The 57671-nt window shown below is 58.1% G+C and carries 46 protein-coding genes and 4 pseudogenes (1 of these 50 running past the window's edge); 32 read left to right on the top strand and 18 right to left on the bottom strand.

Annotation, left to right across the window (positions count from 1 at the left end):
* Positions 1-1647 carry the 3' portion of an asparagine synthase (glutamine-hydrolyzing) gene (gene asnB / locus GS620_RS20480; RefSeq protein ID WP_171120412.1) on the top strand. The gene continues 300 nt to the left of window position 1, outside the view, so 1647 of the gene's 1947 nt are visible here — the last part of the coding sequence; the start codon falls outside the window, past its left edge; the stop codon is at positions 1645-1647.
* A gap of 15 nt (positions 1648-1662) precedes the next feature.
* On the opposite strand, the gene GS620_RS20475 is transcribed toward asnB, so the two are convergent.
* The gene (locus GS620_RS20475) at positions 1663-3147 is read right to left on the bottom strand and encodes an NAD(P)/FAD-dependent oxidoreductase (RefSeq protein ID WP_253282636.1); all 1485 of its coding nucleotides are present in this window, start codon (positions 3145-3147) and stop codon (positions 1663-1665) included.
* Positions 3148-3819: 672 nt separating this feature from the next.
* Here GS620_RS20475 and rfbF point away from each other — a divergent pair.
* From rfbF to GS620_RS20445, 6 genes are all read left to right on the top strand, one after another.
* Positions 3820-4593, top strand: a complete 774-nt coding sequence (gene rfbF, locus GS620_RS20470; RefSeq protein ID WP_170347026.1) for a glucose-1-phosphate cytidylyltransferase — start codon at positions 3820-3822, stop codon at positions 4591-4593.
* Positions 4575-5660 carry an NAD(P)-dependent oxidoreductase gene (locus tag GS620_RS20465; protein ID WP_216597976.1) on the top strand — a complete coding sequence of 362 codons (1086 nt, stop codon included), beginning with the start codon at positions 4575-4577 and terminating at the stop codon, positions 5658-5660. The genes rfbF and GS620_RS20465 overlap by 19 nt, the downstream gene beginning before the upstream one ends.
* Complete coding sequence (locus tag GS620_RS20460) at positions 5657-6889, top strand: class I SAM-dependent methyltransferase (protein ID WP_171233821.1); 1233 nt, start codon at positions 5657-5659, stop codon at positions 6887-6889. Before GS620_RS20465 ends, GS620_RS20460 begins: the two co-directional genes overlap by 4 nt.
* Entirely contained in the window at positions 6889-7767 is an 879-nt protein-coding gene (locus GS620_RS20455; protein WP_171617575.1) for an NAD(P)-dependent oxidoreductase, read from the top strand. The genes GS620_RS20460 and GS620_RS20455 overlap by 1 nt, the downstream gene beginning before the upstream one ends.
* Positions 7764-8165, top strand: a complete 402-nt coding sequence (locus tag GS620_RS20450) for a GtrA family protein (protein WP_170347032.1) — start codon at positions 7764-7766, stop codon at positions 8163-8165. Before GS620_RS20455 ends, GS620_RS20450 begins: the two co-directional genes overlap by 4 nt.
* 118 nt (positions 8166-8283) lie before the next feature.
* A complete protein-coding gene (locus GS620_RS20445; RefSeq protein WP_171617574.1) occupies positions 8284-10320 on the top strand; it encodes a B12-binding domain-containing radical SAM protein in 2037 nt (678 codons plus the stop codon).
* A gap of 19 nt (positions 10321-10339) precedes the next feature.
* Here GS620_RS20445 and GS620_RS20440 read toward each other — a convergent pair whose 3' ends face one another.
* Positions 10340-12382 (bottom strand): hypothetical protein, encoded by a 2043-nt coding sequence (locus GS620_RS20440; protein ID WP_171617573.1) that lies wholly within the window; start codon positions 12380-12382, stop codon positions 10340-10342.
* Positions 12379-13386 carry a glycosyltransferase gene (locus tag GS620_RS20435; RefSeq protein WP_171617572.1) on the bottom strand — a complete coding sequence of 336 codons (1008 nt, stop codon included), beginning with the start codon at positions 13384-13386 and terminating at the stop codon, positions 12379-12381. The genes GS620_RS20440 and GS620_RS20435 overlap by 4 nt, the downstream gene beginning before the upstream one ends.
* Before the next feature lie 222 nt (positions 13387-13608).
* Between GS620_RS20435 and GS620_RS20430 the strand changes: the two genes are divergently transcribed.
* The gene (locus GS620_RS20430; protein ID WP_171617571.1) at positions 13609-15114 is read left to right on the top strand and encodes a PepSY domain-containing protein; all 1506 of its coding nucleotides are present in this window, start codon (positions 13609-13611) and stop codon (positions 15112-15114) included.
* A complete protein-coding gene (locus tag GS620_RS20425) occupies positions 15108-16292 on the top strand; it encodes a glycosyltransferase family 4 protein (protein WP_171617570.1) in 1185 nt (394 codons plus the stop codon). Before GS620_RS20430 ends, GS620_RS20425 begins: the two co-directional genes overlap by 7 nt.
* Positions 16293-16299: 7 nt before the next feature.
* Here the strand turns inward: GS620_RS20425 and GS620_RS20420 are convergent, their stop codons facing one another.
* Together GS620_RS20420 and GS620_RS20415 are read right to left on the bottom strand one after the other, a co-directional pair.
* A complete protein-coding gene (locus GS620_RS20420; protein WP_171617569.1) occupies positions 16300-17568 on the bottom strand; it encodes a glycosyltransferase in 1269 nt (422 codons plus the stop codon).
* Complete coding sequence (locus tag GS620_RS20415) at positions 17569-19005, bottom strand: lipopolysaccharide biosynthesis protein (protein ID WP_171617568.1); 1437 nt, start codon at positions 19003-19005, stop codon at positions 17569-17571.
* Between the two features lie 307 nt (positions 19006-19312).
* Between GS620_RS20415 and GS620_RS20410 the strand changes: the two genes are divergently transcribed.
* The 4 genes from GS620_RS20410 to GS620_RS20395 are packed head-to-tail and all read left to right on the top strand — an operon-like array spanning position 19313 to position 23404.
* Entirely contained in the window at positions 19313-20239 is a 927-nt protein-coding gene (locus GS620_RS20410) for a glycosyltransferase family 2 protein (protein ID WP_171617567.1), read from the top strand.
* A gap of 13 nt (positions 20240-20252) precedes the next feature.
* Positions 20253-21215: a lysylphosphatidylglycerol synthase transmembrane domain-containing protein gene (locus GS620_RS20405; RefSeq protein WP_171617566.1), complete on the top strand. Its 963-nt coding sequence runs from the start codon at positions 20253-20255 to the stop codon at positions 21213-21215.
* Complete coding sequence (locus GS620_RS20400) at positions 21212-22651, top strand: FAD-dependent oxidoreductase (RefSeq protein ID WP_171617565.1); 1440 nt, start codon at positions 21212-21214, stop codon at positions 22649-22651. Before GS620_RS20405 ends, GS620_RS20400 begins: the two co-directional genes overlap by 4 nt.
* 3 nt (positions 22652-22654) lie before the next feature.
* Positions 22655-23404 (top strand): polysaccharide deacetylase family protein, encoded by a 750-nt coding sequence (locus tag GS620_RS20395; protein ID WP_171364593.1) that lies wholly within the window; start codon positions 22655-22657, stop codon positions 23402-23404.
* 3 nt (positions 23405-23407) lie between these two features.
* Here the strand turns inward: GS620_RS20395 and GS620_RS22335 are convergent, their stop codons facing one another.
* Genes GS620_RS22335 through GS620_RS20380 form a run of 3 tightly spaced genes read right to left on the bottom strand, consistent with a single transcriptional unit; the run spans position 23408 to position 26710 of the window.
* Entirely contained in the window at positions 23408-24949 is a 1542-nt protein-coding gene (locus GS620_RS22335; protein ID WP_171617564.1) for a GMC oxidoreductase, read from the bottom strand.
* Positions 24946-25725 carry a methyltransferase domain-containing protein gene (locus tag GS620_RS20385; protein ID WP_171120556.1) on the bottom strand — a complete coding sequence of 260 codons (780 nt, stop codon included), beginning with the start codon at positions 25723-25725 and terminating at the stop codon, positions 24946-24948. The genes GS620_RS22335 and GS620_RS20385 overlap by 4 nt, the downstream gene beginning before the upstream one ends.
* 13 nt (positions 25726-25738) lie before the next feature.
* Positions 25739-26710: an NAD(P)-dependent oxidoreductase gene (locus GS620_RS20380; RefSeq protein ID WP_171617563.1), complete on the bottom strand. Its 972-nt coding sequence runs from the start codon at positions 26708-26710 to the stop codon at positions 25739-25741.
* A gap of 171 nt (positions 26711-26881) precedes the next feature.
* Between GS620_RS20380 and GS620_RS20375 the strand changes: the two genes are divergently transcribed.
* The 9 genes from GS620_RS20375 (at position 26882) to GS620_RS20335 (ending at position 36852) form a co-directional block, all read left to right on the top strand.
* Positions 26882-27973: an NAD(P)-dependent oxidoreductase gene (locus tag GS620_RS20375; protein WP_171617562.1), complete on the top strand. Its 1092-nt coding sequence runs from the start codon at positions 26882-26884 to the stop codon at positions 27971-27973.
* Between the two features lie 163 nt (positions 27974-28136).
* Positions 28137-29507: a nucleotide sugar dehydrogenase gene (locus GS620_RS20370; RefSeq protein WP_171617561.1), complete on the top strand. Its 1371-nt coding sequence runs from the start codon at positions 28137-28139 to the stop codon at positions 29505-29507.
* A gap of 120 nt (positions 29508-29627) precedes the next feature.
* Positions 29628-30647 (top strand): hypothetical protein, encoded by a 1020-nt coding sequence (locus GS620_RS20365; protein WP_171233805.1) that lies wholly within the window; start codon positions 29628-29630, stop codon positions 30645-30647.
* An 18-nt stretch (positions 30648-30665) separates the two neighbouring features.
* Positions 30666-31835, top strand: coding sequence for an FAD-dependent oxidoreductase (locus GS620_RS20360; protein ID WP_171617560.1), 1170 nt, complete (start codon positions 30666-30668; stop codon positions 31833-31835).
* The gene (locus tag GS620_RS20355) at positions 31835-32257 is read left to right on the top strand and encodes a GtrA family protein (RefSeq protein WP_171617559.1); all 423 of its coding nucleotides are present in this window, start codon (positions 31835-31837) and stop codon (positions 32255-32257) included. Before GS620_RS20360 ends, GS620_RS20355 begins: the two co-directional genes overlap by 1 nt.
* 39 nt (positions 32258-32296) lie before the next feature.
* On the top strand, positions 32297-33241 hold the full coding sequence (locus tag GS620_RS20350; protein ID WP_171617558.1) for an NAD(P)-dependent oxidoreductase: 945 nt from the start codon (positions 32297-32299) through the stop codon (positions 33239-33241).
* On the top strand, positions 33238-34050 hold the full coding sequence (locus tag GS620_RS20345) for a sugar phosphate isomerase/epimerase (RefSeq protein WP_171617557.1): 813 nt from the start codon (positions 33238-33240) through the stop codon (positions 34048-34050). The genes GS620_RS20350 and GS620_RS20345 overlap by 4 nt, the downstream gene beginning before the upstream one ends.
* Positions 34051-34061: 11 nt before the next feature.
* Positions 34062-34856, top strand: coding sequence for a glycosyltransferase family 2 protein (locus GS620_RS20340; protein ID WP_171617556.1), 795 nt, complete (start codon positions 34062-34064; stop codon positions 34854-34856).
* 70 nt (positions 34857-34926) lie between these two features.
* Positions 34927-36852 (top strand): hypothetical protein, encoded by a 1926-nt coding sequence (locus GS620_RS20335; RefSeq protein ID WP_171617555.1) that lies wholly within the window; start codon positions 34927-34929, stop codon positions 36850-36852.
* 40 nt (positions 36853-36892) lie between these two features.
* Here the strand turns inward: GS620_RS20335 and GS620_RS20330 are convergent, their stop codons facing one another.
* Together GS620_RS20330 and GS620_RS20325 are read right to left on the bottom strand one after the other, a co-directional pair.
* Complete coding sequence (locus GS620_RS20330; protein ID WP_171364599.1) at positions 36893-37909, bottom strand: ParB N-terminal domain-containing protein; 1017 nt, start codon at positions 37907-37909, stop codon at positions 36893-36895.
* Positions 37910-37986: 77 nt separating this feature from the next.
* Positions 37987-39399: an AAA family ATPase gene (locus GS620_RS20325; protein ID WP_253284005.1), complete on the bottom strand. Its 1413-nt coding sequence runs from the start codon at positions 39397-39399 to the stop codon at positions 37987-37989.
* Between the two features lie 401 nt (positions 39400-39800).
* On the opposite strand from GS620_RS20325, the gene GS620_RS20320 reads away from it, so the two are divergent.
* Positions 39801-40808 carry a replication initiator protein A gene (locus GS620_RS20320; RefSeq protein WP_171617553.1) on the top strand — a complete coding sequence of 336 codons (1008 nt, stop codon included), beginning with the start codon at positions 39801-39803 and terminating at the stop codon, positions 40806-40808.
* 4 nt (positions 40809-40812) lie between these two features.
* Here GS620_RS20320 and GS620_RS20315 read toward each other — a convergent pair whose 3' ends face one another.
* From GS620_RS20315 to GS620_RS20305, 3 genes are all read right to left on the bottom strand, one after another.
* A complete protein-coding gene (locus tag GS620_RS20315) occupies positions 40813-41025 on the bottom strand; it encodes a hypothetical protein (RefSeq protein WP_171172364.1) in 213 nt (70 codons plus the stop codon).
* A gap of 471 nt (positions 41026-41496) precedes the next feature.
* On the bottom strand, positions 41497-42552 hold the full coding sequence (locus tag GS620_RS20310; protein WP_171617552.1) for a tyrosine-type recombinase/integrase: 1056 nt from the start codon (positions 42550-42552) through the stop codon (positions 41497-41499).
* Between the two features lie 289 nt (positions 42553-42841).
* Positions 42842-44632 carry a radical SAM protein gene (locus GS620_RS20305; protein WP_171617551.1) on the bottom strand — a complete coding sequence of 597 codons (1791 nt, stop codon included), beginning with the start codon at positions 44630-44632 and terminating at the stop codon, positions 42842-42844.
* A gap of 334 nt (positions 44633-44966) precedes the next feature.
* Between GS620_RS20305 and GS620_RS20300 the strand changes: the two genes are divergently transcribed.
* A protein-coding gene (locus tag GS620_RS20300; protein ID WP_253284009.1) for an IS6 family transposase occupies positions 44967-45649 on the top strand; the annotation gives its coding sequence in 2 pieces (ribosomal slippage) (positions 44967-45371 and positions 45374-45649; 681 coding nt in all).
* Between the two features lie 110 nt (positions 45650-45759).
* A pseudogene (locus GS620_RS22130) lies at positions 45760-45921 on the top strand (IS6 family transposase); the annotation flags it as partial.
* 74 nt (positions 45922-45995) lie between these two features.
* On the opposite strand, the pseudogene GS620_RS20295 reads toward GS620_RS22130, so the two are convergent.
* Positions 45996-46174 (bottom strand): annotated as a pseudogene (locus tag GS620_RS20295) (transposase); the annotation flags it as partial.
* Between the two features lie 307 nt (positions 46175-46481).
* Here GS620_RS20295 and GS620_RS20290 point away from each other — a divergent pair.
* From GS620_RS20290 to GS620_RS20275, 4 genes are read left to right on the top strand one after another with little or no spacing between them, the layout of a single operon-like run.
* Positions 46482-46862 (top strand): hypothetical protein, encoded by a 381-nt coding sequence (locus GS620_RS20290; protein ID WP_171230528.1) that lies wholly within the window; start codon positions 46482-46484, stop codon positions 46860-46862.
* A complete protein-coding gene (locus GS620_RS20285; protein ID WP_171233793.1) occupies positions 46859-48910 on the top strand; it encodes a glycosyltransferase in 2052 nt (683 codons plus the stop codon). The genes GS620_RS20290 and GS620_RS20285 overlap by 4 nt, the downstream gene beginning before the upstream one ends.
* Before the next feature lie 17 nt (positions 48911-48927).
* Positions 48928-49734 (top strand): methyltransferase domain-containing protein, encoded by an 807-nt coding sequence (locus GS620_RS20280; protein ID WP_171617550.1) that lies wholly within the window; start codon positions 48928-48930, stop codon positions 49732-49734.
* Between the two features lie 34 nt (positions 49735-49768).
* A complete protein-coding gene (locus GS620_RS20275; protein WP_171230531.1) occupies positions 49769-50845 on the top strand; it encodes an FkbM family methyltransferase in 1077 nt (358 codons plus the stop codon).
* 3 nt (positions 50846-50848) lie between these two features.
* On the opposite strand, the gene GS620_RS22225 is transcribed toward GS620_RS20275, so the two are convergent.
* On the bottom strand, positions 50849-51796 hold the full coding sequence (locus GS620_RS22225) for a class I SAM-dependent methyltransferase (protein ID WP_171230532.1): 948 nt from the start codon (positions 51794-51796) through the stop codon (positions 50849-50851).
* Between the two features lie 398 nt (positions 51797-52194).
* On the opposite strand from GS620_RS22225, the gene GS620_RS20265 reads away from it, so the two are divergent.
* The 3 genes from GS620_RS20265 to GS620_RS20255 all read left to right on the top strand — a co-directional run bounded on the left by GS620_RS20265 (position 52195) and on the right by GS620_RS20255 (position 55332).
* Positions 52195-52920: a hypothetical protein gene (locus GS620_RS20265; RefSeq protein WP_171233792.1), complete on the top strand. Its 726-nt coding sequence runs from the start codon at positions 52195-52197 to the stop codon at positions 52918-52920.
* Between the two features lie 185 nt (positions 52921-53105).
* Entirely contained in the window at positions 53106-53426 is a 321-nt protein-coding gene (locus tag GS620_RS22330) for a dTDP-4-dehydrorhamnose 3,5-epimerase family protein (RefSeq protein ID WP_171233791.1), read from the top strand.
* A 166-nt stretch (positions 53427-53592) separates the two neighbouring features.
* Positions 53593-55332 carry an FkbM family methyltransferase gene (locus GS620_RS20255; RefSeq protein ID WP_171233790.1) on the top strand — a complete coding sequence of 580 codons (1740 nt, stop codon included), beginning with the start codon at positions 53593-53595 and terminating at the stop codon, positions 55330-55332.
* Positions 55333-55392: 60 nt separating this feature from the next.
* Here GS620_RS20255 and GS620_RS20250 read toward each other — a convergent pair.
* The 3 genes and pseudogenes from GS620_RS20250 to GS620_RS20240 form a co-directional block, all read right to left on the bottom strand.
* Positions 55393-55843 (bottom strand): annotated as a pseudogene (locus GS620_RS20250) (IS5 family transposase); the annotation flags it as partial.
* 164 nt (positions 55844-56007) lie between these two features.
* On the bottom strand, positions 56008-57474 hold the full coding sequence (locus GS620_RS20245; protein WP_171230535.1) for a glycosyltransferase family 1 protein: 1467 nt from the start codon (positions 57472-57474) through the stop codon (positions 56008-56010).
* 64 nt (positions 57475-57538) lie between these two features.
* Positions 57539-57622: pseudogene (locus GS620_RS20240) on the bottom strand (sugar phosphate nucleotidyltransferase); the annotation flags it as partial.
* Positions 57623-57671: the final 49 nt, after the last annotated feature.

Below are 57671 nucleotides of genomic sequence, written 5' to 3'. Positions count from 1 at the left end.
GATACCGAAGTGGTACTGCACAGCCTGATCCAATGGGGCGAAGATGCGCTTGCCCGGTTCGATGGCATGTTCGGACTTGCCTTTATCGACCGGCAGACACACCGGGTTCTGCTGGCCCGGGACCGGTTTGGCATGAAACCTCTTTACTGGATGCAAGGCATGACCGAACAAGGCCCCGCCTTTCTGTTCGGTTCAGAGATCAAGGCCTTCGAACCCTGGATAACCCTGAAACCCGATGTCAACTCGATCGCGGCTTACCTGATGAAATTCGGAGGCCCGACCAGCGGCCCGACCTTCTATCAGGGGATCCGCAGCCTGACGCCCGGCACTTACCTGTGGCATGACGGATCGGGCAATATCGACATCGCCTCTTTCTTCCACCTGACCGACTTTCTCGACCTTGATGAGATGACCCGCCTCGATGGCCTGTCGGCTGCCGATATCGTCGATGAATATGCGGATCTCATGCATAAATCCGTGGCCTCGCATTTATTCGCGGATGCACCGGTTGGCGCGTTTTGCTCAGGCGGGGTGGATTCATCCCTGATCGTTGCCATCGCAGCGGCCCAGCACCAGAATATCGCCCTGTTCCACGCCAATGTGAAAGGCGCCTGGAGCGAGGTGGACGCCGCCTCGGAACTGGCCAAAAGCCTGAAACTTGATCTGCATGTCATCGAGGCTGAAGAGCAGGATTTCGTCGACATGATCCCGCGCGTAATGTGTCACTACGAATACCCGTTTTCCTATCATCCCAATTGCGCACCACTGATGATGATCGCCCAGCTCGCGGCGGATTCAGGGATAAAGGGGCTGTTGTCAGGCGAAGGATCGGATGAGCTGTTTCTGGGCTACCCCTGGCTTGGCCGCAAACGCCTGACAGACGGGTATGAAAGGATGATCAGCGGGTTGGGCTCGGCCATACGCGCAATACCGGGGGTTGGCCCGATCCTGGCACCTGACCGGATGGGAAACATGGAAAACGTCCGCGACATCCTGAATGGTCGCGAGATGGCGCAGGACAAGCGGGCCGTAGCCGACAGCCTGGCACAGCTGCCTCGCAAGTTTCAGGAAAGAGGCCGGCAATGGAGCTTGGATTACATGCACCACCATCTGCGAACGCTTTTGCATCGCAACGATACAATGGGCATGGCTGCCGGGATCGAGGCGCGGTTCCCGTTTCTGGACACACAGGTTGCCCGGTTCGGGATCAATCTGCCGGCACGCTACAAACTCAGGGGCTCTCCGTTCGTTTTCGAAAAGGCACACCCCTTCATCCGCGACAAATGGGTGGTCCGCGAGGTTGCCAACCGCTACATCCCCAACACCCTGAGCCAGCGCATCAAGATCGGGTTCTGGACGACGGTGTTTCAGCGGCTTGAGATCCGGCCGGAATACTTCAGGAACGCCCATTTGGGGGATCTTTTCAGCCTGACCCGGACACAGATGGCGAACACCATCGAAGAGGCCGGTCCGGATCTGCGGCTGCGGTTGCTGCTGACCGAGGTTTGGCTGCGATGTCGGCTGGATCATCAGGACGAAGATCGCGAAATCAACAGATTACGCGATCACGTCAGCATCCGGCCGGACAGATTCCGGCCCCGACCGTCCTCTGCCAACAAACCTGTGGGCGCTGCGGTCCACAGTTGAAGGGCTGCCCCTTCCTCAGAGAGCCGTGCTTTTGCGGACGGCGGATTGCGGGGCCGCCTTTTTCTTGGGTTTGGCTTCAAACTCTTCGTGATAAGAGCGCTCAACATTGACATCCCAGACGTCATGATCCTCGCCCAGAATATTGCGCGCGGCGTACATCGCCGACAGCATGGAATGATCCTGGTTGTTGTAGCGGTGCAGACCATTGCGACCCACGGTCTGGAAGTTTTCCAGCGTCTTCAGCCAGCCGCTGACTGTGTCTAGGGCGTCCTTGTATTCACTGTCATAGACCGGATAGGCCTTGGGCTGCCGGATAACCGCGTGGTCAATGACATCGCTGGCCTTGGCCAGACCCAGCTTTTCAAGCTCTTCACTGGCGAGATGCCTGAGATCCTCGTCACTTGACGACCACAACCCGTCACCTTTCTGGCAGAAATACTCCATCCCGATCGATGCGGTGTTCTGATCTGGCAGCATTTCCGCGGACCAGGCGCGGAAATTCTGGATGCGCCCCACCTTCACCTGCGGGCTGTGGATGTAGATCCAGTTGTCCGGGAACGGGTCCGCGTGGTCCAGGATCAGGGTCACGATCAGGAAATCACGATACCGCAGACGGTCTGCCGCCTCGACAACCTCGGGTGGCGGCGGCGGATCAAAAGCATGGATCAGATCACGAACGGCCATCGAATTGACGAACTCTTCGCCCTCCACCCGCTCGGTGTGTTTTTCGCCATCTTCAGTCCAGTGGCGCACATCGATCGAAGTGACGCGATTGCCATCACGGTTCACCTGGATCACTTCGGAATGGGTTTCGACCGATCCGCCTTTTTCCCGGATCAAGTCACGGGTCTTTTCCCACATCATGCCGGGGCCCAGGCGGGGATACTGGAATTCCTCGATCAGGCTGGCGGTGTCATTGGCCCCGGAAATCGCGTTCCAGACCGCCTTGGGCAAAGACAGGTTCTTGATCCGCTGCGCGGCCCAGTCGGCCCGGATTTCCGACGGCGGAATACCCCAGACCTTCTTGGTGTAGCTGTGGAAGAAATGCATATAAAGCCGCCCGCCAAAGCGGTTGACGACCCAGTCTTCGAACGTGTCTTCCTGCTGGCGGGGGCGGATCTTCCATTTGATGAAGCTGCCGATGATCTTGTAGGTCTCGTAGGGGCCGATATTGCCAAGGGCGTTGAAGATACGCAGCGGGTAGTCGTAGAATTTGTTGCGGTAGAAGATGCGGCTCAGGCGTTGCACGGTGATGAAATCATCCCCCATCACCTCGTGCCACATATCCTCGACTTCACGCACCTTGGTGAAAAACCGGTGCCCGCCAATGTCGAAGCGATACCCTTTGTGCGTTTCGGTTCGCGAGATGCCACCAACCATGTCCGAGGCTTCGAACACCCGGGGAACATGTGTGTCGCTCAGTTTCTGAAGTTCATAGGCTGCTGTCAGCCCTGCTGGACCACCACCAATGACGACAACGGGAACAATATCTTTTTTCAAATGACTAACACCCATACCAAAACACTGACCTAAAGCTACAAGAGGTTATCCGAGATTCACAACAAAATCCTGTCAGCCCCCGAAACGGGGCTCCTGCGCTTTGAGTTCCACCCCTTCCGTGCAGAAAAATCAACCATTCCGTTTGACGAACCGCACTTGCGCCACTCTGTGCAAATCGATGACAGGCCCGAACCGGGTCGCCTGTGCCGAAAGCCGGCTTGGGTTTTGCGAAACCGACGGTCTTTCACACCGCCCGAAACAGCACGCGTTTTCCACAATGCCCTGAAACATAACGATGATTGCTGACTGGCACAGCCAGCCGAAACTCCCCGCCCGGAAGCGAAACATAGATTGGATCCATACACCTCTTGCACGGCGCCTGACCTGAACCATGACCGCTTTTTTCAGGCTGCGTCTGTGATGTCCTTCACTGTGTCGACGGACCGAAAGCGCGCATCAACAATGCTGTGACTTTTCCCGCATTGTGTATGGTTGAGCGCCAGAGCAACAGGGAATTCAGCGCCTCACGACTCGTGGCCTTGTGAATCTTGACAGGATGGCGGCGCTGCCATCCTACTGCGTGTGAATGTTTGGAAAGGCTCGGATACATCAGGTCCGGGTTCGAACGAGTGAATTGGTAGCCAGTCTCGTTGTTAACGAGGGAGCAATTTTATGAAGTGTGTTATTCTGGCCGGTGGTTTGGGAACCCGGCTCAGCGAAGAAACCGTCAAGATTCCAAAGCCCATGGTCGAGATCGGCGGCAAACCGATCATCTGGCATATCATGAAAATCTACGCGGCACACGGCATCACGGATTTCATCGTCTGCCTCGGCTACAAGGGTTACGTGATCAAGGAATACTTCGCGAATTTCTTTCTGCACAGTTCAGACGTCACGATCGATCTGGCCAATGGCGGGCTTGAGATTGCAAACAGTAAATCGGAACCGTGGCGCGTGACGCTGGTCGATACCGGAGAGGACAGCCAGACCGGGGGGCGGCTGCGCCGTGTCATGCATCTGCTCAAGGATGAAGAGGCCTTTTGCATGACCTATGGCGACGGGGTCGGGAATGTCGATATCAGTTCGCTGGTCGCGTTCCACAAAAGCCACGGCAAACGCGCCACGCTCACCGCAGTCGTGCCACCGGGGCGTTTCGGCGCGTTGGAGCTGGCCAGCGATCAGATCGAACGTTTTGCCGAAAAACCGGGCGGTGACGGTGGTTTCATCAATGGCGGGTTCTTCGTGCTGCATCCTTCGGTAGGTGATCTGCTGGACGGGGACAGCGCAATCTGGGAACGCGCTCCGCTTGAAACGCTGGCCGCAGACGGCGATCTGATGGCGTTTCGCCACAAGGGATTCTGGCAACCGATGGATACGCTGCGCGACCGCCGTCAGCTCGAAGCCCGCTGGCAGGAAGGCAATGCTCCATGGAAGGTCTGGGAATGATGCTGGGTTCCGCTCCGAAAATCATCCTGCTTGGCAATCTGGGCTATATTGGTCCGGTCGTGGCAGCGGCCTTGCGGAAATCCTACCCCAACGCCAATCTGATCGGCCTTGATCCCGGGTTTTTCTCGGACCGGCTGACCACGCATGATGCGTGGCCCGAGCGGGTTCTGAACCAGCAGATCATCGCGGATATTCGCGATATCGATGTGTCACTGTTCCAGGGGGCGGATGCGGTTGTTGCACTGGCGGCCATCTCGAACGACCCGATGGGTGCCCGGTTCGAAACAGTCACCACGGAAATCAATCAGGATGCCATCGTGCAGGCCGCTCATCTGGCCGCCGAAGCCGGGGTGTCGCGCTTCGTGTTTGCCTCCAGCTGTTCGGTCTATGGTTTCGCCGAAGGCGATGCCAGATCCGAGGACGCGCCCCTGAACCCGCTGACCGCCTATGCCCGCAGCAAGATCGGGACAGAGCGCGCGCTGGCGGCCATGGACACGCCGGGGATGCTGCGTACAGCGCTGCGTTTCGCCACCGCCTGCGGGCCGTCACCCCGGCTGCGGCTGGATCTGGTGCTGAACGATTTTGCCGCCTGTGCGGTCACCGCTGGCAAGATCACGGTGCTGAGCGACGGCAGCCCGTGGCGGCCGCTGATCGATGTGCGCGACATGGCGCGGGCCATCGACTGGGCCATCACCCGGACCCAAGATGCCGGGGGGCAGTGGCTTGCGGTCAACGCTGGATCGGATGTGTGGAACTATCAGATCCGCGATCTGGCGCAGGCCGTAGCCGAAGCGGTCCCCGGGGCCAGCTACTCGATCAATCCCGACGCCTCACCCGACAACCGGTCTTACAAGGTCGACTTTTCGCTCTACAAACAGCTGGCACCCGAACATCAGCCGGTTCAGACGCTTGAAGGCACCATCCGGGATTTGTTGCAATTGCTGAACGATATCAACTTTGGCGATGCCGATTTCAGGTCATCTCCGTTGATGCGGCTGAAAGCGCTTGAAGAGCATATCCGCACAGGCACGCTGAGCGAGGATCTGCGCTGGAGGATGCCGCAATGACACACCCCGCTTGCCGGAGCTGTGGCGCAGCCCTGACCCAGACGCTGGTCGATCTGGGGCTTTCGCCGCTGGCCAATTCCTATGTCCCGCCCGAGCGCGCGGGCACGGCCTGTCCGCGCTATCCGCTGCATGCCTGGGTCTGCAACGACTGCTATCTGGTACAGGTCGAAGACGCCGTACCGGCGGATGAGATCTTCAATGCCGATTACGCCTATTTCTCGAGCTATTCGGACAGCTGGCTGGCCCATGCCAGGGCCTATGTCGAACAGATGGTCGACCGGCTTGATCTGGGACCGGATGATCTGGTGATCGAGATCGCCTCGAATGACGGGTATCTGTTGCAGTATTTCGTCGAGAAAGGCATCCCGGTTCTGGGGATCGAACCTTCGGGCAGCGTGGCGGCGGCAGCCGAAGAAAAAGGTGTGCGCACGCTGGTCGATTACTTCGGCGAGGCGCTGGCCCGCAAGGTGGCCGCGACCGAGAAACCTCCGGCGCTGATCGCATCGGCCAATGTGCTGGCGCATGTGCCTGACATCAACGATTTCGTTGCGGGCATCGCCACGCTTCTGACGGGTGATGCGGTTTATACGGTCGAGTTTCCGCACCTTCTGAACCTGATCAACGAAGTGCAGTTCGACACGATCTATCACGAACATTACTCCTATCTGTCGCTGCTGGCGGTCGAGAAGATCTTTGCCAAGGCGGGCCTGCGTGTCTTCGACGTCGAGGAACTACCCACCCATGGCGGTTCGCTGCGGGTGTTCGCCTGCCTTGAGGGTGCCAGCCATCCCGAAGGGCCCGGTCTGGCCAAGGTCCGCGCGGATGAGGCTGCGGCGCAGTTCGACCGGCCTGAGGGCTATATGAATTTCACCATTCAGGTCGAAGCGCTGCGCGACGGATTGCTCGCCTTTCTGCGCGAAGCAAATGCCAGGGGGGACACCATTGCCGCCTATGGTGCCGCCGCCAAGGGCAACACGCTGCTGAACTATGCCGGGATCGGCCCCGACCTGATCTCTTACTGCGTTGATCGCAACCCGGCCAAGCAGAACACGCTGCTGCCCGGCAGTCATATCCCCGTACATGGGGTCGAAGCCCTGCGCGAGACGCCGCCGGATTACGTGCTGATCCTGCCCTGGAACATCCGGGACGAGGTCACGGATCAACTGTCCGACCTGAAGGCGCACGGCACCCGCTTCGTGACAGCCGTGCCAGAGATCAGGATCAGCTGATGGCACGGGTTCTGCTGACGGGCGCAACCGGATTGGTCGGGCGCGCGACAGCCACGGCTCTGACAGAGGCGGGCCATGAGGTGGTGACGCTGGGCCGCAACCCGGCAAGCGACATCCCCTGCGATCTGCTGGACCCCGGCGCCACCACGACAGCCCTCGACGCCGCCCGCGCCAGCCATCTGGTGCATCTGGCCTGGCATGGCGGCGCGCGCGACCGCTGGACTTCTGGGGCCAATCTGGACTGGATGGCCGCCACCCTGCATCTGGTGCGGGAGTTTGCACGCACAGGAGGCCAGCGCGCGATCTGCGCCGGAAGCTGTGCCGAATATGACTGGTCGGTACCGGAGCTGATCGAAACCAGCCCCCTGCGCCCCCGCACCCTTTATGGGGCGGCCAAGGCCGGGGCCGGCCTGGCGCTGTGCGCGGGCCAGCAGACGCTTGGCCTGTCCCTGGCATGGGCCCGCATCTTTTTTGTCTACGGGCCGGATGAACCGCTGGGGCGACTGTTCGGCGATCTGATGTCAAACCTCGGGGCGGGACGGCCGGTTGATTGCACCGATGGGCGGCAGGAGCGGGATTTCCTGCATGTCGATGATCTTGCCCGCGCCTTGTTGCGCGTGCTGGAAAGCGATCTGACCGGCCCGGTCAATGTCGCCAGCGGTACGGCGACCCCGGTTCGAGACCTGATTGCAGAGGTGGCGAACCAGATGCACCGGCCCGATCTGATCCGCTTGGGCACCATCGCCCGCGCAGCGGACGATCCGCCCCGGCTGGCGGCGGACGTGACCCGGTTGCGGGACGAGACCGGTTTTATGCCACAATATGACATTGCTTCCGGAGTCGCCCGGTGTCTTCGGTCAAGGGAGGAGGCCGTATGAAATCTTCATCTTTTCTACGCAAGCAATCCTTCATGCTTTTTGCCCTGGTCGGCATCGTGAATACGGCCTTCGGGTATGCGGTTTTCTCGGTTCTGAGCCTGTCGGGGCTGCCCGCACAGGCGGCTCTTGCGATCTCGTTCGTCATCGGCGTGTTGTGGAATTTCATGACCCACGCCCGGATCGTATTCGACACCAAAGGGTTCAGGAAATTGCCCTTCTACCTGCTGGCATATGTCATGGTTTACGTTTTCAACGCCTTTTCGCTCGAAGCTCTTCTGAGCACGGGACTGCATCCGATCCTTGCGCAGGGCCTGCTGGTTCTGCCCGCGGCCGTTCTGGCATTCATCCTTGTTTCCCGGGCGCTGACCGATCGCTTCCCGTGGCAGCAGGAGGTCTGATATAATGCCTAAAAACTACAGACATAAACACTTTCGATCCGTAACCGGTCCATCTGATATATAATAGGATATGGACTGTTAAATGTATTTGGTACCAGTGCTGGAAGGATAATCGTCAATGCGTCTTTATCTTGCTGATCTTGGACATAACCTCGTTACTGCCACGTCGGACACCTACCCATTGGGCGTTGGAAATCTTGCGACCTATGCCCAGGCTCATGCAAAAAGCCCGACACCGATCGAGGTCGCGATCTTTCGTGATCCGCAGGAATTCAAAGCGGCCGTCGACACAGCTCCGCCAGATATGGTCGGTTTTTCCAGCTATTCCTGGAACCACCATCTGGCCCTGTCCTTTGCCGACTACGTCAAGGCGGTCAATCCCAACAGCCTGACCCTGATGGGCGGCCCCAACTTCCCGCTGACCGAAGAAGAGCAGGACAGCTGGATCCGGACCATGCCGCAGATCGACATGCATGTGCGCGGCCCCACGTATGAGGGCGAGCGCGCGTTCCTGAGCACGCTGCAACGGTTCATCGATGTCGGTGCCCGCCGCGAAGGCATGTGGGAGGAAGCCGTCGATGGCGCGCTTTATGTGCACCCCGAAACCGGAGAGATCCTGCGCGGGGCCGAGCCGCCCCGCATCCGCGATCTGGATGAAATCCCCTCGCCCTATCTGGCCGGGCTGATGGACAAGTTCTTCGACACCGGCCTGTTTGCACTGATGCAACTGGCACGGGGCTGCCCGTTCACCTGCGCGTTCTGCAATTCAGCGGTCAAATCGAACTCGAAGGTGTTCCGCCATTCCTTTGAACGCACCAAGGCCGATCTGGATTACATCGTCGCCCGCATCAACCATGCTAGCCCGCTCTGTTTCGCGGATGACAATTTCGGCATGTACGTGCAGGACGAAGAGGTGGCCGATTACCTGGGCCATCTGATGGAACGGTACGACTGGCCGAAATACATCCGGACAACCACGGGCAAGAACCGCGGCGACCGGATCATCAAGGTGATGCGCAAGGCCAAGGGCCGGTTGCCGATGACCTCGTCGGTTCAGTCTCTGAATCCGGAAGTTCTGAAGAACATCAAACGCGACAATATCAGCCTGGACACCTATGCCGAGGTACAGCAGGAGCTGCATTCAAAAGGCATGCAATCCTATGGCGAGCTGATCCTGTGCATGCCCGGTGAAACCCGGGAATCCTTCATGGATGCCGTCGATCAGCTGATCGAAACCGGCGTCAGCCGGGTCGCGGCGCACCAGTTGATGCTGCTGCACGGCGCACCGCTGGCCAACCCCGACAGCCGCGAGAAATTCGGCTTCAAAACGCTCCATCGCGTGGTTGCCCGATGCCTGGGCAAATATACCGGCCCAACCGTGGTCGAGACCGAGGAAATGGTGGTCCAGTCCGAGAATTTCTCGTTCCAGGATTATCTGGACACCCGTGTTTTCCATCTGCTGCTGACGATCTTCTATTACGAAGACAATTTCGAAGAAGCCTTCCGGCTGGCGCGGTCCCGTGGCATCCGGCCCTTCCTGATCGTCAAGCATATGCAGGACATTCTTGATCAGGCCCCCAAACCCTTCCGGGATGCGGTGGCCGGTTATCTGGAGGAAAACCAGCAGGAGCTGTTTGAAACCCGCGCCGATTGTGTCGCCTGGGCGCAGGAAAATTATGATGATCTGATCAGCGGCGAATTGGGGGGCAATCTGCTCAGCAAATATTCGATGATTGGCCGGTTCATCGTGCTGGACGAAGCACTTGATTTCCTGAAACGGGCCATCAGCGACCTGCTGGACAAGGACGACCACGAAGCGCACGAGATGCTCGACACGATCATCAATTACTACAGCGCCGTGATGCTGCATGTGCCCTTCTCGGAAACCCTGGAACACGAACCCGTCTGGAGCTCGTCTTTCGATGTCGAGGCCTGGAGGAATTCGGGATATCAGGGCGTGCTGCAGGATTACCAGTTCGATGCCCCCCGCGAGTTCCAGACCCAGGTCGATCAAAGGGTGAAAACCACCTTGCTGTCACGGATCGAAACCTTTGGCGAACATGCCTCGGGGCTCGGCCGGTTTACCCGAACGATGTTCGCCAATGATTTCCGGCGCAACTTCGTGTCAGGCGAAAGCCAACACGCAGCCGAATAGGTCTGGCTTTGGGCTGGGCCTATTCGCCATCCCCCAGATAGACAACGTCGCGGCCCGGGAAGGCCGCGATGATGTCTGCGTTCTGCTCGGGGCCCATATCACGTAGGAAAATCGGTTTGCCCTCGGGCAGGAACGGATCGTTGAGATAGAGTGCAGACCCGATATCGCCCTGTGTCGAAACAAAGACCAGAGCGTTTCCAAGCCCGGCAGCCTGCCGACGTATGTCACCGGTATAGCCACCATACCCATTGTATTTCGACACCCCCCGCCATGGGGTGAAGCTGACAACAGACACCGCACACAGCAATAGGATGACGCAGTGCAGGCGGCCACGATGCCGTTCGGGCAGCCGGTCCCGGACGGTCTCGATCCCGGCCGCCGCCAAAGCCAGCGCCGGCAACAAAGCCGTATGCCAGTAGCGCGGCCCAAGATAGAACGTGCCCGTAAACCAGTAAAAAAACAGGGCCCCCACAAGGATCGCGAACACCACCAGCATGGCCCGGTCGAACCCGGTCAGCTTTCTGCCCCATATGAACGCAATCCAAACCGGAACCAGGGACCCGAATGTCCAGCCCAGAAGTTCGTAATTGAGCGCTGCAAAACCATTGATCAGATTCAGCAGACCCTCGGCCGGACTGTGCCCGACCCAGATGTCGAGCGCGCCCCAGCTCTCGGCCGGTGGCCCTACATTGGGACCAAACCCATAGGCATTCTGCGTGTCCGGCCATAACCGGCTCAGGTAATCCGCTTGCGGGGTCAGCAGCGCGTCTCCGGTGATCATCAGGTTGAGCAGCAAAAAGACCCCACCCGACAGAACACCGCCCAAGGCGCAGGCGATCACCTGTCCGATCCCCCCCGGCAGGCGTCGCAGCAACCACAGGCCGGTCAAAACGCTTATGATCAACCCATCAAGCTGTCGGGTAACAAAGGCCCAGCCCAAAGCCAGACCTGCAACAAGCGCAAGCAAGACATCCCTGCGCGTTGACCCCTCTCCGGCTCTGAGCAGACACCACCATCCCAGCAGCACCATCACCAATGTCGTGGAATGTGCCATCAGCGTGCCCCCGACGGCGAGCACCCAGGGCGACGTGGCCATCAGCAACGCCACCAGATCGGCCCGTTCGCGACTGACGGCACGGCACACGATGCCATGCGCCAGCCAGACAGAGATCCCGGTCAGCACGGGGTTGACCAGCCACGGCACCCCGGCCAGCACGCCCAGGCTCAGAACGATGGCCCAACCCTGCGCCGGCACGCCGATCCACTGATCGCCGCGAATGTCGAACAGATAGTATTCCAATGCGGGCTGCGCCGCTGCGGGGGGGGCCGGGCTTCCGAGGACGCCCGCAGCAAAGGTACGCGCCTGAAACAGATACGCCACCTCATCCTCGACATGAGGCACGCGGTCGAACGCCGCCCAGGCCAGAGCCGCGCTGGCCAGCGTTGCAAAGACCGCCAGGGTAGCCACCGGAATGCGGGGTGCCCGGTCAGGCCCGGCAACTGTGAAAACGGCGACCAGTGTCGCCATCTGCACAAGGTTCAGCGCACCGCCGATCCCGATCTGCAAACCGAAGGCCAGATAGTACCCGTAAGCCACATACGGCGTCGCAGAAACGCAAAAGGCCGCAGCCAGCCCCAGCAAAAGAATCAGCCGCCACCGTCCTGCTTCTGCCATCAGGCCCGTTATGGCCGCCCTTCCCTGCGGCCGCACAAGCACAAAGCCCGTCAACACCGCCTGCCCCGCAAGTATCGCCAGCATGATCAGGTTTTCAGGAGGGTTCGCGGAAATCTCGAGCCGCGGAAACCAAAGGGGCTGGGTCAACCACAACCGGGCCGCACTGCCCAAAAGCAGCGCCGCGCCAAGCAAGCCAAAAAGAAACTGGCCACGCTGCCGGAAAACACCCCCCACAAGCAACGCAGCAATCACCACGGCCGCATACCAAAGGCGCAGTTCCGCCAATGTGGCATTGCTGCCCGCGAGGTCCGCAGCCCAGGCCGCGCTGCCACATAAGGCCATTGCCCCGGCAAAGAGCCACATCACCCGACCTGAGCGCATTTTCATGCCAAGTGCTCGTCTTTGACAATCGCCGGGTCCCGTGCGGGACCTTCGATATTGATGCGTTCCTGTTCAGTGACGATCGGACCGCCCCGCACCTGATTGTGGATCGAGGTTATGTATTCCCCCAACATGCCGATAAACAGCATCTGGATGCCTGACAGGAAGAACAGCGCGACGATGATTGTCGTGGTTCCCCGTGGAGCCAAATCCGGATTGAAGAAATAGAACACCACTGAAATGAGGGAAAACAGAATACAGCTGATGGCAATCACCAGACCACTCAGCGTGCAAAACCGCATGGGGGCACGTGTGAAAGAGAAGATCGCATTCAGCGCCTGATCGGTCAGCGCCATCAGATTGTGCTTGGAAACACCTCTTTTGCGGGCCCGCCACACATATGGAACGATGATGCGGCGAAACCCGCAACTGGCGATGATGCCGCGGATATAGGGGTAGTGGTCGTTATGCGACAGCACCGCATTGAGCACTTTGCGGTCAATAAGCTGGAACTCACCCACTGATGGCTCCAGCCAGACATCGGACAGCCGGTTGACGATCGTATAGAAGATGCCGCGCGCCGCGCGCATCACGATCCCCTCTTCGCGGGTGGTGCGGGCACCGGCCACCACATCGTAACCGCTTTCCCATAGCTGCACGAATTCCGGGATCATGTCCGGCGGGTCCTGAAGATCCACCGGCAGGATGACGACCACGGCATCCCCTTCGGCATAACGCAACCCGTTGAAGGCGGATCGGAACACTCCAAAGTTGCGGGCGTTTACGACAACTTTCACATTCTGATCTTTTTCAGCGATCTCTCGCAGGATCTCGACAGTCCGGTCGGAGGATGCATTGTCGACAAAGATATGCTCGCACCTGTAGCCTGGCAGCTTTTCCTCAAAAATCGCTTTTACGGTTTCATAGCAATTCGCCACATTGTCTTCTTCGTTGTAGCAAGGCGAAACAATGGAAATTGTTTTGTGATTTTGTTCTAAATCTAAAGACACCAATTACCCAACCTCCAAGTTGGAAACGATTGTATCACCCGGTGCTGCATCGGATTCGCACATCGCCCAAAGTACAGGAATATTTTGCAATAACGTGCGCGCACCGCCACATCTTTTGCCGGATTCACGCATTCACAACAGTCAGTTTTCTCCGACCCCTTGTTTCTTGAACATCAGTTTCATTTAGTGTGCCGGTAAATTTATCAGTTGTCAGCGTTCCAGATGAACCGAACCTTTCGAAACCGGCTATTTTCCCTGCACACCTGGCTGGGATTACACCTGTCCATCTTCTTTACCTTCATGTTCCTGACGGGGACGGTGCTTGTCATCGGCATCGAAGTTGAATCCATTGCCCGGCCGGAAATCTGGACCACCATTACCAAAGAAGATCGGGCGGCCAGTTTTGCGGAAATCCATGACGGCATTAAAACCGCCCATCCCGAAAGCGCTGTGTTCGTCATCGAGAAATACCCTGCCCCGTGGTTCGCAGATCGCACTTTCGGACGAACCGGCTGGGGCGAAAACATCAGCTTCTGGACTGACCCGGCGACCGGAGCAGTCGTTTACGAAACGAGAGATGGCGGGTTTCGCGACATCCTGCGCGATCTGCATGATACGTTTCTGACCACCAAACGCCCCATCTTCATCCTGATCTCGGCAACATCCGTTCTGCTTCTGTATCAGATCGTCAGCGGGCTGATTACCTATCGGCGTTTCTGGAAAGGGTTTTTTCGCTGGCCGAAACGTTCGGGAGGATTCAGATCCTGGGCCGGGGCCACGCACCGCCTGACGGCCCTCTGGGCAGCGCCGCTTCTGATCCTGATTGCAATCACCAGCTTCTATTTCATGCTTGGCGGCCTGGGGATCGAAGGGACGACACCGAAACCTCAACCCGCTGCCGCCCGTGACACCGCCCTGCCTGCGGGTTTCAGCTCGGGCACCATAGAACAAGCCGAGGCAAGCGCCCTTGCCGCCATGCCCGGCCTGGAGCCGCTTGTCATGGTGCTGCCGGGCGACCCATCCGGCGCCATTGAATTTGCCGGCCCTCTGACCGGTTTTGCCGAAATGATCGGTTGGGGCAGCGTTTCGGTTGATCCGGTGACATTCGAGATTCTGGGCGCCTTCACACCGAATGACGCTGGTGGCTTCGCCCGTTGGAAAACACTGATGAACACGCTGCATTACGGCACCTGGGGTGGCGCGCTCTCACTGGGTCTCTGGGTTCTGTCAGGCTTCGTGGCCACCGGCGTTGCCCTGACGGGCGCCTTGGTCTTTGCGGGCCGGCTGGCTCCTGAGGCTACACAATACGGCCCGCTCCGGCGCATCTGGCGAGGATTGGGGTTGTCCCGCTGGATCTATCTGTTGATCGTTCTGGGCATCCTGCTGACCGCATATCAGCGCTTTGGGCCGGGCAGCTACCCGAGAGCTGGGGTCTTCCCGACCGACGCACCTGCTGCGGTGGCCTATCTGATCCTGCCCGCACCTCTGCGCCGCGATACCCCGCTTGATGTCGAAATGCTGATTGGGGAACCCGGCATCACCGCGGCGTCCATAGCAACAGATGGGGGGGCAGAACAGCCCGTCGAACTGGTGCGGAACGGTGAAAAGGCGCAGGCATCTTTTCGCATCACCCCCAATGACACGGCCAACCGGATCACAGCCCGCCTGACAAAACCCGACGGCACTGAAAAAACCGTCACATTCCGACTGGGGCAACCGATATGGTAAACGAAACAACACTTCCTCTGACGAATGAGAAGGCTTTTCAGGAACGGCTCAGCATCCTGCAAATGTGCTCGTTTTTCACATTCGGAGGCGGCATTCAGCGCCACATTACCGATCTGGGCGGGTCCCTGATGGCGCATGGGCACAAGGTGATCAAGGCTGGCGCCCCCGGCGAACTTGGCGATACCGCGGATGGCAGTGTCTTTGTACCTTTGCAACTTGACCGGGTCAGCGACCACAGTGCGAATGGCAAACTCAACCCGGCCCTCAGAATGTACTGGCTGGCACGTTCGGCCCTGACCCTGCGGCGGGCGCTCAAAGACCATAAGGTCGATATCATCCATGCGCATGAGACCGCCCCGCTTCTGACGGCTCGTCTGGCCAGTCTGGGAATGGGAATTCCCATTGTGATGACCTATCACGGCTCGTCGCCCGACCGTCTCAACGCGGTGGCCCGCGCCTGTCGGCAGCAAGCCGATCTGGCGATCTGCCCCAGCGAAACCGTCATGCAATCCCTGCTGGAACGCCAGGTCGACCCCGACAAGGCGCGGGTGATGCTTTTGGGGGTACGTCCCAACCCGCCCGCCGATCCGGCCGCCGCGGATGCCCTGCGGCGTGAACTGTTGGGCGAAGATGGCACACATCTGGTTCTGTCCTTGTCCCGTCTGGATCACCAGAAGGGCCTCGACGCGATGATCGAAGTGGCCCGGCGTGTGCGGCAGGACCTGCCCGGTCTGCGGATCGTCGTCGGGGGCGAAGGCGTGCTGCGCGGCCAGGTCGAAGCCTGGGCCGAACAGGCCGGGGTTTCAGACATCATCCGTTTCCCCGGGGTGATCTCGGATGTCGCCACCTATCTTGCGGCCTCTGATCTTTATATGCTGACCTCCCGGTGGGAGGCCCTGCCGATTTCAATTGTCGAGGCGTTCCGCGCCGGGCTGCCGGTGATCGCCACCGATTGCGGCGGTGTGCGTGAATTGGTGGATGGCGATGTCGGGCGCCTGTGTGCGGTCGATGATCTTGATGCCCTGTCTCAGGCGCTGCGCGATCTTTGCACCGACCGCGCCGAATATGACCGGCTAAGCGCCAATGCCACGGCGCGCGGTGCAGAAGACAGGTTCTCGCCAGCCCATGTGCATAGCGGGTTTGAAAAGCTGTATCGGCAACTGGCCGGGCGGGGATAACCCCCGGTCAGTCCGCCGCGCCGTTCTCGAAAGCACCAGCTTCCAAGGCATGGGCTAGATCGGCCCGCCCTGCACGATGCGCGGCCTGCGCAAAAGCCGCGCCGAACCGGCCCAATACCTGATCTTCACGCCAGAGCGTCTCAAACCCGTGCCGCGCCGCTGCGGCCATCTGATCCCGCGCGGCACCTCCGTTCTGAAAACGGCGCATGGCTGCGATCAGATCATCTTCGGTTTCGAACAGTTCCCCGCCCCCTGCCCGCTCGACGATCTCGGGGAACGGACCCAGCCGCCGGGCGATCACCGGCGTGCCCAGCCGGAAGCTTTCGATCAGGATGATGCCGAAGGTTTCATAACAGACCGAGGGCACGATCAGCCCCAGTGCGCCACGATAGTAAGCGTTCAACTCGTCCGGCGTCTTGCGGCCCAGGAATTTGATCCGGTCATTGCCTGCGGCCTGTGCCTTCAGCTCATCCGCATAATCGCCATCACCCAGGATCAGCAGATCCGCGTCGGGATAGCGGTCAAAGGCCGGGAACACATCCTGCAACCCCTTGATCTTTTCCAACCGCCCGACAAACAGGAAATAGGGGCGGTCATGCGCCGCCGGTTCCGGCAAGGCGCTCTGATCCAGGTCGGGCAGGAAATAGGGCAGCACCTGCATGTCCTGCCGCAGGCCGAATTCACGATGTTTGGCGCAGCTGAATTCGCTTTTGGCAATGATCAGATCCATGTGATCCAGCGCCCGGTCCAGCGCACCGGTATAGCGCCAGAGCTGCGGCGGACGCTTGTGCTGCAACACGCAGCGCAGGCACTGGCGGTCATCGCACAGCTCGCGCCCATGTCGCCACAGCACATGGGTCGGGCAGACCAGCCAGTGCTCATGCGCTTCATAGACTTTCAACCCCTCGCCCATCGGCAACAGGCCCGGCCCGCCGATCAGGGATGTGTTGTTGTGCCAGATGATATCCGGCTTCCGCTCGGCCAGTATCTCGCGAATGCGGGCGGTGTGCACAACCGGGCGGCCCAGTTGCTGGGTCAGCAGGTTCGACATCATGCCGTTGCGGCTGCGCAGGCCGATCCGCCGCACCCCGTCGGGGTCGCCCTCGGGCTGGGGCTTGCCGCCCAGGATCAGATAGCTGTCTTCGTCATGCACCACCGTCACGTCATGCCCGCGCGCCACAAGCGCCCGCGCCATGCGCTGAATGCCGATGGCGTCACCGCCAAAGGAATAGGGGGGATAAAATGTGGTGAACATCAAAATGCGTAACGATTTCATCTATCTCTCAATTCCTTGAGTGTCAGCCGCAGGCAGGTGTCCGCCTTGCGGCCCAAGCATCGAAACCAGCAGGCGCAGCCTGTCCCGCTGGAGCAGAAAAGCCAGCAAACCATAGGCCAGAACACCCGTCACCGTACCGGCAAGTAAAAGCAAAGCCGGGGACAGGCCGCCCAGTTGCCACACGACCCCCTGCACTGCCGCCGCCATCCCCCCTGACAGCAGAAGCGGCGCAAGATGCTGCCGCATCAAAGCCGGGCCGGACAGCCCGGCAATATGCCCCAGATTGGCAAATTTGAGCGGCCAGACCAGCAGAAAGACAGCCACAAAACCGGCTGTGACGACCGGCAATCCATACGGGGCCAGCACCACAATCACCCCCGCCGCCAACGCCACCTCGACCCAGGACAGGATCGCCAGACGACCGGGCTGACCGGCCGCCAGACAAAAGGTCTGCTGCACCTTTTCGGCGCACAGATACATGCCAAACACCGACATCAGGCTCAGGACCGGAGCCGCCGGAGCCCATTTCTGACCGAACAGCAGCACCAGCGCCGGTTCCGACAGAACCGCCAGCCCGGCAAAGGCCGGAAAGGCCAGAAACCCGGTCAGGCGCATGACGTCGATCAGCAAATCCGTCGCCGGACCACCATCGCGCGCCGCCGCACCAAAGGCAGGCTGCGCCACGGTGCGCAGCGGTGTGATAACCAGGAACGAGGCGGTCTCGATCACGCGCCAGGCGATTGCGTAATACCCGGCCGGAACCGGCCCCAGCATCGCGCCGATGATCACCGCAGGCGATTGCACCGCAGCCAGTTCCGCCGCGCGCAGGCCCAGAATCCGGTGACTGAAATGCAAGACCCTGCGCATGTGATCCCGCGACGCATGGAATGCCGGGCGCCAGGAGACCGCCCCCCAGGCCATCACGATATTGGTGGCCGTCATCGCCAGCCGCTGACCGACCAGGCTCCAGACGCCGTATCCCGCCAGCGCCATGCCAATGCCCACGACCCCTCCGACCGCCGCGCCGAGCGCTGCACGGATGGCCAGAACACGGAACCGCATTTCCCGGCGCAGGATCGCAACCGGCACCGCCGTCAGTGAAATCATCAGCACCGTTGGGGACAATCCGATCAACAATTCGCGCGCAACCGGCTCATTGTAGAAATATGAGACCGGCCCCGCCCCCAGATACAGCACAACCGTCAACACGCCCCCCAGCAGCGCCAACAGCCAGAAAACCGAGTTCAACCGCTCTGGTGACAGCGCCTCATGGGTCAGCAGAATGTCGGAAATCGTTTCACGGACCAGGAATTCGGAAAACAGCACAAAGGCTGCAACCATCGCCAGAAGACCAAAGGCCTCGACCCCTAAAATACGGGCAAGAATGGCAAAAATGATGAAATTGAACACCTGCTCGACCCAGATACCGGCCGACATCCAGGCAACTCCGCTGCTGAAACTCTGCCGCCCTGACACCCGTTTCCTTCCTGTTGCCCGAACCCCGCCAAGTGCCGATGGACACATGGCTCAAACACTCACACCTGTTGCGCACAGTATGCGCAATTGCAAACTTGACGCCTTAACGGTCGAATTTGGTCAAATTTATTGTCTATGTTCAGTCTGTACGTGTTCGAATACTATACGCAATACAGGGAATTATGCCCGTCATGTTCCAGGCGCCACGCAATTCTTGCAGCGGGGGCTGGGGCAGGGAATATTGAGTGAATAAAAGGTTTTCATTTTCATGAACAAAGTCGCAGAGCCGATGGAGACGAACAGCACCACACCCGAAGAGCTGATCACATCGGAAACCGCCGGCATGAGCCTGAGCGTGGTCATCCCCGCCTATAACGAGGAAAACGCCGTCCGCCACACGGTCGAGGATGTACGCACCCATCTCGAACCGCTGGGCATTCCCTACGAAATCATCGTGGTGGACGATGCCAGCCAGGACAACACCCGCGCCGAGGCCGAGGCCAGCGGTGCCACCGTCACCTTCAACGATGTCAATTCCGGCTATGGCGCCAGCCTCAAGCGCGGGGTGCGGATGGCGCAACATGAATATGTGGCCATTCTGGACGCCGACAGCACCTATCCCGCGCGCTACCTGCCCGGAATGCTGGCCATGTGCCGCGATCAGGACATGGTCGTGGGCGACCGGGGCGCGGCGATGAAGAACGTGCCGCTGCTGCGCCGTCCGGCCAAGAAATTCCTGTTCGCCTTTGCCTCGTTCCTGGCCGAGCGCAAGATCAACGATCTGAATTCCGGCCTGCGGGTGTTTCGCAAATCCGAGCTGATCCCGTTCCTGCCGCTCTTGCCGCAGAATTTCTCGTTCACCACCACGATCACGCTGTGCATGACCTCGAACGGCAAGCGGATGATCTATACGCCGATTGAATACGGCAAGCGGGTGGGCAAATCGAAAATCCGGCCGATCGACTTTCTGAACTTCATCATCCTGATCCTGCGTATCAGCACGCTGTTCAACCCGCTGCGGGTGTTCATCCCACTGGGGCTGGCGTTTTTCACGCTGGGCACGGTGAAGTTCATTATCGATATGTTCTACTGGAACCTCAGCGAAACGGCGGTGTTCTCGTTCCTGGCCGCGATCATGATCTGGTCGCTGGGGCTGATCGCCGACATGATCTCGCGGCTGCATCTCAGACCGTGACATGAGCGGCGGTATGCTTTCCGACCCAAATCAACGGCGCTGGCTGATCCGGGTGGCCGGGTCGGCTCTGGTGCTGGCAATCCTGTTCTGGATTCTGCCGGCCGATGCAATCGTAACAGCGCTGAGGGCGATCCCGGTCTGGGTTTTCCTGTCCGTGTTCGTTCTGTTCCTGTTGGCCCATGTTGGCGCGGCCCTGAAATGGTGGCTGCTGCTGAACCGGGGGCTTTCGCCCCTGCTGGCCATCCGGGCGCATTTTGCCGGGCTGGCTGCCAACCTGTGCCTGCCCGGAGCTATTGGCGGCGATACGGTGCGGGCCGGTCTGGCGCAGGCGGCGATGAAAGACGGCGCGCAGGTTGTTGCGGGCGCAACCGTTGATCGGCTGATCGACATGGTGGCGCTGCTGACCCTGTCCTGTCTGGGCCTGGTCCTGACATGGGAAAGCGCGGCGGGCGGGCATATGATCTGGCCAGTGGCGCTGATCCTGCTGGCCGCGCTGGCGGGTATGGTGGCCTTGCCGCGCCTGCTGCCCCTGCCCTGGCGCTATGTCCCGTCCCTGCCCGGCAAGGGGTTTGCCCATCGTCTGGCCGATGCACTGGCCGGGATGGGCCGCAAACCCGGCACGCTGGCAGTCGCTTTCATCGCATCTGTGCTGATCCAGTTGCTGCTGGTCCTGCTGGCCTGGTGGCTGGCCCTGGCGGCGGGTGTTGATGTGGCCGCCGGGCCATGGATCTTCGCCTGGCCGCTGGCCAAGATCATCGCCGTGCTGCCCGTGTCTTTGAACGGGCTGGGCCTGCGCGAGGCCACATTGGCCGGTTTCCTGGCCCCCTTCGGCGCCAGCGCCCCGGCTGTCGTGGCCGCCGGGCTGGTCTGGCAGGTTGTGTTGTTTACAGCGGGCGGGTTTGGCGCGCTGGTTCTGACCATGTCCGGAATGCGGTTCAACGCCCCGGCAAATTCCCAAAAGGAAGAGTGCAAGTGACGGATGTTTCCCGACCCAATGGCGGCGACACGCCTGAAATCATCATTCTGGGCGCCGGGCCGGCCGGTCTGGCCGCAGCCCATGCCCTGACCGGGCAGGCGAAAGTGACCGTGATCGAACGCGCGCCCAGTGCCGGGGGCAATTCGGCCTCATTCCCGATTGAGGGCGTGATCTGTGATTACGGCTCGCACAGGTTTCATCCGGCGGCAGAGCCCGAGGTTCTGGCCGATGTGAAAGCGCTGCTGGGCGACGATCTGCTGCTGCGCCCGCGCCACGGGCGCATCCGGCTGGGCGGCAAATGGATTCACTTTCCGCTGAAACTGACCGACGCGCTGATGCGCCTGCCCAAACCCTTTGCCGCGTCGCTGATCGGCGACATGGTGCTGAAACCCTTCCGCAAGAAAAGCGAAGGCCCCGAGACGTTCTCGACCGTGCTGTATGACGGGCTGGGGCCGACGATTTCGGACAATTTCTATTTCCCATACGTGCGCAAGCTGTGGGGTCTGGATCCGGACAAGCTGGCGGTGAAACTGGCCGAACGTCGGGTGGGCAGCGGCTCGGTCGGCAAGATCCTGATGAAGATGCTGCGCCTGCTGCCGGGGCTGCGCAGCGAAACCGCGGGGCGGTTCTTTTATCCGCGCAAGGGGTTCGGGCAGATCTCGGACGCGATGCGCAACAGTGCCGAGGCCAATGGCGCCACCTTCCTGTTCAACACCGAAATCACCGCCATCGAACGTGACGGCAATCGCATCACCGGGTTGACGATCCGCGACGAAGCGGGCGAGCAGCACCTGACCGGCGATCTGATCCTGTCGACCATCCCGCTGACCGGGCTGACGCGCCTGATCGGCGACCCTCCGGCAGAGGTGGTCGAGGCCGCCCGCGCCATCCGCTTCCGCGGCATGATCCTGCTGTATCTGGTGCTGGAGACCGACCAGTTCACCGAGTTCGATGCCCATTATTTCCCGGAACTGTCGATCCCGATCAGCCGCATGTCGGAGCCCAAGAACTATAACGCCAGTGGCGCGCCAAAGGGCGTCACCGTTCTGTGCGCCGAGTTGCCCTGCGACCCGGATGAAAAATGGTGGTCCATGTCCGACGAGGAACTGGGGCAGGAATTCACCAAATGGCTGGGTCAGTTGGGCCTGCCCGTCACCGTGCCGGTGCGCCGCTGCGAAACCCGGCGGCTGAGCCATGCCTATCCGGTCTACGATGTGGGCTATGAAGAGCGGTTCGATACGGTTGATCAGTGGCTCTCAGATCTGGACGGATTGCTCGTATTTGGACGGCAGGGCCTGTTCGCCCACGACAACACGCACCACGCCTTTGCCATGGCCTATGGCGCGGCGGATTGCATCGACGACAAAGGCAATGTCGACCGCGCGAAATGGAACAGCTATCGCGAGGTCTTTGCCACCCATGTGGTGGAAGACTGACCCATGCCCGCCTGGCAGGCCGATATCCTGATGTATCATTCGATCTCGGACGCGCCGGGACCAACCTCGATCGCGCCCAACATCTTTGCGGCACAGATGCGGGCGCTGGCGGCGTCCGGCCTGCCGGTGGTGACGCCGGACGCGCTGGCCAACCCGCCTGCCCCCCGTGTGGTCATCATCAGCTTCGATGACGGGTTTGAAGATTTCGCCGATACCGCCTGGCCGATCCTGCGCGAACATGGCTTCTGCCCGATCGTCTATCTGCCCTCGGGCCTGATGGGTGGCACCGACAGCTGGGCCGGGGGCAATATCCCGCCCCGCCCGCTGATGGATTGGGACAGGGTCAAGGCGCTGGCAGCGGAAGGGGTCAGCTTTGGCGCACATAGTGTCAGCCATCCCGATCTGTCGACGCTGGATGCAGAGACCTTGGAGGAAGAAGTCACCGGATCCGGTCCAGATATTGCCGCCCGGCTTGGTCAACCCGTCCGGCATTTCGCCCCGCCCTATGGCGCGTCGAACCCGAATGTACGCGCACAGATCGCCCGGCACTACGACACCTCGGTCGGCACCCGTCTGGGCGTGGCCGGGCCAGGGGATGACATCCACGACCTGCCCCGGCTCGAGATGTTCTATTTCACCGACATCGCCCGCTGGCAGGCGCATCTTGCCGGGCGGGGCGGGTCCTATTTGGCGGCCCGCAAACTGATGCGCGGCGTGCGAAGCGGGCTGAGCAGGGTGCTGCCCATCAACTGAATGTCAGGCTTCGGGTGCAAGCGTTCCGATCCGGTGGGCATTCGCCATCACACTGAATGTAATTGTCGTCGCCGGGATGGTCGGCAGGACAGAGGCATCAACGACGTGAATGCGCGTCGCACCATACGGGCGCCCCAGCACATCGCTTTCACCCGGGCCCGGGTCATCCGACATCGGCAGATCACCTCCGACATGAAAACTGGCCCCCGGCGCCCCGAACCGCGCTGCAAAAGACAAGCTGGTCAGACCAAGCCCCCGCAAGGCCCGGCCATAGCGCGCAAGCGCTGCCCGCATTGTCTCGGCGGTTGCGGGATTTTCGTTCAGTTCCGGGCGTAGCCGCCCATCCTCTGCCAGACGCAAGGCTATTTCATGCGAATGATCGGAATGCAGGAAAACCTGCGCCACGATCAGACGTCGGGCCAGCGCCTCAAGCAGCGGCCCGCTGCCGGGTATCCGGTTTCCATAGTTCTGTTTCAGATCGCGGGCATAGTATTCATTCCAGGTATAGATCTGCGCGTGAACCAGTTGCCGCGACACGGTCGGGTCATCCAGTTCGGCAAAAAGCTGCGGCAGCGTCTGATAGGGCAAAACATCGGGCCGCCTGGGTGCCCGCCAGCGGTGCAGCATCGGCAGAAAGGCCTGCTGGCTGTCTTTCAACACCAGCTCCTTGCCCCGCAAGCCGGGTGACGCCAACAGGATACGCGCGCTTTCCAGCACCCCGGCGGCCAGAAACACCCGGTTTCCGCGGACATCGCTGCCATCTGCCAAAGTGACGGCAACCTCGTCGCCTTCCTCGCGGACCTGCCGCACCACGTGATCCGCGCGGTAGGCAAAGCCTGGCTCTGCCTGCAATGTCGTACGCGCCTGCCGCGCCGACCAGATCAGCGACCACGGGCACCCGTGCAGACACAGCCCGCAGGTCTGACAGCCCGGCCCAACCGCCTGCCGCGCCAGACCAACATGCATCCCAGCCCCCTGCAATGCCTTCGCCTTCTGCCTGGAACGGGCCAGCAGCATCTCGGCCTGCGCGGTTGGTGGAACGGGTGTTCGGCCTGTCATGTCGCAGGCGGGAAAGAGGTTTTGCAGCCCGTCCTTTTGCCCGGACACAGGCATTATTTCCGCCACCGCCCTGTAATGTGGGGCAAGATCGTCGGTTGTTATGGGCCAGTCGTCGATATCCGCCTGCCGATACGGCAAGACCGCAGCGCCCCAGACATTGGACAGCCCGCCCGCCGCCCGCGACGCGCGCAAAGCAAACCAATCCGCCCCTTCCGCCAGTGTACGCGCAGATGAGGCCAGCGCATAACCTGTCCCATAGCGCCACACCTCGCCCTCCGGAGCCTGAAACTGAGGCTCCATCCAGGCTGTACGCGCCTCGGCGCTCCAGTCTTCGGCGCGGGTTCGGGACATCTGCTGCACCCGATCCGTAACCTCGGGTCCTGGTTCCACCCCGGCATCCAGCATCGTGACGTTTCGCCCCCGCGCCAGTAAGGCCCGGGCGACGGAAACCCCGGCAGGCCCGGACCCTATGACAAGATCGCTCACTGCGCCTTTACTGCCCGGACCAGAACCAGCATTTCATAGTTGGGATCATGGGTGGACAGTTCTTCGGGCGCAATTTCACTGGCCCCAAGGCCGTGCAGGTTGCAGATGCAGGTAAAGACATTGCCAACGGTCGACACCTCGACATTCTCTGCCGGGAAGACCGCCCGGAACAGGCGGCGCTTGGACTGGCTGGTGAAATGCCAGTATTCGCCCCAGTCATCCACGCCTTCGCGCCGCGCCACACGGGTCATCCCATGCGAGGTGCACAGCACCACACCACCGGGTTTCAGAATGCGTTCCAGCGTAGCAATCGCCTTGTCGACCTCAAAGATCATCTGAAGGGTTTGGGTGATGATGATGCAGTCGAAACTGTTGTCGGGAATATGCGGCGCATCGGTGATATCCGCCACGATGGTCGCTTGTGGATTGCCCTCGACATAGCTCAGTACATCCGCCTGCGTGACCCGGTCACCGCCGAATTTCTTCGTATAGGCCGGATCGCCGAATTCCAGAACCCGGCCACGGATGTCGTCGCTGTGGTTTTGCAGGAACTCTTCCATGTAATAGCGCTCGATGGTCAGCAGATCGCGGTCCTGGCCGAACACGGCACTGATCGGCGACAGCCGCCGCAGCCCGCCGAAATCCACCGACCCCACGGGGGTCGATTGCAGATTGTGCAGCCGCTGCTGTTTGCGGATCCATTTCCGCAGCCTTTCGGGCAGCAGCACAGTCGCGGTGTCGCGCACCAGCTTTTCAACTCTTTGTCCCGGTGTCATCGTGATCAGCCCTTCATGCGTAGGCTTTGGCGCGTTTCTCGGCCATGATATCGGCGATGATATCATCCAGCGTGCGCGCCGGGCTGAACCCGGTGAACCGCCGCAGCTTGGACACATCCGGCAGACGGCGGGCCATGTCTTCGAACCCTTCGGGATAGACTTCTTCGTAAGGCACCAGCCGGATTTCCGAGGTTGAGCCCGTCATCGCGATGACCTTTTCGGCCAGCCCCCGGATCGTCACCTCTTGCTCACCGCCGATGTTGAAGACCTGGCCCCTGGCTTCGGGAATATCCAGCAGCCGGACCAGCGCCTCGATCACATCGGCCACATGGCTGAAGCAGCGCGATTGTTCGCCGGTGCCATGAACCTGAATTGGCTGATCCGTCAGCGCCGCTTCGATGAAGTTCGGCACCACCATGCCATAGCGCCCGGTCTGGCGCGGGCCAGTCGTGTTGAAAAAGCGCAGCACGACCACCGGCAGATCCACCTCGCGCGCATAGGCCAGTGCCATGAACTCATCCAGCGTTTTGGCGCAGGCATAAGACCAGCGCAGCACGCTGGTTGCGCCGATCGTCAGGTCGTCATCCTCGTTGAACGGGAATTTCGATGCCTTGCCGTAGACCTCGGAACTGGAGGCGATGAAGACCAGGGGCTTGTTGCGCAGGGCCGCGCGCAACACGTTTTGCGTGCCGTCCACATTGGTTGCAATCGACTGGCTGGGCTGATCCATGATCAGCTTGACCCCGACCGCGGCGGCCATGTGAAACACCGCGTCAGCAGCCCCGACCAGTTCCTCGACCAATGTGGCATCCAGAACGCTGCCTTCGACAAAACGCAAGGCGGAATGATCCTGAACGGAAGACAGGTTTTGCAGCGATCCGGTGGACAGGTCATCCAGCACCGTCACCTCATGCCCATTGCCAATCAGACGCTCGGCCAGATGTGATCCGATAAAACCGGCCCCGCCCGTGATCAATATTTGCATGAAAAGCCCTCGTACCAACAGAATCCACTCTAATGCCACAGGCTTAGCATAGGGATCGGTGGCCACCAAATGGTAGATACCGCTATGGTGCGCTGACAGGCCGGGCCTGCACAGTTTTGGAAAAAGGGCTGAATTGTTGCACAACGCATTAAGAATGTTGAACCTGCGGACATGACCGAAAAACACGTGGACCCCCGCCCCGGCGACGGCCTTGCTGGCCAGCGCGTGGTCGTGACCGGCGCCACCGGCTTTATCGGCCGGCGCCTGATCGATGCGCTGCTGAAACTGGGATGTGACGTGACCGCCTTGCTGCGCACGCGCCACGGGGCTGCCGCGTTGGAACAGGCCGGAGCAAAGGCACTGGTTTGCCCGCTGCACCCCGGCCCGGCTCTGACGCAGGCGCTGGACGGTGCGGCGGCTCTGTTTCATCTGGCTTACGATTTCCGGGCCTCCGGCGCGGACAACCTTGCAGCCTTCGACGCGCTTGCCAAAGCCGCCGAAGACGGGTCTTGCAACCGTATCGTGCATCTGAGTTCCGCCGTGGTCTATGACAGCTGGCCCAACGGGCCGATCACCGAACGCAACCCAATCACGCCGGAAGATGTGCAAAGCTATCGCGGCGCCAAAATTGCGATGGAACAGAGACTGTTGCAGGGGAAATGCGACGCCGCCATCTTGCAGCCGACCATCGTCTACGGGCCCGGCAGTGCGCTTTGGACCAACGGGCCATTGGCGATGATGCGCAGGGGCGGCATCATCCTGCCCGACCCGCCCGGACAATGCCCGGCCGTGCATGTCGATGACGTGGTACAGGCCGCTCTGCGCGCGGCCTCATCGCCCCGGACCGGGGTCGAGCGATACCTGATCAGCGGGCCGGACATGTTGGGATGGAAGACGTTTTTCGAAGGCTATGCCCGCCTTGCCGGATGCGGGGAGGTTCGGATTGATCCGGCTGCGAACCCGACCCCGCCGCCGTCGCCCAATGGCAATGCGCCCTCAGGCCCCTCTCTGGCGGGGCAGCTCAGCGCGCATCTGCGCCGCCTTGTCGGGCGCCGCCGGGTCGAGGCCGCCGCAGACTGGGCACGGTCCGTTCAAGCCCGGCTGGCAAAACCCCGGCCCGTGATGCCTGACATGGCGGGACGCAGGCTTTTTGCCGGTCAGCCAGAGGTTTCAACCCGATATGCACAGGATCAGATCGGGTATGTGCCTCGTGTTTCCTTCGACGAATGGATCGAGCATATGCGAAAACAATCGGCACGCTGATTCAAGACTGCCTTGTTTTTGGAAACACCCATTCCGGGTCTTTGCCGGGAACGACAAATTAGTTGGCTTCGTTCCCGATCTGTCCTATCCGATGAAGAGAGAAGGTTTCCAATCTGCTAAGCTAATTTTAATTCAGTGTGACTTTGTACGATCAGGATAGATTATGAACTACGAAACCTCGCACCATCAGTCCCTCAAACAGCTTATCGCGGCGCGCGATGCGCGGGTTGCCGTGGTTGGGCTTGGCTATGTCGGGCTGCCGCTGGCGCTGACCGCCTATGATGAAGGGTTTGATACCACCGGCGTTGATCTGAACCCCGACCGGGTGGCGCGGATCAATCAGGGCGATCAGGTCATATCCTATCTGGCATCCGACCGGATCGCACAGGCGGTGGAGAGTGGGCGCTTTCGCGCAACGCAGGACGCCGCAGCACTGGCCGAGGCCGATATCATCCTGATCTGCGTGCCGACCCCGCTGACCGACGCACAAGATCCGGACATGCGCTTTGTCGCTGCCGCCGCGCAGACCATCGCGCAGCATCTGCGCCCCGGTCAGATGGTGGTGCTGGAAAGCAGCGTCTGGCCCGGCGCCACGACCACGCTGGTTCAGCCGATCCTCGAAGCGGGCGGTCTGCGGGCAGGTTCCGATTTCTTCCTGGCCTTCTCGCCCGAGCGCGAAGACCCTGGCAATGACAAATTCGACACGCACAGTATCCCCAAGGTGGTTGGCGCCGACGATCCGCTGTCGCGGCAACTGGTCGAGGATTTCTACCGCGCCATCGTCACCAGCGCCGTACCGGTCAGCTCGGCCGCCACGGCCGAAGCGGTGAAGCTGGTCGAAAACAGCTTTCGCACCGTCAATATCGCGCTGGTCAACGAATTGAAGACCGCGCTTGAAGCAATGGACGTGGATGTCTGGGAAGTGATCGAGGCTGCGGCGACCAAGCCGTTCGGCTTCATGCCCTTCTATCCCGGTCCTGGAATTGGTGGGGCCTGCATCCCGGTGTCTCCGGCCTATCTGGCCTGGCGCGCCGCGGATGCAGGATCTGATACGCCGCTGATCAATCTGGCCCGCTCCAGCAATGACGCGGTCCCTTCGATGCTGGCGGCACGGATGGCGGCGGAACTGGCCGCGCGCAACGGGTCTGCACTGGCGGAAACCGGGCAACCCCTGACCGGGCAGCGCATTCTGTTGATGGGCATCGCCTATAAACGCGATGTCGAGGACACCCGCCGCAGCCCGGCGCTGGTGCTGCTGGACGAGCTGGAAAAGCTGGGGGCCGAGGTTGACTATCACGACCCGTATTTCCCCTGCCTGCCCGAAGGTGGCGAATACCCGCAGCTTGCGGGCCGGACATCCCAGCCGCTGACGGCGGACAACCTGAAACGCTATGCGGCGGTGGCCGTCATCACCGATCACAGCGCCCCGGATTATGGTCTGGTCGCGCGCGAGGCCGCGCTGGTCTTCGACACGCGCAACGTTTTTGAAAAGCAGGGGATCAGGGTGGCAGACGGACGGCTGGTCAAGATGTAACCGTCTTGCCGGCGATGGCGCACCCCGTCGGCTCCTGCCCGAATATCGATATGTGTTGACAGATATTCTCTGCATCAGGACACTTTCCAGGATAACACCATGCGGGTTCAGGAGCGATAATTGCAGGTTTCATCAGCTGCCTCATCTCATGTGAAGTCGGCCTCTGCACAATTGCGCGGTGAATACCTGATCAGTATTGCCATTCTGGCAAAGGGCGATATCGCGGATATCGAGAAGACAACGCTTGAAGCGTTGCAGTTTCTGGAAAACACAACCGAGTTCTTTGAAATCCTGCTGCTTGTCGGAACAACGGATTACGATCGTAACCGGGACGTTTTTGACCGTCTGTTCCATCTGCGCAATTTGCGCAGCCTGATCCTGCGTGAAGGAACCGGCGAGTACCGCGCCGCTGTTATTGCCGCAATGGAAACAATCGGCGACTTTGCAATCATTGTTTCCCCGGATGAACACCCCCTTATCGATCTTCGGAAAATCTACGACACCATGACCAGCACCGGTGCCTCGGTCAGGTTGCGGAACCCAAACCGGGCTGGTCTTCCGGCCCGCGCTGCGGCCGGTTTGCTGAGCCTGATTTCCGGCTATGACGTTGATCCTCAGATTCTGCGGTCAGCGGCGTTTCATCGCTCTCATATCGGGTGGATCGCCTCAAGATCCGATCGGGAAATTGCCTTGCGTTTCATGCCACGCAGCGGCGGGCATTCCGAAGATGTCACGACGCTGGACGTCGATCCGGGTCAGGATTTCCGCAACAGACGCTCAATCTACCTCAAGTTCGGGATGGCGATGGAAATCCTGTCCAACTCGCCCCCCAGTATTCTGCGTTTTCTGGCGATGCTGAGCTTTTTTGTTTCATTCTGTTCAGTTCTGTTTTTCTTCTACGCGATCTGCCTGTTCGTCTTTGGCGCCACGCTGCAACCCGGCTGGTTCACGACCAGCATCGCGATCAGCGGCTCCACCGCGCTGGCGGGCCTTTTGTTCGGTGCCATTGCGACAGCGCTCTATCAGATTCTCAACAGATTGCAGGACAATACGGGCGACGAGGTCATCCGGGAATTGAACAACACCGATTTCTTCAAGAATTTCCGGAGGGTCAATGTCGAGACCATGGCTCCGGATTGACGCCCCCGATCAACCGTGATGACCCATTCAGCCCCCCCTGAACCGGCAGGTGCTGCGGATTTCGACGTCGTCATCATAGGCGGCGGGTTCTTTGGCTGTGCGCTCAGCCTGCTGTTTCGCAGTATGACCGACCGGATATTGGTGATCGAACGCGACGCCGAACTGATGACACGTGCCTCGGCGGTCAATCAGGCGCGGGTTCACTCTGGCCTGCATTATCCCAGAAACTTTGTCACAGCGCAGCGGTCCCTGAAGAACTTTCCGATATTCACAGACGCCTTCCGAAGTTGCATTCAGGACGATTTCGAAATGCTCTACGCCATCGCCCGGCGCAAATCACATGTGCAGGCCAACCGGTTCGAGGCGATGTACAAGCTGATGGGGGCCCCCATTCGGCGCGCCAGCCCGTCGCAAAGCGCCTTGTTCGACACAACTGAAATCGAGGCGGTATTCACCTGTCAGGAATATGCGTTTGATTGGACCAGGCTGCGGCAACACCTGCGGGCAAGAATGACCAAGCATGACGTACCTGTCTGGTTCGAAACCGAAGCACATCGGGTTCGGAAGACCAAAAGCGGGCATCTCGAAGTCGACCTTTCGAACGGCGCCACGGTTGGCGCGAAAACTGTTTTCAATGTCGGCTATGCCCAGCTCAATACATTGCTCAGAAACAGCGGTCTTGATCTGTACCCTCTCAAGCATGAAATGGTCGAGATTGCGCTGGTCACCCCCCCTGCCGAGTTGAACCACCTTGCCGTCACCGTAATGGACGGGCCTTTCTTTTCGGTCATGCCCTTCCCGGCAGAAGGGGCCTATTCTCTGTCGCATGTCCGCTATACGCCTCAGGCGTCGTGGGTCGATACACCTGCGGGCCCTTCCGCATATGAACAGTTCGAACAGTTGCAGCATCACAGCCGCTGGCGTCATATGGTCAATGATGCGGCGCGCTATATGCCCTGCCTGGCTGGCATCGAATGGCAGCAGTCTCTGTTTGACGTAAAGACGGTGCTGTTGCGCAACGAGTTTGACGATGGACGACCCATCCTGATGGATGAGCACGAGCAGATGCCGGGCTTGTTTTCAATACTCGGAGGGAAAATCGACAATATTTTCGACCTGTTCGAGTTTCTCCAGGCCAGACGCCCGGACTGGGCCGCGCTGTCGCCACATCTGGTGACCGAGACCTGATGCGCTTTCTGAGGTTCACAGCAATCAGCGGGATCGGTCTGGTCGTCGACATTGTGATGGCCCTTTTCCTGCATCGGGTTGCCGGGGTCCCGCTGTGGCTATCGGCGACGCTGAGCTTTCTGGCTGTTGGTGCATGCAACTACCTGCTCTTCGAATTTTGGCTGTTCCGCTCTGACAACAGTGCCGTTTCGATGCGGCGTCTGGCCGGGGTTCTGCTGAGCGCGGCCTGTGCCGGCGGTGCCAGAATCGCAACAATCGTGGCAATTGAGCCCTTTGTTGACGCTATTCTTACAGCCAGCTGGCTACGCGACACTCTGATCCTGTTGGCGGGGGCCAGCGTGTCACTTACGGTGAATTTTGTTATAAACTCCCGCATTGTTTTCAAACGGAATACGCAAGGGTTACCACCGGAAGAGTTGTAAGCCTGATCTGTGTGTCAAAGAGTTTCAAAGGATTAAAAAATGGATTGTCTCGTCGGATATACAGGGTTTGTCGGCGGGAACCTGGTTCGTCAGCACAAATTCTCGGGCCTTTTCAATTCATCCAACATTGACCAGGTGGCTGAACATGACTGTGACATGCTTGTGGTTTCGGCCGTCCCCGCCACGATGTGGTTGGCCAATCAGAATCCCGATGCGGACCGGGCCAATATTCTGGGATTGTTCGAAAGGCTGCGTCATGTACGGGCAGATCATGTCGCCCTGATCTCGACAATCGCAGTCTACCGCGACCCATCCGGCGGCGTGACCGAAGACAGCGACGATTTTGAAACCGAACTTGCTTATGGGCGCCACCGCCGAGAGTTCGAGGCCCTGATTGCGGATTGCTTTCCACGCCATTCCATACTGCGTTTGCCGGCTTTATTCGGGCACGATCTGAAAAAGAACTTCCTTTTCGATTGCATGAACCCTGTACCCTCTTTTTTGAAGCCTGAAAAATACGACGCCTTGTACGCGGCAACAGAGGCTGCCGAACGGCACATTGTCGAACAGGGTTTCAGCTGGGATGAGACCGCCAGGATGTGGCGCTGCAACCGGGCTGAAATAGCAGCTTCGGGCACCGGCAAACATCTGCGTGAAATCTGCGAAACCGCCGGGATCACGGCGCTTGCCTTCACGCACGCCGACAGCATGTTCCAGTTCTACGACCTGTCCAGATTGTGGCGCGACATCATGACAGCCCGTGAAAACGGTTTGTCCTTCCTCAACCTTGCAACCCGTCCTCTGCGCGCCGGCGATATTTATGAAAGTCTGACGGGAGCCCCCTTCAACCACCGTGCAGCACCGCAGATCACTCAGGATATGCGCAGCCGGTTCTCACATCTCTGGGGGCGTCAGGATGGCTATCTGCTTGGACGGGATGACATTCTGTCCGGTATCCGGGAATTTACCGGGATCAACCAATGAAGCTGTCTGTTTCAAATATCGCCTGGTCCCCCGATCAGAGGCTGGAAGCTTATGCGCTGCTGCGTGACCATGCGGTCAGCGGACTTGAGTTCGCACCGGGGTTGCTGTTTCCCGATCTGGCCGCGCCGCTGGAGGCAACGGCGCTGGAGTGCGAACAGGTCCTCTTGCAGCTTGCGGAATTCGGGCTGCGCCCCTCTTCGATGCAATCACTTTTGTTTGGCGCCGATAACGCCCGGCTTTTTGGCTCGCCTCTGGAACAGGAAGCCTTGCAGGACGCCATGAAGGGCGCCATCAGGCTTGCAGCCCGTCTGGGGTGCGAAAACCTTGTATTCGGCTCCCCGAAAAACAGGGTGATCCCGGATGACATGACCAAAGCGCAGGCCGAAGCAATCTGGCGCGACAGTTTCTTCAGGATGGGGGATGCAGCGGCAGCGGCAGGTGTTGTCATCGCGCTGGAACCCAACCCGGTGCAATACGGCACGAATTTCATGACCCGCATTTCGGATACGCTGGATGTTGTCAAATCACTTGATCACCCGGCAATTCGCATGAACCTGGATCTGGGGGCCGCCATCATGACGCATGAGATCGAAACATTCGAGACCTGGCTTCCTGCCGCTCTGAGTGTTTCAAACCACGTTCATCTCAGCACCCCAGAACTGGCTCCTCTGTCAACGCAGGTGCCGGTTGTCAGACATGCCGCGGGCGCGTTGGACACGGCGGGCTGGCGCAAGTGGATTTCGGTTGAAATGCGTGGCGGGATTCCCGCGCTTTCGGATTCTCTGACCTCGTGTTTCGGGCCGCGATGAGAGGGGGCCACATGTCCATGGATGAACCAGACCACCAGGTCCCCGCATATCAATGCGCCGTTTTCAAACCCCGCGTAGCTTCCACGGCTCTGGTGATCCCGGTCATCAACGAAGGCACACGACTGCTGGGTCAATTGGACGCCATCGCCGACCTGCAACCGCCGGTGGACATCATCATTGCCGATGGCGGATCCGACGACGGGTCTACGGATGCGCAGCAACTGGAATACAGAAGGGTCCGGGCCTGCCTGACCAAGACCGGCCCCGGCAGGCTGAGCGCGCAATTGCGAATGGCCTATGCCTGGGCGCTTGAACAAGGGTATGACGCGATCATTACCATGGACGGCAATGGCAAGGATGGCGTCGATGGAATCCAATCCATCCTCGAAAAGCTTCAGGCCGGATATGGCTATGTGCAGGGGTCGCGCTATGCGCCCGGAGGCAGCGCGATCAACACCCCCCTGTCACGGTGGATCGCAGGTCGCCTGATCCACGCGCCTTTGATCAGCCTTGCGGCGCGGCACTGGTTCACTGACACCACCAACGGGTTCCGCGGTTATTCCCGCGCCTTTCTGACAGACCCGGGCGTGCGCCCGTTTCGGGACGTCTTCATGAACTACAATCTGCTGTTTTACCTGTCCGTACGGGCCTCGCAGCTCGGGTATGACGTCACCGAAGTCGGTGTGACCCGGGCCTATCCAGACAGTGGGAAAATACCAACTAAAATCAATGGGTTTCGTGGAAAATTCGACCTGTTCGGCGAATTGATCGGGGCCGTGACAGGACGCTATCACCCCAAGGTTTAGACATTCAAACCGGCATTGCGAAATTCAACGACACCACCGATTTCCGGTACAAGGCGAAGGCAAGGAAAAGATGAACACCCACCAGTACTGGCCCGGCATAATTCTTGCGATCCTCTCATTTCTTCTGCTGCTGCCACTGATGCTATGGCTGCCCGAACAGTTCGGGCACGCACCCGGCGTGATCAGTGCGGCACAGGCTGAAGGGTACAACAATCGGATTGCACATCTCACGAGCCTGCTGTGGATTCTGGTTACCCTGACGGGTGTCTGGGTGGTGTCCCGCAACACAGAGCCGTCCCCCATCGCCCCACCTCGATCTGTAGATAAGCCGGGTTTGGCCGTGTCCTGCCTGCTTCCATTGATCACAATTCTTGCCGTTGTGTTCCTGTACTTCCCCCCTGCGCTGGCGCCCAAAGGATCGTATTTCGAAGAGTCCATCCATTTGACAGCCATACACAGAATGCTGGGCGGTGATGTTCCATATCTGGATTTCGAGTTCCTCTACGGGCCTTTGATGCTTTATCCGGCCTACTGGTGGACCCAGCTGACATCCTTCTCACTGACGTCCTTCTACACCTATGTGATGCTGCTCGAACTGCTGGTGATGCTGGCTCTGCTCATTCCCATTCAAACGTATATTTCATCATTCTGGGCTCGGGTTGGCGCGTTCCTGCTGCTGTCCAGCCTGTATTTCAATACGATGCTCGGACCAAACCAGAATGGTCTGCGCAAACTTATGGGCGTTCTGATCCTGATCAGCGTCGCCCAACGCCCATTGCATTTCGGGCTAAACGTGCTCCACGGTGTGGCGGTCGGGCTTCTGCTCAGCTATTCGCAGGAATTCGGAGCCGCGACTGCAATTGGCATTCTGGCGATCTATGCGTCGCTGTTCATCAAATTGCGGGACAAGCGCGCCATCCTCGCGTTGCTGGTTACAGGGGCTGTGTCCTGTATCGTCTGGCTGGGATGCCTGTGGCTGCTGCTGGGACCGGCCATGATGGATTACTTTTCCGTCATCCGTTACCTGACGGCCCAGTTTGATTCCGGCGAGGCCGCATTTCGCTTCTACTGGACAGCTTCAAGCCTTGCCGTATTTGCCCTGATACTTATCGCAATCTGGCTTGTCGGAACCGCCCTGAGCCGCAAGTGGACCGAAATGCCAGGCCCCGGCGATCTATTGGCCATCGGCGCGTTGGCCTATGCCGCGCTTTTGCTCAAAAGCGGCCTCAGCCGGGCAGATCAATGGCACCTTGTTCCCTGCGCCCTGCCCATAGCCTTCAGCCTCATTCTGCCACTGCGCACGTCTGTCATGCCGATTACTCGGCGTGTTCGCGTGCTGGGCATCATGCTGACACTGATACTGGCCCTGACCTATTCTTTCGGACAGTTCACAATCGTCCGATACGTCTTCCGCGAAGGCTTGCTTGCGAATTACAAGGCCATGCTTTCGGATCGGCCCCCCCAGACCGCACAGCATATCGACAGCGAAAGACCAAATATTCTGAACGAACGTCGAAACCCGTCCGAGGATATCGTCGAACTTGCCACCTTCCTTGCAGAGCCGCCACAAAGGGGCGCCAGGGTTTTCGCCTATGATCGCCTGTGGTCTTTGCCTATGAAAGTGGGTGTTTCCAAGTTCGGCTATCTGACAGACAACTTCATCTACGGGGATGATCGGGGCAATTTGCTTCGTCAGGCACTTTCAGAAAATCCGGATGTGCTCGTCGTGATCGAACGCGAAGCCTATGACTGGCTGAGATCCACACCCGAAGATACATCCGCAACGCCCGAGCCGGACTGGATCAGTTCAGGACAGTTTGGCCGACTGCGGGAAATTCTGTCATCAGCCCATGTTCTTGCTGTACCGACCGAAGTCGCGCAGATTCAAACGCGGTGGCGGCGTTTGGTCGGCAATTACCTGGCTGACAATTATACGCCGATATTCAGCAACGACAGTTACGTTGTGCTCGGGCATCGAAACGAACCGGAGGATTAGGACAACCATATCCTTTGGCCTCTGTTTCGCGCGCGAAACATCATGTGCCGCGCGCGTGCAGCCAGGCTTTCAGCTCCGCAAGAAATGTCTCGGACATTCCCTCGCCGGACAGGGTGACCTGTGCACCGTTTCGACTCTGTTTCAACTGAATGCCGCCGAATGTCTCTTTCAGGGGGGTCTTGGCAGCAGGTGGGTTTCCCCCACTCGCCCCCAGGCCGTTCACTGCACGGGTCAGAGCTGAAATCTCGGCTTCCACGCTCTGAGGCGCGGCCTTCCGCAGAGCGGTGGTGATCAAGGAAGCTGCTTTTGCCTCCTCTTTCAGAACCTTGGCAATCGACAGCCCCAACCGTTCAGGAATAGCTGACGCAAAGCGCAGATGGTCATCCAGGGCGTGATAGATCGCGATGAACGAGCCGATCTTGGATCGCTTCGCCCGGCTGGCCGAGGCGAACAGCCCGCGCAGGGCCGCAGACTCATCCGGGTAAACGCCCTGCTCTGCCGCGCGCGCCACGATTCGGGCGCGCTCGTAATAGCTCAGCCCGACGCGGATTTCATTTTCCTCGACCATGGCCACATAGGCATCAGATGCGCTCTGCGGCTGCCTGAGGAACGCACGCACGGTCTCAAAGCGGGCCTCGCCTGTCTCCTGCGCCAAAGCCCGCAGCGCTGTCAGGCGCCGCCAGCCCGAGATCAACCCGTAACGCCCGCCCTCCAGCTCCACGACCTCGATCGGGGTTTGCTGGCCACGGGCCTTCAGGCTTTCCTTCAGCGCCTCCATATCCGCGTCATCGGCCGCCATGCGATCACGCACCAGATAGGTTTCCTCGATGGCGTCCAGCGGCAGATCCTGCACCAAGCGCCCTTCGGCCCGCGCGGCACGCAATTCTCCGGACAGCTCTTCCAGCGCCGCCTGAGCCGCCGTGGCCCCGGCCACCTGCGCAACCGGCGGCGTGGTCCGGGGGGCGTCTGTGGGGAACATCGGGTTCACCCCGGGGGCAGGGCGGTTGTCTTCCAGATAATCCGGCCGGGCAGGGGTCAGTCGTTTGCGTTTTGCCATTGGTTTCTCCTTTTCCTGCGCGGATCAGACTCGGTTTCGGGACGTGACAGGCGTGTTTCGCGCGCGAAACATCGCGCTCAGAGCGACAATTCCGGTGTTCCCGCCTCTTCGGCCTGCCGGGCCCGTTCTTCGCCCCGCCAGACGCCGATCAGCAGCTTCTTGAACGAAGCATAGGTGGCATCAAAGGTTTCCCGCCCGCGCGCATAGGTCTCGCGGTTGAAATCGCGGTAATCGGCCTCGTAGATACCGTTGACCTGTTCCCCCGCCTGACCGATCAGCGCCGTGTAGCCCTGCCAGTGCGGCGACAGGGTCCGGCCCAGATAGGCCTGCATCAGCCCGGCCAGCTCCGCCTGCTGGCTGCCATCATAGCGGGTGATGATCGTGCGCACCGCATCCCACTGAAACGCCATCTCGGGCCGCCCCAGGGCGCGGGCGGCCATGTTCTCGCCATCCTCGATGGACTGGAAGGTGGAATGCAGCATGTCAAAGAAGCGCCCCGTGGAGTCGAACTCCAGGAACGAGGCCCCCATGGGCACCAGAAGGATATCCGAAGCCGCCAGCCCGTTGATCGTCAGATAGCCAAGGGCAGGGGGGGTATCGATGAAAATGATATCATAATCGTCCAGCACCCCATCTTCGTCCAGCGTATCCGTCAGCGCATCCCACAGCTTCCAGCTGCGGCCCTGCATCCGCCAGACCGGGATCTGGAATTCCGCCCAATAGAGGTTCAGCTGCGCTCCGATCAGATCGATATTCGGCCAGTGAGTGGTTTGGATCAGATCGCGGCTGCGGGTCTTCAGCGCCTCGGACAGGGTATCATCGATCGGATGCGGGGCCTCACCCCGGTCAAGACGCCCCTGATTGTCGCGGCGCAGATGGGTGGCGTAGTGGCGGGCGAGCAAGGGGAACACCGTCTGCCATTCATCGCTGACTTTGCCGCCAAAGATCGACGTCATCGAACCCTGGCTGTCCAGGTCGATGACCAGTACCTTGTAACCGTCCAGAGCCGCCGACATGGCCAGATGCGCGCAGGTCGAGGTTTTGCCAACACCGCCCTTGAAATTGGCCACGGACACGATCTTGGCGGGCAGACCCTCGGGGCGGTAGGGGCGGTATTCTTTTGCCTTGGATCCTTCCGAGGCGAAATGCGCTCGCAGCCGCAGAACCTCATCCAGCGTAAACCACTTGGCACCGCCTTCGGTTTCGGACTGCCCTTGGGGCAAATCCGGATTGCCTTTCAGGACCCGGCGAAAATGAGCGGGCGCGACAGGGATCAGATATTTGGTGATTTCCCAGGTCGAAAACAGGCGCAGCTTTTTCTGACCGTTTTCTTCCAGCCCCCGGTTCGCCAGGTCGCTACGCCCCCGCGCACAGGCATCCGCGATTTGCGAGAACTCATGTGTTCCGGTTGGGTCGCCCAGTTCAGCATAGGCCAGATCCGGGTCGATATTGAAATACGGGGGAAGCCCCTCGGACGTTGCTGCTCGCATTGAAATACTGCCCATGTGCTATGTTTTTGCCAATATACCACAAAAGGAAGCATGTGAAAGCATTATGAGCACAAAACCGGATTTTCTAAGCAAAATTAAAGGGTAGAAAGCCTTCGAGACGTTGCTTTTGGGCGTATAGCAAAAAAATGTTCAGTTAGAATCCTGTTATTTTAATAGTTACGGCTGAATTTGAATTCTACTAAGTATAAGAAAAAAAAGCGGTTTTTGTATTTCTTGTGGATCATACTGAATCTGATCCCACGATAGGGTGACTCTGATCCCACGTTGCAGTGACTCTGAACCCACGTTCCGGCGGCTTTACGCATCCTGTGGATAACTCTACGGTGAGCGTCAATAAAACCACGAACAAAGATTCGGGCAGGACATATGGGCAGGGCAGTATGAGCGGGTCAGGGGCGTTGTTGCCTGACCGGCACCCGACGGGCGATTTTTTTGTATGCGATATCTTCGATGCGCTGCCCAAGACAGATATGGGTTCGATGGAGCATCCTATGTTTTCGCTCTCGACCCGGCCGGACCGGCGCATCCTCAATTACGAACATAACGGGGTCGAGATCACGGTGACGCCTTCGGTGCGCGGTCTGGCGACGATCCACGACAAGGACATCCTGATCTTTTGCATCAGCCAGCTGATGGCGGCGATCAATGCGGGCCGTACGGTCAGCCGGGTGTTGCATCTGAAGGCGCATGATCTGCTGGTGGCCACCAACCGCGAAACCAGCGGTGACGGTTACAAGCGTCTGCGCGAAGCGTTCGAGCGGCTGGCCGGCACAAGGATCACCACCAACATTGTGACGGGTGAAACGGAAACCACCACCGGGTTCGGCCTGATCGAGAGCTGGGAAATCGTGCGTCACACAAGGGCGGGGCGGATGGCCAGCGTCAGCGTGAAGCTGTCGGACTGGCTGTTCCGTGCGGTGCTGGCGAAATCGGTGCTGACCCTCAGCCGCGATTACTTCCGCCTGCGCAAACCGCTCGAGCGGCGGATCTATGAGCTGGCGCGCAAACATTGCGGGCGTCAGCCCGAGTGGCGGATCTCGGTCGAGGTGCTGTTGAAAAAGTCCGGCTCGGCCTCACCCCGGCGGGTGTTCCGCAAGATGATCCGTGACATGATCGCAGCCGACCACCTGCCCGATTATGAGATGACCGAAGAGCCGGGCGACCTGATCCGGTTCTCGCGCCGGGGTCAGGTGGTCGAGGGGCCGGACAAGCCGATCCTGCCGCCGCAAGCGCTGGAGGAGGCCAGGGCGATGGCGCCGGGCCGCGATGTCTATGCGCTGGAGGCGGATTGGCTGGCCTATTGGGCCGCGTCAGGTCGCCCACAGATCAGAAACCCGCAGCGGGCGTTTCTGGGCTATGTGGCCAAAAGGGTCGCCGAACGGGACTAGGCGCTTAGCTGGAATAGGCGGGGTTTTGTTTCTGCACGCGTGTCTTCACGATTTTGACAGCGCCGATAACAATGAGGGCTGCAATGATGAACAGCCAGCCGAAGAGGATGTAGCTGCCCAGAGCCATCAGGATGGACGCACCGGAAATCAAAGCAAACCCGCCGGCGCACAGGCCAACTAGAATGGCTATCCCGATAATTCCAATCATCTTCTCCAAGTCCTCCGGCTATGGTCTTGGTCTGGTCAAACCCAAGTGGGCGCCGTCATGCCATTGAGCAGATGCCCAAAATGATTCCGCGATGAAATCATGGCAAAACTTTGAACCACCAGAGGTTAAAATTTGGTTATTTTTACCGGAAGGAGCATTGCTCCACTACTCGTGCGACACAGCGTGTTTTTTTGTTGAGACATGAACATGTCTTGCTTTTCTGATGTGTAACTTATGAGGGACAGCCATTTATGGCAATGGAGGTTCCTCAAGACGTGCAAAGGTCCGCCTATCTCGATTTGATTTCAGAATGCAGCCGGTATCGCCCACGGCAATTTTGACCGGCGCCGCCAATTCTTCCGTGCTTTTCCGGTGACTTCACTCAAAAGCAAGCAAACGCCCGGGATACGCAATCAGGGTGCCGGAAGGAGAGGGGCGCGAACAGTGCTTCGACCCATGCCGCCAGAAGGGCGTTTGGATCTACCCCAGCAAATCCGTCGCCGGGTTTTCGGCGATATCGACGTCGTCATAGTATTTCTGCGCCTGCGCCACGGAGCGGTGCAGCGACAGCCGCATGGCGGCCTGGATCGGCGCACCGTCCAGCGCGGCCTGGGTCAGAAAGCCAGACCGCAATCCATGCGGCGAGGCGAAATCCTCGGGCAATCCGGCCAGCCTGAGTCGATGCTTTATGATCTGATAGATCGCATCCGGGGTCAGGCGGCGTTTCAGCACCCTGTCCGCCTTGGAGATGGGGCGGAACAGCGGGCCACCTGTAATCTCACCAACCTCGATCCAATGCACCAGCGCCTGGGCGGCGCGGCCTTTCAGGATCAGGCGCGGCGTCTCTCCCTTGGCCGTGGTCTTGGTTTCCAGCAGCGACAGCCAGGCGACGCCGGATGTGTCGAATTCCTTCAGCGACACGTCCTCGCGCATCAACCCGGTGATCTCGGACCGGCGGCGCCCGCCGCTGGCCCAGCCAAGCATCAGGATCGCCCGGTCGCGGCAATCGCGCCGCGACCCGTGGCAGGTGGCCAGCAACTGTTCCAGCACGCCACGGGTGATGGGATGGGCGGATTTCGGGGCAGGGGGGCGGGCGGCCGCCCGGCGCGCCTTGGCCCGGGCCTGCTTGACCCGAGGCGCAACAAACGGGCTGGTCAGGTTCTTCATCCGGTGAAAGGCCAGCCAGGAGGCAATCCGCCGGTCCAGCGTCGACGGCGCCGGGCAGGCCAGCGATTTGCGCAGCCCCTGCGCAATCAGCACCTCCGCGGTTTGACGCGCAATATCCTCATCGGGCGCATCACCCAGATCGCGCGCATGATCAAGGATGAAGGCCAGCGCCGTGGCCTCACTTTCGGGCCAGTCCAGCGCCGCCCCGAAGCGCGCCATTTTCCACGCCGTCACATAGATCAGATCGCGTTCATAAGCGCGCAGGGTGTTGGCGGGGGTGCCGCGGATATAAAGATCACTCAGCGCGTCCTGATCTGCCTGCGATAGGGCAGGGGCGGTGGCGGGGAGATAGGGGGCAGGGGGCTTCATGGCAGCCACTCTGCGCGCATTTCGCGGCAAAATCAAATAAACTTGATAAGGGGTACTTATCAAATGTGAATGAATGATATCCGGATCAGGCAACAAGTGAACAAAACAAGGGGATAATGAGCGTAATATCGGCAGGGCTTCTAGTTTGTTGAGCCCGCTGAAGCAAAAGGATCGTGACTTTGCCCCCTTCCTTCTGCGCCACAGCGTACTCGGCCGCAACCTTCGATCATGCCGGCGCAATTGTTGCACAGCCCGGTTCTGAAACAGTCTGAGCGGATTTGGCGGCCTCTTATCCCGCCTGTTCGACCTGCTCAGGAGTACGGTCTATCTGAGGGGTTCGCATCTCGGTTTCCGGGGTTATGTGCCGGAGCTTGCGCCAGACATCGAAATGCAGAATTCCGCGAAGAACCTGTTGGGCCAGATCGAACCCGTATTTCAACGGTCCCAGCGTCGCCACAAGATCGGCCTGAAAATCAAGCAGGTCGTCGCGGTCGGAAGCATCATATCCCAAAAGCCCCTCATAAAAGAGGCTGCCTTCCAGTGCGACTTTCTCTTCTATCAAGCTGCGGTTGAGCCAGCGCAACCCGCTGGGCACGTCGCGGCATGACATGGTGTCATGCTTCCAGTAAGGCGCAGAGGACAGATGATCGAGCTGTGTGACAAGCCCGAAACGTCGCCGTTGATCGGGTTGCAGTACGGGCATGGACACCATGCGGGTGTTGAAGCCTCCGCCAAAGAACAGGTCCGGGGGCGCTTCTTTCAAACGTTTCAGTGTTTCGCGCAGGCTGGCTTTTGTCTCGCCCGGGAAACCGACAATCAATGTAATGGCCGTTGTCAGCCCCGCTTCGCGGCAATTGATCAGCGCCTGAACATTGTGCCCGACATCGGATTTCTTGTTCATGTTGTCCAAAACGCCCTGATCGCCGGTCTCGTATCCGATATGCACCAGCTGGCAGCCTGCCGCTTTCATCAGCGCTGCGGTGCCCGGTTTGGCAAGATCACCCGCGCGCGCATAGCAGGTCCAGCCGACCGGACTGCCTGCTTCGATCAACAGCTCGCACAGTTCTTTGAGGCGCTTGGGCGGGATGGTGAACAGGCTGTCCATGCAATTGATGATCTTTGCTCCTCCCTTGGCGTAGATCATCCAGTCGTCGAAAATCTTGCGGGCGGATTTGACCCGGAACATGGTGTCTTCGAACAGGAAGGGGAAATTGCAGAAAGAACACCGATAGGGGCAGCCGCGGACGGATTCATAATTGATCATCTCGAAACTGCGGCCGTGATATGCCTCGGCCAGTTTCCAGTCCGGAGTGGGCAGCCAGTCGAGGCTTTTTCCGGATGGGCTGCCGCTGTAGACCAGCGTATTTCCCAGACGTTCCACGACGCGACCGTTTTCAGGGGGTTCAATGTCGCGATAGCCGCTTTTGATCCAGCGTGCCAATACGGGAACAAGCATTTCCCCATAGCCGATGGCGACAAGATCGGCACCCGGAACATGTGTCCAGTCATCATGCAAAAGTGAAACCAGGGCACCCCCGACAACAACCTTGTTATGCGGTTGTTTCAGCATCTTAACCAGCGGTATGAGCTCGCTCATATCTCGCATCAATGTGCTTGAAACAAAGACGCATTTGCATTCACCCAGAAGTCGGTTGCGTGTTTCGGCATCAGCAAGCCCGGCGAAAGTGGTCGCTTCAAAAGCAATCCCTTCCTTGCGCAGATCGCCTGCAAGCACGACTTCGGTCAGTTCAGGCGCGCTGACATAGGATTGAGATGAAAAATACCGCTCGACTGCGGCGCGGTAAGGCGCCCGCCGGAATTTCGGCCGCCGCTTGAAAAGTGTGCGGGCCAACAGCATTTCGGCGCTGACCGCCTTCAGCGCCACATCCTGCCAGATGGCCGAGGACGTGCGCATGATGCCCAATTGTCGGCCAAGGGCATCGACGATGGTGCTGTTGCTTTCCACCATGCTGCCGCCAACCGTAGCCCCACCCGTGACGATGAGAACCTTGTCGGTTACGGCTGTTTCAGTGCTTTCAAAATTTTCTTCGCCAGCAGGCTGGCCAATTGCTTCGTACATCCACTCACCCTCCCGACGTATCTTTGTCGAGGATACCTTTGACGTACTGCGCACCTGCCATATGATGGCCATGTTTTAGTATGGCTCAGCCTTGAACAATATCAGATCAGAGGCGCGGAGTCTGTAATCTATTGTGTAAAACCCTTTCCGGTCGCAGGGGCACATGGTGCCCGCATATGCCCGGACAAGGGAGAGTAAGGGGTTTCGTCCATGACGTGTGTTTCGGGGCAGCCGGGGATACATCCGAAGGCTCTGTTGCAAACTTTTGACTGTTGACGCCCATAAGTGCGTCGAGTGAATGGAAATCGAAACATTGAAGTCGAAAGTCTTTTTTATGATCTCTTTCAAAGGCGCGCAGTATCCGAAAGATGTAATCCTCTTCGCTGTGTTCTTCTATGTCCGATACGGTGTGTCATATCGCGATCTAGAAGAGATAATGCATGAGCAAGGCGTTGCAGTGGATCACACGACGCTGAATCACTGGGTGACGCGGTATGCAGGCGCAATCGCTGAAGCGGCGCGTCGTCGAAAGGGACCGTGCGACCGCTCCTGGAGAATGGACGAGACTTACATCAAGGTGAAAGGCAACTGGGTCTATCTCTATCGAGCCGTCGACAAGCACGGCAAGACGCTTGATTTCATGCTTTCCCCGCGACGAAACAAACCCGCGGCCACCATGTTCTTCGCCCGAATGCTGGAGGTCAACGGCCTTCCGAGAAAGATTGTCATTGACAAAAATGTGGAGCTAACACCGCTGGCCTCAAGGCCATCAACAAGATGCTAAAAGGTTTTGGTTGCCCGGTCCCAATTGAAATGGTCAGGCGGAAATACTTGAACAACATCGTGGAACAGGACCATCGTTTCATCAAGAGACGAACCCGCCCGATGCTCGGCTTCAAGTCTTTTGCTTCGGCATCAGCGACTCTGGCGGGTATCGAGGTTGCGCACATGATCCGTAAAGGCCAGTTCACGCCCGGACTCTGCCCGTTTCGTCAATTTTCCGAGTTAGCAATCTGAACTGAAGCGATCGCAGATCTATTTGGCTGACCTAAAACTTTGCAACGAAACCGCACCTTCGCGCGTTTTGATCCAACTGGAGCTTGGCTTGCGACAACGCTTGGGAATGTCTGATGATCAGTTTCAAGGGTATGCACTATCCACGATCTGTGATCCTGTTCGCGGTCTATTTCTACGTCCGTTTTGGGGTCTCGCACCGCGACCTTGTAGAAATCATGGCGGAGAGGGACGTGCAGTTTGATCATGCGACCCTAAGCCGGTGGGTTGTCCGTCGTCAGAGTTTTCCGGACAGCGCAAGCAGTTTCGTAACGGAGGCTCTGGTTCGGTTTTTGTCTGACTTCAGACAGAGCATCTTATGTGGACCGTATTTCTTGGGCACATCTCGCCAGCGCAACCCATTGCGATTGGTAAAGATAATCCTGCTCAAGACCCGCCTATCATCATCCCGAGGCTTGCCGTGCGACTTTGGGAAAAAGGGGTGAGCTTGGCCATCTGCTCATCAGTCAGCCAATAAAGGTCGCCCAAGTCACGGCTCCAAAAACGAGCGGTGCCGGGCTGGTTTCAAAGCCCTACAGGTGGCCAAAGCGATTTTGGATCGGTTTGTACGGCCCGTGTCATGGTCCGGGTTTGGGTTCTACGTTCTGCCGGCGTAAAGGCTTGGAATAGTGTGATTTGCTTGGGGTCTGCTTGGTCTCTTGTCACTTGTATTTTGCAACTTTATAAGAACCCACGTAGTATTTCGGATGCCAAGACAGCGACAGAGTGCTTCGCAGGGATGGTTGTGTAAGGCATGCTGCACGGTGCACAAATCAAGTCCGGACAAGGGGGCAGAATGGAAGAGCTTGCACGGCAGGTCGCGGCGCTGAATGAAAAGGTAGAAGCCCTTCAAAGACAGCATGCCTTTGATATGCGCCAGATGGAAATTGCTTTTCATCAATCAGAAATGCAACTACAACTGCAGATCAGAGAAATCCTGCGGCAAACCGGGATTGTGCGCCCTGTAACTATTCCAAGTCACACATTTATCCGCGACACACTCTGGAAGCGGATCGTTTTCCGCAAAACCGGAAAGCCCAAAAAGCTGTTCAAAGTTGCCTTTTTCAAGTCCAATGGCAAGGCGCGCGGATATGCCAAAAGAATTGTTTTCAAGAAGGACGGTTCTCCTCGTCCACATTTCGTGCCCGAACTTCAGATGCAAGCAAATAAAAAATGAATGCTCTTTGTGCTGCAGATAGCGCGCTTATTTTTTCGGAGACAGAAATGTCAGACGACTCCCCGCAAAACGCTTCTGATTACAGCAGCGACGCCCCTTTGGTTTCGATCATTATTTTGAATCTCAACAAGCCAGACATGACGATCGACTGTCTGAAAAGTATTTGGAAAAACACGACAGGCATCCCGTACGAAGTTATTGTTGTTGACAATGGCAGCTCTCCAGAAAACCAAAAGCGCCTTGCGGCTTATGAAGGGCCGCACAAATTTATTCCGCTTGCGATCAATCGCTTTTTTGGTGAGGGGAACAATATCGGAGCGGAATTTGCCAAAGGCACATACCTGCTCTTTTTGAACAATGATGTCATCGTGACGCCTGATTGGCTACCGCCTCTGGTCGATGTTTTCGACACTCATCCCGATGCGGGATGCGTAGGCCCCAAGTTCATCTATCCAAGCGGTGAATTGCAAGAAGCCGGAGTGCTTCTCGATCCCGAAGGGTTCTCCGTTCAGATTGGTAAGTTCCAGTCCCCTGATCAGCCGCGCTTTAATAGAATGCGGGTTGTCGACTACGTCTCGGCGGCCACTGTTTTGATGCGCAAAGCGGATTTCTACGCCGTTCTGGGTTTCGATTTCCGTTATGAACCTGCCTATTACGAAGACTGTGACCTGTGCCTGAAGATAGGCACTTTGGGGAAAAAGACGTATTACGTCCCTAGGTCAGAGGTCATCCACCATGAAAATGCCACGACAGCTGACAAGAGCCTTAAAGACAAGCTTAAAAATATCGTTGAGGTCAACCAGGCCAAGTTCATTGATCGCTGGCACAACTTTCTGACGACCGGCGTGCATGACGGCAAATCCTATATTGCTCCACTGCTGCCGGCCCGGGTTGCTTCGGCGCGTAAGACAGCGGGAATCTATACGCCCTATAATATTATCCCCGGAGGGGGAGAACGCTACCTGTTCAGCATTATGAAAGTGCTGGCCGCGCAGGGCTATGGTCTGACGCTCATTGTGCCAGAGCTTTACTCCCGGCTTCGTATATCGCTGGTTCTTGATCAACTCGACCTTGATCTGGATGGGATCGACATCATCACGCATACCCAGGCAGAGGCGGGTGCGCAATTTGATCTGTTCTATTGTCTGGGAAATTCGCTTGTTCCGACATCGCGCGCTATGGGGCACATCAATCTGTTTTGCTGTCAATTTCCCTTCAAAACCAACGAAGATCATACCCGGCAGCATTTATCCTTGCTCAAGGACTACGATGCGGTGATCTGTTATTCGGGATTTGTCGAGCAAGAGATCCGCAAACAGTTGCGCCATTTCGAGGCACCCGAGCCTGCCATTCATGTGGTGGCCCCACCGGTCGGGATCGTTGCCGAGGTCGATCCTCAGATGGCAAAATCCGGCATTCTCGGAATTGGCCGTTTCTTTATCGGAGATCATTGCAAACGTCAGGATGAGATGGTCAAGGCCATGAAGGCTCTGTCCGAGCTGGGAGCAGATACAAGCCTTGATCTTGTTGGCTCTTTGCATCCCGAACCGATCCATCGCGACTATCTGGCCAATTGCCGACAGATGGCTCGGGATCTGCCGGTTTCATTCCATATCGACGCCCCTGTTTCTGTCCTGTCGGGGCTTTTGCAGCGCGCGTCGATCTATTGGCATGGGGCGGGTCTTGGTGTTGATGTCAAAAAGTGGCCTGAGCATTGTGAGCATTTCGGCATCAGTGTCGTAGAGGCGATGTCAGCAAGGGTCATCCCGGTCGTGGTCAACAATGGAGGGCCGTCCACGATTGTCGAGGACGGCATATCGGGGTTCCATTATGGCTCCCGGGAAGAGCTTGTGCAGATCACGCGCGCGCTTCTGTCCTATTCGGAGGATAAGTTGACCGAATTGCGTGACAATGCGCAGGCCCGAGCCCAGCTTTATTCTTTTGCGGCTTTTGAAGCACGTTTTGCCGATGTTTTGGTGTCAATGGAAAAGAAAGCATCCCAGCGCTTTGAAACCTCATCCGCACATGCTTCTGTCAGCACGCGCTAGTTACTATCAGGTGCCATATGAAAACGGACTTCTCTCCAGACCACCAAATCTCCTTTGCTTGCAATATCTGTGGTCGGTCTAATACCCAGGCTGCAGGCACCTTTCACCGAGAGGCCCCAAATTGTTCCGGCTGCGGATCCACGCCGCGTTTTCGCGGGATTATTCACGCTCTCAGCCTCGGCCTGATGAAGCAGTCGCTTCCGCTCAAACAGTTTACGTCCGACCCTCATGTGAAAGGGATCGGAATGAGCGAGTGGGAGGGATATGCGCGGGTCCTTTCGGAGAAATTCGACTTCACCAATACGTTCTTTCACCAAGAGCCATTCCTTGATGTGGTTTCACAGACGCATTGGCAAAACTATCAAGGTAGTGATTTCCTGATCTGCACCGAAGTCTTTGAACATGTGCTGCAGCCTTTGGAGCCTGGGTTCACGAACATGCGCAAGATGCTCAAAACGGGCGGCCATCTTGTCTTTTCGACCCCGTTTGGTGATGCGCCAAAGACAATCGAGCACTTCCCGGGCATGGTTGATTTTGCAACATGCCAGATGGGGGAAGACTGGCTGGTTGTCTCAAAAAAGAGCGATGGCAGTTATCAGGTTTATGATGAACATGTTGTTTTCCACGGTGGCCCAGGCACGGTGCTCGAAATGCGGATTTTCGGGCGCGACGAGTTGGTCAAGCAGTTGGAAGAGGCTGGTTTTGAGGTCACCGTGCTGGATGAAGCTGTGCCGGAGATTGGGTACTACTGGCCCAGTATCGTAGATCGACCGGAATTCGGACATATCGGCGAACACTACATTTTGCTCTGCAAAGCTATTTGATTGATAGAATGCGGCGTCACATGAAGGCGGTGATATGACTTTTGTTTCCTATGCTCAGAATTTTGAAGACCTCATTCTTTGGCGCGCCCTCAAGGATGTCGAAAAGGGGTTCTATATTGATCTTGGTGCCGCCTGGCCGAGCTTTCATAGTGTCACATTGGCATTTTATGAACGCGGCTGGAGCGGAATTAATGTGGAGCCCAATCCAAGGCTTTTGAAGGAGCTCAACAAAGAGCGGATTCGTGACACGAACCTTGGCGTTGTGATTGGTGACAGCAAGGGAGAGGCGAGCCTCAACATCTTGAGCAATGCCGGTTTGTCTACGGCATCTGACGAGATTGCTGCCAATCATGTCGAGGCGGGGTTTGAAAAACAAACTGTTGTGGCACCGATGACGACTCTGACCGATCTATGTGACGCCCATATGGGTGATGTGTCCGACATCCATTTCCTGAAAATCGATGTGGAGGGCCATGAGGCCCAGGCCCTTCGTGGCAATGACTGGGGCCGCTTCCGGCCTTGGATCATCTTGATCGAAGCGATGGAGCCAATGTCCCAGGTGACCAATCATCACCTTTGGGAACATCAGTTGACCGAGGCGGATTATCGCTATGTCTATTGCGATGGTTTGAACCGCTATTATTTGGCGGCAGAACATTATGATCGTCTTGTCCCGGCCTTTGCCTATCCGCCGAATTTATTTGACGATTACATGAGTGTGACGCAGCAAACGGCGATGGTCGAGGCAGAGCAGCGCCGCAATCAAATTGCCGAATTGCAGCAACAGATCACCGCCGCAGCTATCCGCGAACGCCAGATGGAAGCGCAGAATGCAGAACTGATGAATGAGCTTTCGGCGCTACGCAAACAGTTGGAGGCCGATGCCGCCTATCAGGCCTCTCGTGGGATGATGGAGGTTGTCTTTTTCAAAGTCAGTGGAGAGCCGAAAAAATTTGTGGCCAACCTGCTTTTTCACTCTTCAGGGCGCATTCGCTCTATCGCCCGCAGAATTGTTCTGGAGCGCAGTGGTCAACCTCGCGCATCTTTCAGAAAGTGGATGCACTCGGCAGCCTATCAAGCGCTCTCTAACGCTTATAGACTGCCGAGATAAAGATCAGATTGGGCGGGCAAGCCATGCTGGCCCCATAAGGCCTGTGGTGTCGGGGACCATTTCACCCTGCAGTTCCGTACGTTTGAGGAGATCAAGAAAGAAGTCTTCACGAAAGCCCAGTTCCAGCCATTTGTTGCATGTGATTGCCCAGACAGCCTCCCCGTCATAGCGCAGCCCCCAAGGGAAAGAAAAACCGTTGGAAATCGGCTCTGCAAAAAAGGCGATAACACCGTTTTCTGTCAACACATTCTCACGGATATGGGTAAGCAGGTCCTGAAATTCGAGGCAGTGGTGAAAACTCGATGAAAACAGCGCCACATCATAGCGTTGTCCGGGGTTGCTCGCCGCTTCGAGGAAATCGGCATGATAAGTGCGCAGGGGCGCGGACAGCGCTTTTGCTTCATTGGCAATGCGTTTCAAAAAAGCTTGGTCGATATCAACTGCACAGACATCCATGCCGGCCCGCGCCATTGGAATGGCCGTATTGCCCCAACCAGCCCCAAATTCTATGATGCTTTTGGCATGAGGAGCGTGCTGTGCGATAACGCGAAACCCTTGGACCGCCTTGCCGATCTCATGCGCCACGACGCCCAGATTGTCTGATGTCCATGGAAAGCCACGGGCAAAAGCCTCATCCGAAAGATGTGAAGACGTCAATTCATTCTGAACATCATAGGGCGTGTCGACGAGTTTTTGATAAAGCTCCGTGACCTCTTGGCGATATGCATCCGAGAAGGGATCATCCGTCTGCATGGTGTAGGCAAAGCTGAATTTCTTCCACAGTGCACTGAGTTCATCAAAATTCTTGGCTGTTTCCAGTTGCTCTTTATAGGCTTGAGCCCGTGTAATGAACTCTGGTGCCTTCGCAGCCTTGGGGGGCAAGGGTTTTGACATGGCCAGTGACTGCGGGGCCGCCCCTGGAGTGTTCTTTTTGGTTTTGAACCAACGCACGGAAGGTATCCTTGTCTCTTTTTAAATGAATAAAGCGGCTTTAGAGCTTTTTGGTTTTGGGGTCACTGCATAAAAGTGGCTATATTGCCTGGCTTGCGCGAACTTTACGGGAACATCCGCGTTTTCAGTCGGATTTCTGGTCTCTGAGAACGTTGTGGCGGCTGGTTTTGCTGATTTTCAGGCGCGCTGCGGCCTCTCGGACGGTCAATCCGCCACTTAAATGAGCTCTGGCCTGCTCCAGCTTTTTTGGGTGTTACGACAGGCTTGCGTTCGCCTTTTCGGGACGTGGGGCTGAGCGGAACGGCATCCCGTCATAAGAGGCTGATAACGGCCTCAAAACTGCCATGCGAAAGTGGGGGTCCCAAAAATCTGTCGTTCCGCATGGTGGGGCAGCATGATTGAAATCATGGGAAAAATCCGTTGCAAAACTCATGCGCGAAACGATCAGTGTTTTGTGTTATGTTTCGCACGGTGCTTTTTTGAGCCGTTCATGCGTTCATTATGCCGCTAAAAGATCGACCGTGCATCTCAATATGCTGATTATAAATGGTTTTTCAAAACTGATGTTGAGGGGTATTTGTGCGGAAATTCTTTATGAGGGCATTTCGTTCCGCTCAGCCCTACGTCCCGTCCCTTACAAGGCTCGGCCCAAAGCGCCCATGGGCAGATCTGTTGAACATGCAGCCAAGACCGGCTGCAAGACTATTGCCATCATGACCAAGAAATCTGTTGCGATTTGTTTCTTCGGCCTGCCCAGAGCGCTAGAGCATCCCGCGCCGAGCATCGCAGAGCATCTGATCGCTCCTCTCAAGGCCAAGTCCGAAGCAGTCTGCCTTGCGCATTTGTATCGCAGCAGCATAGATCCGGCGCAAAACTCAAGCGCCTTGCTGCCGCTTGAAAACTGCTTAACCGACACGCCCGAAGATGTGTTTGCGCGCTGGCCGATGGGCGATATCCTGTCATGCGGAGACTACTGGTATAATAACGGGGCGAGTTTGCGCAATCTTGTCCTGCAACTGCATTCCTTGCACGAAGTGACCGAACTTGCCGTGCGCTCAGGGGCAGAGCATTGCTTCTTTGTGCGTCCGGATTTGCTGTGCCATGACAGCCTCACAGCGCAGTGAGCAGCTGGTGACCTATGCCTTGTGGGTTCAGGGACTGTCCTGGTTACTGCTGAAAATGCGCGCCACAAGGGTCAGGTCGAATGGTCATCATGTTGATGAGGATTTCTCTGTCTGCACCATGCGCAGAATGCGGCAAAAACTGAGGCTGCGCAGCCAATGGCTGTGGCGGGGTATTTGGCCCGGCCGTGACCGCGCGTCGCCTTAAGGTCAGAACCGGCGGCTTTGAATTTCTGAAATGGATTCAGCCCTTCCGGTACGACCATGTCGCAGGATCGCAAAACATAGATCCGCGCCGAAACCAATCCCAGCCAGATCTGCAGAGGTGGCCATTCGCCCCTCAAAGCGATAAGAGCATCTCCGCGCCTGATTGCGACCGCGCGGTGCGCTGGGACGATCCGAACCTGGGAATCGACTGGCCGCTAACGGGTGCACCGGTCCTGAGCGATAAGGACGCTGCCGCCCCGCTGATGGCTGATTTGGATAATCCACTTACCTGGAACGGATAGCACTCACATTCGCCCAACTGGCCGCGCGGAACACTTATTTTCAAAGGAACTTGCTGCATCGCACCTTGACGAGACTTCCGCTGCGTTGGGTTTGCCGGGGGTCTCTATTGACACTCCAAAGCAACTCGGCAAACACAACAGGTAAGCAAATTTCGGGAGTATTCGCATGAAATATCCGCCATCGGTGGCATCTTTTGAGGAGCGCGTTGCCATGGCTTTGCAATGCTCTGATGCAAATGCCATTCCAAAAGTCAGCGATGCTGGTGCCATCTATGAGGATGAAAACGGCAGCAGCATCCAGATCATGCATAATGGGCTGCGTGTGCTATGCGGTGGCTATTACGGAGCGTGGATGAGCAATCTCATCCGCGCGGCGAAAGGACACCACGAACCTCAAGAAGAACGAGTCTTCCACGAGGTTGTCAAAAGACTGCCCGCCTCGGCTCGAATGATAGAGTTGGGCGGATTTTGGGCCTATTACAGCCTGTGGTTCCTCAACCAAAGTCCCGATCGCAAAGCGGTGGTTCTTGAGCCGGAACCGGCACATCTGGCCGTTGGTCAGGCCAATGCCGCTCTCAATGGGCTGACACCCAAATTCCTTTCCGGCTTTGCAGGGCCTCAATTCGCCGAAGACATGCCCTTTTTCGGTGAGGCGAGCGGTGAGATGCGCAGCACCTGCTATTCGGTTGCCCATCTGATGTCCGCAGAAAAATGGGACTATCTCGATCTCTTGCATTGCGACATTCAAGGCCATGAGGTTGCCGTTCTGGAAAGCTGCAAGCTGTTGTTTTCAGAAGGTAAAATCGGATGGGTCTGTGTCTCCACTCATGCCCATCAGATCAGCGGTGACCCCCTGACGCACCAGAAATGCATCGATATCCTGCAAAAATCCGGGGCCCGCATTGTCGCGGAACATGACGTACATGAATCCTTCAGCGGAGACGGGCTGATCGTGGCCTGTTTCGGCAATTTGCCCGATGATTGGGAAACCATAGAGCTCAGCCATAATCGCCATGGCACATCGCTGTTCCGATCTTTGGCCTATGATCTGGATGAGACACAAAAAACGCTGGCGGCACAAAACCGCAATATAAATGCCATGGGCGACTTGCCAGACAGCATGCATGACACTTTGGACCGAACCGGGCTTCTTTTTACCCTGAAAAAAGACGGCCCGTTGGGGGCTGCGGGACAGGGGCTGCTTGTCCCGGATGACAAGACAATGAGCCCGGCCATCATTGCAGATGCGCGTTGGGAATATGAAAACCTCGCTGCCTTTGCTGGGCACCTCAAAGAGGGCCGACGCTATACGCTGCTCGATATTGGCGCTAATATCGGTATGTTCAGCCGGCAAATTCAGGTCCTGTCCGATCAGATTGAGCATGCGCTTTGCGTGGAGCCAGACCATCACAACTTTGCGGCTCTAAAATTCAATCTTGCCCCGTTCTCCGATCGCGTAATGTTTTTCAACGCAGCCCTTGGCCGCGAAGATGGCATAGTGGAATTCTATCGCGACATGCAAAACATCGGGAATTACTCTTTGAATGAGGATGCCATGCGCGCGCGCAGCTTTGAAAAAGTGCGCGTCAGCCAGCATGATACTCAGAAATGGATGGCCGAACATGTAAGTCATAAACAAGCCTTGGCCTGGAAATCGGACACGCAGGGTTTTGACGAAGTTATCATAACACGGACACCCATGGAGATCTGGGAACGGATCGATGTCGCCTTGATCGAGATCTGGCGCATCGAAAAACCAGATTTCGACATGGATGCGCTCCGGGCACGATTTGAAAGTTTTCCCAACCGCCAACTGGGGGATGAAAAAGATATCTCAGTCGATGAAATCATCGAATATCTATCTGGGTCAGATTGGCAATTCAAAGATCTCCTGATGTGGCGCTAGGCTCAGGACTCATAGCCGGTATATGACGAGGGCAGCCAACGAGAGCACGTGCGCCAATTAATCACTGACCTGTCCGGCAGTCACAAAGAGGTTCAGAGGTCGCCCTTGGCTGTCGCAGACGGCGTGCAGCTTTGTGTTTATACCGCCCTGGTGCGACCAATCAGACGGCCACGTCCCCCTTTTCCACCGCAAGGCTGGACGCCGTGCGATGGGCTTTGAGAAATGTTGCGTCGATCATGACCGCCTTCTCCTCACCATGATCAGCGGCCAAACCAATCAGCATCTCGGCAAGGATGCCCTGTTCGTGGCTTCTCTCGGACCGGTGGCATTCAGCCACTCACCTCCACCGCTTCCAACGGTTGTACAGCGTCCTGTGCGGGCCGTAGGCCGAAGGGGCATCGCACCACCGTAAACCATTGCAATCGATGAAGGTAATCCCGCTTAATACACACCGATCATCAACGCGTGGCTTGCCGTGAAACTTCGGAAAGAAGGGCTCAAGACGCGCCATCTGCGCGTCCGTCAGTCAAAAAAGGTCAGACATGTCCACCGCTCGTTTTCGGTGCGATGAATCATGCGGCACGGCAGAAATCAATGGGTCCTGCGCCTAAATCCCGCACTCTCGACGGAACCCTCTGTGCCAAGTTCGAGCAGTGGTACCCCCGGCTTGAAAGCTCAGGAAAATAGGCCTATGGCAGCATGAAGATCGCGGGCGACATCGGCCCAGTCGCGCAGATTAGCAGCGGTGATTTTGGCCTCGAGCGCGGCACGATGATCGTCATCCATCAGACGCTTGACAGCTTCTGCAATGCTGGAAACCTCGGTCGCATCGCAATATTCCACCAGATCCTCTCCGACCTCGGGCAGCGAGGAATTGTTCGCGACCACAGCCGTCTTGCCATAAGCCAGCGCTTCGCCCACCGGCAATCCCCACCCTTCATACAGGCTGGCCATGATGGAGAACTGGCAATGGCTGTAAAGCATGTCGAGCTCTTCGTCAGAGGGCCCGTCAATAACCCGGACGTAGCCGTAGACATTACCGGTTGCTTCCAACAGGTCTTCAAAGTCCTGCCGCAACCAGCCCCGACGTCCGGCAAAGACAAGCTTGGGCAGATTCACATATCCTTGGTCCAACAGGGCCTTCCAGGCCATGGCAATGCGCCAGGCATTCTTGCGCGCCTCTATGGTTCCGACACACAAAACAAAAGGGTTGGCAACAACATGGCGCAAGCTGTCATCCAACGTGATCAATTCTCGTAATCCCGGATAGGCTGCGGTGGCAATATTTGTCGATAGAGGTCCAATCACCTGCTTCTGCAGGCCCATATCGGCCCCCGACGGCAAGGCGGCCTGTGCCAATGGCACTACAGTGGCAGGGGTATCGACACCATGTGCGGAAAAGAAATCTTTCAGATCCCTGAGGGTTGCCTGTGAAATTGCCAGATAATGATCCGTGTATTCCTGAGATCGCAAGAGCCACTGGTAGAAATTGGCCGGACCCATTCCATCACACGTGTGCGGGGCGACAATGGGGATCAGATCATACACCATGGAGTGAACCACAAGCTCTGCCTTGTGGGCTTGCAGAAAAATATCAATCTGTTCCGAGAACCATGCGCTGTCGAGCAGCACCAAATGATCACCTGCGCGCGCGCGCGATGAGAACTCCACCGGGCTAAGGGTCTGCTGTTTTACCTGCTTGCGGCCCTTTCGCGCGTCGCGCCACATCTTGGCGGACATATTGTATTTATGGAAACGCCGATCATGCCCCAAACGAGCCGCCACATCCAACCAAGCCCGCTGAAGATAATACTTCACTGGTTTCGTGCGATATTTTTTCAAAGGGGGCAGGTTGTCACGCCGAGCCACGGACGGGCGAAAGATCCGGCGCATGCTTTCAGGCGAGGCGAATGCTTCAGCTCCGATCTGTGAGAATGGCAAACACAGATAGTGTCCGGATTTTCTGTCTCTCCAGGACAGGTACAGCCGGTCGGCATCCACAAGCCTGGACATTTCAACGATCATGGTCACAACGACCCGCTGGATTCCGGAATACCGGTCGATCTTGCTCACATAGCCGATCAAACTTGATATATCGAAAAAGAACGTGCGCCTATCTTGCCCAGCCGGTATGTCGGACATATCGAGATCTCCCAGTGGCAATCCGCCTGTCCCTCAATGATCAGGTAGTGCTGATTTCAATTCACTGCTCTGGATAGGGTTTCCGGGACAGCGGCCAAAGGCGGGTGCCGGAACCGCCGCAGAGAAGAACAGGAGTGATGGACACGATCAAACAACCTTTGCCAGTAAATAGAGGTTTCTACTCTCAACTTAACACC

The organism is Ruegeria sp. HKCCD6428, assembly GCF_013110595.1.
Classification (GTDB): domain Bacteria; phylum Pseudomonadota; class Alphaproteobacteria; order Rhodobacterales; family Rhodobacteraceae; genus Ruegeria.
Note: the sequence above shows the minus strand (reverse complement) of the source record. Positions and strands in the feature narration are given on the sequence as shown.

Coding starts and splice junctions, on each gene's coding strand:
- rfbF (WP_170347026.1), top strand. CDS start 3,820: ATGAAGTGTGTTATTCTGGCCGGTGGTTTGGGAACCCGGCTCAGCGAA.
- GS620_RS20465 (WP_216597976.1), top strand. CDS start 4,575: ATGGAAGGTCTGGGAATGATGCTGGGTTCCGCTCCGAAAATCATCCTG.
- GS620_RS20460 (WP_171233821.1), top strand. CDS start 5,657: ATGACACACCCCGCTTGCCGGAGCTGTGGCGCAGCCCTGACCCAGACG.
- GS620_RS20455 (WP_171617575.1), top strand. CDS start 6,889: ATGGCACGGGTTCTGCTGACGGGCGCAACCGGATTGGTCGGGCGCGCG.
- GS620_RS20450 (WP_170347032.1), top strand. CDS start 7,764: ATGAAATCTTCATCTTTTCTACGCAAGCAATCCTTCATGCTTTTTGCC.
- GS620_RS20445 (WP_171617574.1), top strand. CDS start 8,284: ATGCGTCTTTATCTTGCTGATCTTGGACATAACCTCGTTACTGCCACG.
- GS620_RS20440 (WP_171617573.1), bottom strand. CDS start 12,382: ATGAAAATGCGCTCAGGTCGGGTGATGTGGCTCTTTGCCGGGGCAATG.
- GS620_RS20430 (WP_171617571.1), top strand. CDS start 13,609: ATGAACCGAACCTTTCGAAACCGGCTATTTTCCCTGCACACCTGGCTG.
- GS620_RS20425 (WP_171617570.1), top strand. CDS start 15,108: ATGGTAAACGAAACAACACTTCCTCTGACGAATGAGAAGGCTTTTCAG.
- GS620_RS20420 (WP_171617569.1), bottom strand. CDS start 17,568: ATGAAATCGTTACGCATTTTGATGTTCACCACATTTTATCCCCCCTAT.
- GS620_RS20415 (WP_171617568.1), bottom strand. CDS start 19,005: ATGTCGGCCGGTATCTGGGTCGAGCAGGTGTTCAATTTCATCATTTTT.
- GS620_RS20410 (WP_171617567.1), top strand. CDS start 19,313: ATGAACAAAGTCGCAGAGCCGATGGAGACGAACAGCACCACACCCGAA.
- GS620_RS20405 (WP_171617566.1), top strand. CDS start 20,253: ATGCTTTCCGACCCAAATCAACGGCGCTGGCTGATCCGGGTGGCCGGG.
- GS620_RS20395 (WP_171364593.1), top strand. CDS start 22,655: ATGCCCGCCTGGCAGGCCGATATCCTGATGTATCATTCGATCTCGGAC.
- GS620_RS20385 (WP_171120556.1), bottom strand. CDS start 25,725: ATGACACCGGGACAAAGAGTTGAAAAGCTGGTGCGCGACACCGCGACT.
- GS620_RS20380 (WP_171617563.1), bottom strand. CDS start 26,710: ATGCAAATATTGATCACGGGCGGGGCCGGTTTTATCGGATCACATCTG.
- GS620_RS20375 (WP_171617562.1), top strand. CDS start 26,882: ATGACCGAAAAACACGTGGACCCCCGCCCCGGCGACGGCCTTGCTGGC.
- GS620_RS20370 (WP_171617561.1), top strand. CDS start 28,137: ATGAACTACGAAACCTCGCACCATCAGTCCCTCAAACAGCTTATCGCG.
- GS620_RS20360 (WP_171617560.1), top strand. CDS start 30,666: ATGACCCATTCAGCCCCCCCTGAACCGGCAGGTGCTGCGGATTTCGAC.
- GS620_RS20355 (WP_171617559.1), top strand. CDS start 31,835: ATGCGCTTTCTGAGGTTCACAGCAATCAGCGGGATCGGTCTGGTCGTC.
- GS620_RS20350 (WP_171617558.1), top strand. CDS start 32,297: ATGGATTGTCTCGTCGGATATACAGGGTTTGTCGGCGGGAACCTGGTT.
- GS620_RS20345 (WP_171617557.1), top strand. CDS start 33,238: ATGAAGCTGTCTGTTTCAAATATCGCCTGGTCCCCCGATCAGAGGCTG.
- GS620_RS20340 (WP_171617556.1), top strand. CDS start 34,062: ATGTCCATGGATGAACCAGACCACCAGGTCCCCGCATATCAATGCGCC.
- GS620_RS20335 (WP_171617555.1), top strand. CDS start 34,927: ATGAACACCCACCAGTACTGGCCCGGCATAATTCTTGCGATCCTCTCA.
- GS620_RS20330 (WP_171364599.1), bottom strand. CDS start 37,909: ATGGCAAAACGCAAACGACTGACCCCTGCCCGGCCGGATTATCTGGAA.
- GS620_RS20325 (WP_253284005.1), bottom strand. CDS start 39,399: ATGCGAGCAGCAACGTCCGAGGGGCTTCCCCCGTATTTCAATATCGAC.
- GS620_RS20320 (WP_171617553.1), top strand. CDS start 39,801: ATGAGCGGGTCAGGGGCGTTGTTGCCTGACCGGCACCCGACGGGCGAT.
- GS620_RS20310 (WP_171617552.1), bottom strand. CDS start 42,552: ATGAAGCCCCCTGCCCCCTATCTCCCCGCCACCGCCCCTGCCCTATCG.
- GS620_RS20305 (WP_171617551.1), bottom strand. CDS start 44,632: ATGTACGAAGCAATTGGCCAGCCTGCTGGCGAAGAAAATTTTGAAAGC.
- GS620_RS20290 (WP_171230528.1), top strand. CDS start 46,482: ATGGAAGAGCTTGCACGGCAGGTCGCGGCGCTGAATGAAAAGGTAGAA.
- GS620_RS20285 (WP_171233793.1), top strand. CDS start 46,859: ATGAATGCTCTTTGTGCTGCAGATAGCGCGCTTATTTTTTCGGAGACA.
- GS620_RS20280 (WP_171617550.1), top strand. CDS start 48,928: ATGAAAACGGACTTCTCTCCAGACCACCAAATCTCCTTTGCTTGCAAT.
- GS620_RS20275 (WP_171230531.1), top strand. CDS start 49,769: ATGACTTTTGTTTCCTATGCTCAGAATTTTGAAGACCTCATTCTTTGG.
- GS620_RS20255 (WP_171233790.1), top strand. CDS start 53,593: ATGAAATATCCGCCATCGGTGGCATCTTTTGAGGAGCGCGTTGCCATG.
- GS620_RS20245 (WP_171230535.1), bottom strand. CDS start 57,474: ATGTCCGACATACCGGCTGGGCAAGATAGGCGCACGTTCTTTTTCGAT.